Raw genomic sequence first — 55158 nt, 5'->3', positions numbered from 1 at the left:
GGATCGAGCTGGCCTTCACCGGGCTGGCCTGCACCGCGTCGAGCACGTAGCGGCCGTGGCCGGCGGCGATGTCCATCACGCGCACCTCGCGGTGCATCTCGGCCAGCCGCTCCATCGCGATCCGCAGCAGCTCCTCGACATGGATCTTGCGCTGGCGGATGCCGCGCCAGCCGATGGAGTTCAGGTAGGTGTTGTCGATGGCGCGGCCGATGGCCGAGCTGCCCGCCGGATGGTTGCGGTACACGTAGTCCAGCGTGCTGCCCGAGTCGAAGCCGGTCTCGTGGCCCAGCTTGATGCCCTCGGACATGGTGCCGCCCAGCTTGAGCCCGGCGCGCGTCATGGCCCAGTAGGCACCGCGTGGCGACAGCGGCGAGAGCGGCTCGGCCAGCGCGCGCGACTCGTCGGCCGTGTCGCCGCTCAGGTGCGCCTCGCGGCGGTCGACCGGCACCGCCGGCTCGTCGAAGCGCTGCAGGATGAACTCGCGGATCTGCGCCACGGCCGGTGCGCGGTCCTTCTCGCCCAGCGTGTCGTGGAAGAAGCCGGGCAGTTCGGTCCTGGTCTTCACCGCGCTGCCGAGCCGCTCGAAGAATCGGTGCTGCGGCTTGTGGTGTACCACCCAGTCGGCGCCCGAGATGAGCAGCTGCACCGGCAGCGTGATCGCGTTGGCGTCGGCCACCACGCGGTCGGCGGCCTCGTACAGCCCTAGCAGGATGTTGACCGCGATGGGCCGCGAGATGAGCGGATCGCTCTCGTAGCTCGCGATGCGCTCGGGGTCGTGCGTGAGGAACTTCGCCTTCACGTAGCTGTTGACGAAGAACAGCCCGCGCAGCTTGTGCATGAGCGCCAGGCTGGGCCGCGCGAACGGCACGTACAGCTTCACCTTGAAAGCCGGCGAGGCGAGCGTGAGGCCGCGCACCTTGGGTGCGTAGTCGTGGGCCCAGGTGGCGATCAGCACCGCGCCCACGCTCTGCGCGACCACGTGGATGTCCTGCTCGGGCACGCCGTGGACGGCGCCGATGTGCTGCACGAAGGTCTGCACGTCGCGCACCGAGGTGCCGAAGCTCGGGCTGTAGCCGCGCTGGCCGGGCGAGCGGCCGTGGCCGCGAGCGTCCCATGCGTAGAAGTCGAAGTCGGGCAGGTCCAGCTCGTCGACCAGGTGGGCCATGCGCGCGCCGTGTTCATGGCCGCGATGGAACAGAAGCACGGCGCCGCGGCGTTGCGCGCCCGTGGCGGGCCAGCGGCGGTAGAACAGCGACTCGCCGTCGTGCGTCTGGAAATGGAGCTCTTCGGCCTTGCGCGAAATGATGTCTGTCATTGAATCCCTGTGAAATCTTGTTGTGGTGTCAGGCGAGGGAGGCGGGCGCGGCCTCGGCTTCCGCCAGCGCCCGGCGGATGCGGTTGACCGTGGTCCAGGCCACCAGCACGGCCACGAGCGGCATCAGCCAGGCTGTCCAGCCCGGCAGCGGGCCGCCCAGCGCTACGTAGAGACCCAGCGCGCCGAACACGAAGGCCCGGTCGCTCTTGCCCAGCGGCCCGTCGTACCGGCGCGAGGCGCCGACCGTGGGTCCCAGCGCGCCGGCGAATTCGCTCAGGCCCGCCAGCACGATCACCGTGCCGACCCAGAAGCCGCCGAACGGCGCCACCAGCGCGAAGGGCAGGTACAGCGCGGCGTCGGAGACCACGTCGGTCAGCTCGTTGAGGAAGGCGCCCAGCCTGCTCTGCTGGTGGTGCTCGCGCGCCAGCATGCCGTCGATGGCGTTGAAGGCCATGCGCAAAAACATCCAAAGCGGGATGAGCGCGAAGGCAGCAAGGGAGGGCGCCGAGAAGAAGAGCCACAGCCCGAGCACGACCGACACGACGCATGCTGCCAGCGTCACCTGGTTGGCGGTGACGCCCATCGAGTGCAGGCGGACCACCAGCGGCCGCAGCAGGGCCTGGAAACGCGGCTTCAGTTCGTAGATCGACACGTGCTGGCTTCCCCTCGTTCGTTATATGGCCGGAGCATTCTGCCAGTGTGGCAGGCACTAAACTCGCCTTCGAAGAACCCCCTCGCAATGACCATCCAGACCGACGACTTCGCGCCCGCCCCCCAACGCGTGGTGTCCGCAGCCCCCGCCTCGCCCAACGAAGAGGCCATCGAGCGGGCCCTGCGTCCCAAGCTGCTCGACGAGTATGTCGGGCAGGCCAAGGTCCGCGAGCAACTCGAGATCTTCATCGGCGCCGCGCGCAAGCGCAAGGAAGCCCTCGACCACGTCCTGCTGTTCGGGCCGCCCGGACTGGGCAAGACCACGCTGTCGCACATCATCGCGGCCGAACTCGGCGTGAACCTGCGCCAGACCTCCGGCCCGGTGCTCGAGAAGCCCAAGGACCTCGCGGCGCTGCTGACCAACCTCGAGCCCAACGACGTGCTCTTCATCGACGAGATCCACCGGCTCAGCCCGGTCGTCGAGGAAATCCTGTACCCCGCGCTGGAGGACTACCAGATCGACATCATGATCGGCGAGGGCCCCGCGGCGCGCAGCATCAAGCTCGACCTGCAGCCCTTCACGCTGGTGGGCGCCACCACCCGTGCCGGCATGCTGACCAACCCGCTGCGCGACCGCTTCGGCATCGTCGCGCGGCTGGAGTTCTACACGCCCGACGAACTCGCGCTCATCGTGCGGCGCAGCGCCGGCCTGCTCAAGGTCGAGACCGATCCTGCCGGCGGCTTCGAGATCGCGCGCCGCTCGCGCGGCACGCCGCGCATCGCCAACCGGCTGCTGCGCCGCGTGCGCGACTATGCGGACGTGAAGGGCAACGGCCGCATCACCGAAGACATCGCGCACAAGGCGCTGGCCATGCTCGACGTCGACCCGCAGGGCTTCGACCTGATGGACCGCAAGCTGCTCGAGGCCGTGGTGCACCGCTTCGACGGCGGCCCGGTGGGGCTGGACAACGTCGCGGCCAGCATCGGCGAGGAGCGCGACACCATCGAGGACGTGATCGAGCCCTATCTCATCCAGCAGGGTTACCTGCAGCGCACGCCGCGCGGCCGCATCGCCACGCTGGCCGCCTACCGTCACCTGGGGGTGGCGCCGCCTTCGGGCCGGGCCGACAGCCCCGACCTTTTCGGAGCCTGACGACCCATGCACACCCATGACCTGAGTGCCTGGAAGCACGACCACCACTTCGGCTCCGACAACGCTTCCGCCGAGCGCAGCACGCGCCTCGTGATGTGGATCACCGCCGCCATGATGGTGGTGGAAATCGGCGCCGGCTGGTGGTTCAACTCGATGGCGCTGCTGGCCGACGGCTGGCACATGAGCTCGCACGCACTGGCGATCGGCCTGAGCGCCTTCGCCTATGCGGCCGCACGCCGCTATGCACGCGACCCGCGCTTCGCCTTCGGCACCTGGAAGATCGAGGTGCTGGCCGGCTTCGCGAGCGCGCTGCTGCTGCTCGGCGTGGCGGCGCTGATGGTGGTGGGTTCGCTCGAACGCCTGTGGTCGCCTTCGGCCATCCATTACCCCGAAGCGATTTCGGTGGCGGTGCTGGGCCTCGTGGTCAACCTGGTGTGCGTGCGGCTGCTGGGCGGGGCGCACCACCATCACGGGCACGACCACGGGAACGACCATGGACACGGGCATTCCCGCGGACACGACCATGCCCATGAAGGCCACGACCTGAACCTGCGCTCGGCCTACATCCACGTCGTGGCCGACGCCGCGACCTCGGTGCTCGCCATCGCCGCATTGCTGGGCGGCTGGTTCTACGGCTGGGCCTGGCTCGACCCGGCGATGGGCATCGTCGGCGCGGTGCTGGTCGCCGCCTGGGCCAAGGGCCTGCTGAAGGAAACCGGCAAGGTGCTGCTCGACCGCGAGATGGACCATCCCGTCACCGAGGAAATCCGCGAAGGCGTCGAGACGATGCTGGCCGCATCGGAAACCCGCGTGGCCGACCTGCACGTGTGGCGCGTGGGGCGCGACGCGTACGCCTGCGCGCTGACGGTGGTGACGCACTCGCTCACGCTGACGGCCGACGAGGTTCGCGCCTGCTTCTCGATGCACGAGGAGATCCGTCACTCGACGGTCGAGATCCAGCGCTGCGTGGATTGAGCCTTTCTCCCTCCGGGCCCTTCGGGAGGGAGGGGGAAAGACGGATTCAGTCCACCTGGCGCACGTGCCGCACGATCAGCATCTGCGCCGCGTAGTACGTCCCCAGCACCCACAGCGACGCCAGCGGCAGTGGCAGCATGAACCGGTTGGTCGCCAGCAGCGAATCGCTCAGCATGAAGAAGCACGCACCCGCCGCCACCCAGATCGCGCCCGGGTCCCGGTGCCGCAGCACGGCCGCGCGGCCGATGGCCTGCGCCGCCATGCAGGCGATCACCACCACGTAGAACCCGACCGGCACCCGCAAGGCCACGGGCAGGCCGCCCTGCCACAGGAACGCGTACATGCCGGCGCCGACCAGCAGCGTCGCCGCCAGCGCACCGCGCCGCGGGAACAGGCCGGCGCCGATACAGAACAATCCGATGTAAGCCAGGTGCGCCAGCAGGAAGCACACCAGGCCCGGCACGAACAGCCCGGGCGGACCCATCAGCAGCACGTCGCCGGCGAGCGATGCCACCAGCCCGGCCAGCAGCAGCCCGTCGAAAGCCGTCACCTCGCCGCGCGCCATTGCACGCCGCGCGGCGAAGACGACCGCGATGGCCAGCGCCAGCGGCTTGAAGACCAGGTGCAGCCAGCCGATGCCGAGTGCCGCGCTCGCCGTGGCCAATGCCGCCGCTTCGACCAGCAGCACCTCCGTGACCGACAGCCGTCCCTGCAGCGCACCGCCGATGGCCCACAGCGCGGCGGTGAGTGCGGCCAGCCACACGGCGGCCCGGGACAAGGGCATGTCGTCCGACACCCAGAGGAACGTGGCGACGCCCGCGAGCAGCAGCACGAACTGCAGTCCGGCGAACCATTGCACGCTGCGGCTCACCTCGGGCTCGTAGCGCGTCACCTTCGCGATGTCGAACGCCGCCTTCGGAAAGCGCTCGGCCACGTCCGCCGGCCGCCAGCCGGGGGGCTTGAGCCACACGCGCAGCTTGTCGGCCCAGTTGCGCGCATGCCATGAATCCCTGGCCAGCCCCCAGTAGACCTCGGCGTTGGCCCACAGCGGGTCCCAGCTGCGCAGTTCGCCGCGCGTGCCGTACACGCAGCGTTCGTCTTCTTCCCGGAAGGTGCCGAACATGCGGTCCCACACGATCAGGATGCCGCCGTAGTTGCGGTCGAGGTAGTGGTCGTTCACCGCGTGGTGCACCCGGTGGTTCGACGGCGAGCAGAACCAGCGGTCGAACCAGCCGAGCTTGCCCACCTGCTCGGTGTGCACCCAGAACTGGTAGAGCAGGTCGACGAGCGCCACTGCGCCGAACACCAGCGGCGGCACGCCCGCAACGGCCATCGGCAAATAGAAGATCCAGCCCAGCAGCGCGCCGCTCGACGTCTGCCGCAGCGCGGTCGACAGGTTGTAGTGCTGGCTCTGGTGGTGCACCACGTGCGCCGCCCACAGCACGGCCGATTCGTGCCCCATGCGGTGCAGCCAGTAGTAGCAGAAGTCGTAGAACACCAGCGCCAGCAGCCAGCCGTACCAGGCGGTCCAGAACTCGCGCGCCGCCTTCTGGGGGAACAGCGCCACCGCCGAATACACGGCCGTGTAGATGCCGATGCGGAGCAGCCCGGTGAGCACCGCGCTGATCTGGCTCAGCATGCCCAGGCCGATGCTGTTCACCGCGTCGGCCAGCCGGTAGGTGTCCTGCCCCGTGCCGCGGCGTGCGCGCACGCGTCCCACCGCGAACTCGATGGCGATGAGCAGCAGGAAGACGGGGGTCGCGAGGACGATGATCTGGCCGGGGCGCATCGCCGGATTGTGTCGTTGCCGGCCGGCCACGCGTCACCGGGATGTCACGGGTGTGCCATCGCGTCGTCATGGCGCAGTGGGACGCTACCCGTCCATGCAACGCGACGACGCCTTCCTTCGCGCATGGCGCGACACAGCCACCCGCGCACTCGATCCCGAGGACGAGGACCGCATGCGTCCACCGCTGCAGTTCCGCACGCTGTGGATCTCCGACCTGCACCTGGGCACGCCCGGCTGCCAGGCCCGCGCACTGCTCGACTTCCTCAAGCACACCGAGTGCGAGACGCTGTTCCTGGTCGGCGACATCATCGACGGCTGGCAGCTCAAGCGTCACTGGTACTGGCCGCAGGCGCACAACGACGTGATCCAGAAGCTGCTGCGCAAGGCGCGCAAGGGCACGCGCGTGATCTTCATCCCGGGCAACCACGACGAATTCGCCCGCAAGTACCTTCACCACAACTTCGGCGGCATCGACGTGGCCGACGAATGGATCCACGAGACGGCCGACGGCCGCAAGCTGTGGATCATCCACGGCGACCTGTTCGACGGCGTCATCCAGTGCGCCAAGTGGCTGGCCTACGTGGGCGACTCGCTCTACGAATTCACGCTCAAGCTCAACCGCCACCTCAACTCGCTGCGCGCGCGCATGGGGCTGCCGTACTGGTCGCTCTCGAAGTACCTCAAGGGCAAGGTCAAGCGCGCCGTGAGCTACGTGGGCGACTTCGAGGCCGCCGTGGCCCGCGAGGCGCGCAACCGCGGCGCGCAGGGCGTGGTGTGCGGCCACATCCACCATGCCGAGATGCGCGACATCGACGGCATCCTGTACTGCAACGACGGCGACTGGGTGGAAAGCCTGACCGCGCTGGCCGAGCACGCGGACGGCACGCTGGAGATCATCGACTGGGCGCAGCACATGCCTGTGCCGGCGAAAGCGGCGCAGCGCGAAGCGGTCGCGGCCTGACGCCAGGCCTGCGCCTTCGTCGTTTCCGACGATGCCGCGGGGCCCCGAGGGCCTCACACTCGCCCGGTGTATCCCGAAGCGAGACAACACCATGGCCTGGGCACTCACGGCGGCGGAGGCCGCGTTCCGCGACGAGGTTCGCGATTTCCTCGCGCGCGAGCTGACGCCCGAACTGCGCGCGGCCGGCCGGCGCTGTTCGGGCATCTTCAGCGACTACGCCGACGGCAACCGCTGGCACCGCATCCTCGCCGCGCGTGGCTGGAGCGTGCCGCACTGGCCGGTCGAGCACGGCGGCACCGGCTGGACGCCGATGCAGCACTACCTCTTCGCGGCCGAGCTTGCCGCTGCCGACGCGCCCCCGCGCGCACCGATGGGCCCGGGCATGGTCGCGCCGGTGATCATTGCCTTCGGCACGCAGGCGCAGAAGCGCGCCTGGCTGCCCGGCATCCGGTCGGGCGAGGACTACTGGTGCCAGGGCTACTCGGAGCCGCAGTCGGGCTCCGACCTGGCGTCGCTGCAGTGCAAGGCCGTGCGGGAACCGGGCGACGGCGACGCCTACGTGCTCAACGGCACCAAGATCTGGACCACCCACGCGCAGTACGCCAACAAGATGTTCTGCCTGGTGCGCACCGCTTCCGGCGGCAAGCCGCAGCAGGGCATCAGCTTCCTGTGCTTCGACCTGCCGGCGCCGGGCATCACGATCCGGCCGATCATCAGCATCTCGGGCGACCATGAACTCAACCAGGTGTTCTTCGACGACGTGCGCGTGCCGGCCGAAGGGCTGATCGGCGAGGAGAACCAGGGCTGGACCATCGCCAAGTACCTGCTGCAGCACGAGCGCGGCGGCGCATGGGCGCCGATGCTGCGCGCGCGGCTGCGCCGGCTGCACGCGGCGGCCGACGCGGCCTTCGCTGCGGCGGCCGCGGACGCCCACGAGGCCGGCGACATGGCCCTGCGCCTGGCCGATGCCGAGTGCGCCATCGACGCGCTCGAGGCCACCGAGCTGCAGTCGCTGCGCGCGCAGGCGCGCGGCGAGCCGCCGGGCATCCGGCCGTCGATGGGCAAGGTATTGGGCTCCGAGCTGCGCCAGCGGCTGACCGAGCTCGGCGTGGAAATCGCCGCCCACCACGCCGCGGCCGACCTGCCGCTCGACGACGGGCTGCAGGGCGGGATGCCGATTCCCGAAGAGGCCGTGTTCTCGATGTCGGCCTACCTCAACGACCGCGCCGCATCGATCTACGCGGGGTCCAACGAGGTGCAGCGCAACATCGTCGCGGCGCACCTGCTGGCGAACTGAGGGCCGCATCGATGAACACGTTCACCGGACAGGACGACACCCTTGCGATGCTGCGCGACAGCCTCTCGCGCTACCTCGACGAGCGGTACGGTTTCGAGCAGCGGCTGCATGCGCTGGGTCGGGCAGAGGATGCGCCACCGCCGTTCTGGCAGGGGCTGGCGCGCGAACTCGACCTGCTCGGCGCCGGGCTCCCCGAGGCGAGAGGCGGCCTCGGCGGCGGCATGCAGGCGCACCTGGCGTTGATGGAAACGCTCGGCGGCGCGCTCGCGGCCGAGCCCTACCTGTCAACGATGGTGATCGGCGCGGGCCTGCTGCAGCGCCACCCCGGTGCGCAGGCCGATGCGCTGCTGGCGCGCGTCGTGGCGGGCGATGCGGTGCTGGCGTTCGCACACGCCGAGCCGCAGAGCCGCCATGACCGTGCCGATGTGCAGGCGGAACTCGTGCGCGACGGAGACGGCTTTCGCCTGGAAGGCCGCAAGGCGTCGGTGCACGCCGCGCCGTGGTCGAGCCACCTGGTCGTGAGCGCACGCAGCGCTGCCGGGCTCTCGCTGCTCGTGGTGCCCAGGGACGCGCCCGGCGTGCGCCTGCGCGCCTACCCGACCCGCGACGGCGGCCGTGCCGCCGACATCGCCTTCGACCAGGTCCGGCTGCCCGCCAGCGCGTTGCTTGGCGAGGAAGGCGGCGCGCTGCCGCAGATCGAGCAGGCGCACGACGAAGCCACGCTCGCCGTCTGCGCCGAGGCCGTCGGCGTCATGCGCCGGCTGATGCGCGACACGCTCGGCTACGTGCGCCAGCGCAGGCAGTTCGGCGTGCCGATCTCCAGCTTCCAGGTGCTGCAGCACCGGCTGGCCGACATGCACATGGCGCTGGAGCTGTCTGCCGCGCTCACCGCCAGCGTGGGCGAGGCCATCGACACCGCCTCGCCAGCCGAACGTGCGCGCGCGGTGTCGTCCGCCAAGGTGGCTGCCGCGAAGGCCTGCAAGGCCGTGGCGCAGGGCGCGGTGCAACTGCATGGCGGCATGGGCATGACCGAGGAGCTGGCGGTCGGCCACTTCGTGCGGCGCGCCACGCTCATCGAAGGCCAGTTCGGTCCGGCGTCGTGGCACCTGCGCCGCGTGGCGCGGCTTCGCGAGGGCTGAACAGGCACCGGCGCGCATTCGTCGCTTCCGACGATGCACCCCGCACGCCCGCGCGCCAAGATGCCTTCCCACGACGGGCGCGCGCCGCGGCCGAAGGAGACACACATGGCAGGTCCGTTGCAGGGGTTGCGGGTCATCGAGATGGCGGGCATCGGCCCGGGCCCGTTCTGCGCGATGCTGTTCGCCGACATGGGGGCCGAGGTGGTCCGCATCGCGCGGCCCGGCACGCGGACCGATGTGCACGACATCCTCGCGCGCGGGCGCAGCACACTGCAGGTCGACCTGCGGGCGGAAGGTGCGCCCCGGCCGGTGCTCGACGCCATCGAGCGGGCCGACGTGCTGATCGAGGGTTTTCGCCCGGGCGTGATGGAGCGGCTGGGCCTCGGCCCCGCGCAGTGCCATGCGCGCAACCCGAAGCTGGTGTACGGCCGCATGACCGGCTGGGGCCAGCACGGACCGCTGGCGCATGCGGCGGGCCACGACATCAACTACATCGCCATCAGCGGCGCGCTGCATGCCATTGGCCGCGCGGGCGAGCCGCCGGTGCCGCCGCTGAACTACGTGGGCGACTTCGGCGGCGGCGCCATGCTGCTGGCCTTCGGCATCCTCGCGGCGCTGCACGAGGCAGGGCAGTCGGGGCAGGGGCAGGTGGTCGACGCGGCCATGACCGACGGCGCGGCGCTGCTGTCTTCGATGATGTACGGCTTCAAGGCGGCCGGCCAGTGGAACAACCAGCGCGGCGAGAACATGCTCGACGGCGGCGCGCACTTCTACGACACCTATGCCTGCGCCGACGGCAAGTACGTGGCCCTGGGCGCCATCGAGCCGCAGTTCTATGCACTGATGCGCGAGCGCTGCGGCATCGCCGACGACCCGGCCTTCGACGCTCAGATGGACGCCGACCGCTGGCCGCTGCTCAAGCTGCGCATGGCCGACGTGTTCCGCACCCGCACCCGCGACGAATGGTGCGTGCTGCTCGAGGGCAGCGACGCCTGCTTCGCGCCCGTGCTCGACTGGGACGAGGCCCCCCGTCATCCGCACAACCTGGCGCGCAGCACCTTCGCCGACGTGGGCGGCGTGGTGCAGCCGGCACCCGCGCCGCGCTTCAGCCGCACCGCGCCGGTGGTGCCGCCCGCCGCCGCGCGCGACGACGGCCCCACCGTGCTGCGCCGCTGGGGCGTGGCCGCCGATGCGATCGCGCCGCTGTGCGCGTCCTGAACCGAACCCACCACGGAGATCCCACCCATGTTCCTCACCCAGCCCCTGCACAAGGGCCGCCGCGAAAAGGCCGGGGCCACCGCCGTGGTGTGCGGCGCGCGGCGGCTCGACCATGCGGAGTTCGCCGACCGCGTCGCGCGCCTGGGCGGCGTGCTGCAGCGGCTCGGCATGGGGCGCGGCGATCGCGTCGGCATGCTGAGCCTCAACTCGCACCGCTTCGTCGAATACCTCTTCGGCACCTGGTGGGGCGGCGGCGCGATCAATCCGGTGAACATCCGCTGGAACCCGAAGGAGGTGGCGTACTCGCTGGACGACTGCGACACCCGCATCCTGCTGGTCGACGACCTGTTCGCACCGATGGTGCCTGCGCTGCGCGGGCTCTCGCGCTCGCTGCACACGGTGGTCTATTGCGGCAACGGCGCCGTGCCCGAAGGCATGCTGGGCTACGAGGCGCTGCTGGCCGGGGGCGCGCCGGTCGACGACGCGCCGCACAGCGGCGACGAGCTCGCCGCCATCATGTACACCGGCGGCACCACCGGCCAGCCCAAGGGCGTGATGCTCACGCATGGAAGCCTGTGCATCGACGCGCTGGGCACCGTGGCCGCGCTGCCGCGCGACACGCACGACGCGGCGGCCATCGTCGCGGCGCCCATGTTCCACGTGGCCGGCTGCGGCGTCGCGCTGCAGAGCCTGCTGCGGCTGGTGCCGGTGCACGTCGTGCCGATGTTCGACGAGGTGGCCGTGCTGCAGGTGCTGCAGTCGGCGCGCATCACCGAGATGTTCCTGGTGCCGACCATGATCAAGCGCGTGATCGAGCATCCGCGCTTTGCGGAGTTCGACCTGTCCAGCCTGCGCCTGTTGTCGTACGGTGCGGCGCCCATCGATGCCGCGCTGCTCGACCAGGCCATGCGCGCCTTTCCGGGCGCCGCGTTCGCGCAGGTGTACGGCATGACCGAACTGTCGCCGGTGGTCACTGCGTTGCCCCCGCACTGCCACCAGCCGGGGCCCGACCGCGAGCGGCTGCTGCGCTCGGCCGGCGCGCCCATTTCCATCGCGGAGGTGCGCATCGTCGACGGCGACGACAACGAGCTGCCGCACGGCCAGGTCGGCGAGATCGTCGCGCGCGGCCCGATGGTCATGAAGGGCTACTGGAACAAGCCCACGGAGACCGAGGCGGCGCTGCGCGGCGGCTGGATGCACACCGGGGACGGCGGCTACATGGACGAGGATGGCAACGTGTTCGTGGTCGACCGCATGAAGGACATGATCGTGAGCGGTGGCGAGAACGTGTACTCGGCCGAGGTCGAGAACGCCATCGCGCAGTTGCCGCAGGTGCTGATGTCGGCCGTGATCGGCGTGCCCGACGACCGGTGGGGCGAGCGCGTGCACGCGGTGCTCGTGCTGCGCGAGGGCATGGCGCTGGAGGCTGCGGAGGTCATCGCGCACTGCCGCGAGCACATCGCGGGCTACAAGTGCCCGCGCAGCGTGGAGTTCCGCGACGCATTGCCGCTCTCGGCGGCCGGCAAGCTGCAGAAGTTCCAGCTGCGCGACCCGTACTGGGCCGGCAGGTCGCGCCGCGTCGGCTGAATGCGGCCGAAGCACGCAACGCGCAACGGTCGACCCGAAGAGACAACCAAGGAGACTCCCCAATGCCCATCGACTTCCGCCGCTCCTGGAGCGACGAGGACCTGGAGCTGTACCGCGACAACGTGGTGCGCTTCATGGAGACCGAAATGCTGCCCGGCGACGAGGCCGCGCGCAAGCGCGGCCACGTGGGCCACGAGATCTGGCGCAAGGCCGGCTCGCTCGGCCTGCTGTGCGCCGACATCCCCGAGGAGTTCGGCGGCGGCGGCGGCGACTTCCGCCATGAGGCGGTGTTCTGCGAGGAGGCCGCGCGCCGCGGCCTGAACGGCATGAGCACCTCGGTGCATTCCATCGTGGCGCACTATTTCCTGAACCATGGCACCGACGCGCAGAAGCGCAGCTACCTGCCGCGCATGGCGCGCGGCGAGCTGGTGGGTGCCATCGCCATGACCGAGCCCGGCGCCGGCTCCGACCTGCAGGGCGTGCGCACGCGCGCCGGCAAGACCGACGACGGCTACGTCATCAACGGCTCGAAGACCTTCATCACCAACGGCTTCCTAGCGGGCGTGGTGCTGGTGGTGTGCAAGACCGATCCGGCGCAGGGCGCGAAGGGCACGTCGATCCTGATCGTCGAGACCGCCGGCTGCGAGGGCTTCCGCGTGGGGCGCGTGCTCGACAAGATCGGCATGAAGGCGCAGGACACCTCGGAGCTCTTCTTCGACGACGTGCGCGTGCCCGCCAGCGCGCTGCTGGGCGGCGTGGAGGGGCAGGGCTTCTTCCAGCTCATGAGCGACCTGCCCTACGAGCGCACCATCATCGGCCTGAGCGCGCTGGCCACCATGGAAGGTGCCTACCAGGCGACGCTCGACTACGTGCGGGACCGCAAGGCCTTCGGCAAGCCGATCGCCGAATTCCAGAACACCAGGTTCAAGCTGGCCGAGATCGCCACGCAGATCAAGGTGGGCCGCGCGTTTATCGATCGCTGCATCGAAGACCTGGTGGCCGGCACGCTCGACACCGCCACCGCCTCGATGGCCAAGCTCTGGGGCTCGGAGACCCAGGGCCGCGTGCTCGACGAATGTCTGCAGCTGTTCGGCGGCTACGGCTTCATGAACGAGTACATGGTGGCGCGCATGTACGCCGACGCGCGCGTGCAGCGCATCTACGGCGGCACCAACGAGATCATGAAGGAGGTGATCGCGCGGGCGATGTGAGCGATGCGAAGCGGGGGCCGCCGCCTCAGGACAGCCGGCGGATCTCCGCCCTCGCGATCTCCCGGTGCGGATACGACGGCGACAGGCCGATGAACTCGGTGTACTTGTCGCGCGCGGCTTCGGTGTCGCCCGCGTCCTCCAGCTCCAGCGCCTCCAGCGTGAACTGCGTGAAGAGCCGGTTGGCCTCGAGTTCGCGCGCCGATGCGGCGAGCGACTTGGGCTCGAGCTCGGGTTGCGCGGCGTAGATCTGCCGCTGCACCTCGATCACCTCGATCAGCGCACGCCCGATGCGCTGGATGTTCTCCGGCACCGGCGCGAGGCCGGCTCCCCGGATGTCGGTCGCGGCCTGGTCGAGCAGGTGCGACGCGACGCGCAGCAATTGATGAAGGGGCTTGTAGGTCATGGAGTCAGCGCCGCTGCGCGGGCCTGGAAGATGGATTCGGATGCGCGAAGGCCGCCGGGCTGCGCCGCGTCGGCGAAGCCGGGCCCGGGAAGGGCATGGTCAGTGGGCGCGCTTCGCTCCGGACGCCGCACGCGGGCGCGGCTCGCGGGACGCCACCGGCTTGCGCGACTTGCCGTGCTCGACCTGCGAGGCCGCGGCCACGTCATCGGCGCGCAGCTTCTCGGCGAGCTGGTTCTGCCGCTCGGCGATGGCCAGGCTCTTGGCCATGTCGTTGCCGTGTTCCTTCACCGAGAACGCCTTGCTCACGCTGCCCGTGGCCGTGCTGTAGGTGATGGCGAGCCAGTAGCCCGGATGGTTCGGGTTGGGCGTCTTGAAGTGCACGCCGCTCACGCCGCTGGTGTTGTTGCGCCGCGTGATCTCCGACTTCGAGCGCTTGGGCGAGCGCGGCCCCGGCGCGTGCGCCGACAGGCCCATGCGGATCGCCTCCTCGGCCGGGTGCGGCCGTGCCAGGCCCGTCATGCGGTCGAGCTGGTGCGTGCGCTCGCGGATGGCCAGCACCTGCGCCGCATCGCCCAGGCCCTCGACCGGGAAGTCGGCGCGCAGGATCTCGTCGGGTGCGATGTAGGTCTTGGCCAGCCAGCCGCGCACGCGGCCGCCCGGCGCGAGCCGGTGGAACACGCCCGGCACGCCGGTGCTGTTGTTGGCACGCATCTTCTCGGCCCGCTCGCGGCGCGCCGCCGGCGGTACGCTGCGCACGATGTGATCGCGCCAGTCCTGCGCCTGCAGCAGCGCCTGTTCCTCGCCGCCGTAGCTGGCCCGGCCGAATTGCCTGTAGTAGCGCACGCCGTTGCGGACCAGCGAAACCTCGAAGCCCCAGGGCCTGGCGCAGATGCCGTACATGGCGGCGGAATTGGGAACACCTTTGGGCATGCTCGACGTGCTGCTGCTTTGCTCCCTGGCGGCGCTGCCGCCGGGCGCGATGGGCTCCCCGGTTCGCTCGAGGCTCGTGGGCGCCCGTTTCTCGCAGCTATTCTGAACCAGGACGCATGGCGGGTCCGCAGCCGCGCCGCCTGCGCGCCTGCGCGTCACTGCGTCGGCCTCGCCCCGGCCCCGGCGAGCCCGAGCGGCCGCAGCTCCTTGCGGAAGGGAATGGCGAGCGCGTCGCCGCTGTTGCGGGTGTGCAGCAGTTTCTGCTCGAGCTGGCGTTCGCGCTCCTCGATCGCCAGTTGCTTGGCGCCCTCGGGACCGTGTTCCTTGATCGAGAAGGCCTTGCTCACGCTGCCCTTGCCGGCGGTGTACGTGATGGCCAGCCAGTAGCCCGGGTGGCCCACGTTGGGCGCCTTGAAGTGCACGCCGCTCACGCCGCTGGAGTTGGTGCTGCGCCTGATTTCCGACTTCGAGCGCTTGGGCGAGCGCAGCTCGGCGATGGTCGGCGGCGGCACGGGCGCCGTGCGGATCATCTCCTCGGCGGGGTGCAGCTTCGCCAGCCCGGCCATGCGCTCGAGCTGGCGCGCGCGCTCCTCGATGGCCAGCGTCTGCGCGGCGTCGCCGACCGTGTTCACCGGGAAGTCGGTGCGCAGGATCTCGTCCTGGCCCAGGTACGTCTTCGCGACCCAGGCGCGCACCTTGCCGCCCGAGCCGACCTGCGCGAACACGCCCGACACGCCGGTGGTGTTGTTGACGCGCAGCTTTTCCGCCCGCGTGCGGCGCGGCACCGGGGGCACGGTGCGCACGATCTCGTCGCGCCAGTCCTGTGCCTGCAGCAGCGCCTGCTCCTCGCTGCCGTAGCTGGCGCGGCCGAACTGCTTGTAATAACGGGTGCCGTTGCGAACGATCGATACCTCGTACCCCCAGGCGCGAAGGTAGATGCCGTACATCGGTGCGGGATTGGGGATTCCTTTGGGCATGGTGGCTGCAGCTCTGAGGCGCTCTCTGTTGAGGTGGCTTCGCTGGGCGCGACATTCCCCCAGACCACCGCGCGCCTTGGCTATCGCGGCAGTTGGAAGGCTCTGATCTCTGGGGGAAATGCTAGGGACCGAGCGGGGTGCGGGGTATCACCGGAATCCGTAGTCGTTGTGATGACAGGTAAGCGGCAGTTAAACCGAAAGCACCATCAATTCAATTTTGTGTTGTCTTTGGTATTAACGAATGACGCCCAGCTTGCGTGCAATCGCCACCGCCTGCGTCCGGCTCTTCGCATCGAGCTTCATGTTGATGTTGCGCAGGTGGGTTCGCACGGTGCTGTCCGACACGAACAGCTTCTCGGCCATCGCGTTGTTCGAGTACCCCTCGGCCAGCAACTGCAGCAGCCGGATCTCCTTGCGGGTGAGCGGCTCCTTCATCGCGTCGCCGCTGGGTGCCTCGGCTTCGCCCGCCGGTGCCGGGCCGGCGGCCTGCAGCAGCCGCTGCAGGTAGTCGGCCAGGATCGGGTCGATCGTTTGGTGCCCGCCGCGCGCATGGCTTTCCTGCTGCGCCGTCGCATACCGATGCACCAGCGCGCCCACCGCCGGGCCTTCGTCGAGGATCAGCCGCACGAAGCCTTCCTGGCTCGCGGCCTGCAGCACCACGGCGATCTCGTCGAGGGCGGCGCTCGCGTCGCCCGAACGTTGCAATGCCAGTGCCCTCAGCACCCGCAGCGTGAGTGCGCGGCGGTTGCGCGCCGAGGCCAGCGCGGCGTGCAGCTCGGCGTCGAGCACGGCCAGCGCCGCGCGCGCGTCGCCGAACGCGATGTCCCAGCGCGCGCGGGCGAGCACGAGGTAGTCGAGGTCGTGCGCGGGCAGGCGCTGGCGCCGCTCGCGCTCCCACAGCGCCGGATCGTCCGCACGCAGCAGCTCGTCGTGCGACGCGGGCCCGTTGCCCTGCAGCAGCAGCATGCGCGAGCGTTCCAGCTTGGCGCCCGCCACCACGCGCGGCAGCTGGCGGTGATGGCCGAGGTACTCGAGCTCGGTCAGGGCCTGGAACGCGGCGTCGATGTCGCCTGCATGGAAGGCGAGGCGCGAGCGCATCACGTGGCTCAGGATCATGTGGTCGGGCAGGCCCACGTCGCGCGCCAGCGGCAGGTACACGTTGAGCAGGTGCCCGGCCTGCACCAGCTGGTTGGTCTCGTACACCGCACCCGCGTACAGCACCCCCGCCCAGGCGTTGCCGTGGCTGTGGTTGTATGGCACCGCATGCGTCGAATGGGTCGCGTCGACCGCCATGCGCAGCCGCGCGGTGGCCTGCCGCAACCGGCCTTCGTGCAGGTCGAACAGGCCGGCCAGCGACTCGGTGTACATGCGGTTGAAGGTGCTGTTGCCCTGCTCGCGCCGCGCGGCCTCGAGCATGCGGCGCGCCTCGTGCGGGTCGCCGCGCACGGCCAGGATGTGGGCCATCGCGTTGAGCAGCACGCTGTCGGCGAAGGCCAGGCCCGTGGGCAGGCGCGCGAGCGCCAGGCGGCCGGCCTCGTAGGCCTCGTCGTGGCGGTCCTGCATGGCCAGCAGCAGGGGCACCAGCGTGTGTGCGCTGGCGCGCACCTCGGCGATGGGACTGTCGAGGCAGCCCCATTCGTCGAGCTGGCGCATCGCATCCCACGGACCGTGCGTGAAGCAGGTCGCCCACAGCGAGATGGGCTGCAGGAACGGATGCCCGCGCAGCTGGTGGCCGGGGATCGCCGAGAACCAGCGCGCCAGCATGCGCATGCGGCCCTGCTCGAGAAACCCTGCCGCGTAGCCGTCGAGCAGCGTCAGCGCGTGCGGATGGTCGCCGCCTTCGATGGCGTGGTCGATGGCCGGCACGGGCCGCTCGTGCGACTCGTACCAGCCCGAGGCCGCGAGATGCAGCCGCTCGATCTCGCCGGGCATCTCGCGCACGAGCTGCGCGCGCAGGAAGTCGGCGAACAGGCTGTGGTAGCGCCACGCATCGCTTTCGCCGTCAACGCTGCCGTCGACTTCGCCGCCCACGCGCGTGACGAACAGGTTCGATGCGGCCAGCCGCTCGAGGATCGCCGCGCAGTCCGCGCGCGGGCACAGTGCCTGGCACACCGACGCGTCGAGCTGGCGCAGGATGCTGGTGCGCAGAAGGAAGTCACGGATTTCCCCGGGCTGGTGTGCCAGCACGTCCTCGGCGAGGTAGTCGGCCACCGCGCGATCGGAACCCGAGAAGCGCTCGACGAACCCGGTCTCGGTGCCATGGCGCTCCAGTGCCATCGATGCGAGCCACAGCGCAGCCACCCAGCCTTCGGTCTTGCTGTGCAGCTGCGAGAGCATGTCGGGCGGCAGCGCGCCCGCCGCGGCCGCCGCATGCGTCGTGCGAAGCGCGAAGAAGGCGGTGGTTTCCTCCAGGCTGAAGCGCAGGCGGTCGGTGTCGATCTCCAGCAGCTGCCCGCGCGCGCGCAGCCGCCCCAGGCCCAGGTCGGGCAGGCTGCGCGAGCCGATCACGATCTGCCCGCGCCGCGGCAGGTGCTCGACGATCTCGCGCACCAGGCCGAGCACGGCAGGTTCCTGCACGCCCTCGAAGTCGTCGAGGAACAGCGTGAAGGGCGAGTCGTGCGCAGCCAGCGCGGCCACGGCGTCGAACGGTCCGTGCGTGTCGTGCGCGCCATGGAAGCGCGGCGCTTCCACGCCAAGGCGCTGCACCGCCTCGGCCAGGCAGTGCAGGAAGCGCGAGACGTCGTTGTCGGCCCGGTCGAGCGTGAGCCATGCGGTGGCGATGCCCTGCGCCTCCATGCGCTCGCGCATCTGCGCCATGGCCGTGGTCTTGCCGAAGCCGGCCGGTGCGCGCACCAGCACCAGCTTCACGGCCGCTGCCGCCGCGACGTCGCCGATGGCGGTGCGCGGCACCTGCGTGGCCCCGAAGGCCGGGGGGCTGAGCTTGGTTTCGAGGATCCGGGGTGTGGGGTGCTGCTGCATGCGGTGCCGAGAAATCCCGTCGTTTCCGACGATGCGTGCGGGCGATTCTGCTTCCTAAACTGTCCGCGGACAAACCCGTCAGGACACTTCAAGGACACCCGGAGATGCAACTCGATTCCAGCCTGGCCGCCGTCGTCACGGGCGGTGCCTCGGGCCTCGGCGCCGCCACCGCGCGCCGCCTTGCCGGCCACGGCGTGAAGGTCGCGCTGTTCGATCTCAACGCAGCGCAGGGCGAGGCACTGGCGAAGGAACTCGGCGGCGTGTTCTGCCAGGTCGACGTGACCTCCGAGGAGCAGGTCGACGCCGCCTTCGCGAAGGCCCGCGCAGCGCACGGGCAGGAGCGCGTGCTGGTCAACTGCGCCGGCACCGGCAACGCGGTGAAGACCGCGAGCCGCGACAAGACGACCGGCGAGATCAGGCACTTTCCGCTCGCGAACTTCGACCGCATCATCCAGATCAACCTGGTCGGCACCTTCCGCTGCATCGCGAAGTCGGCGGCCGGCATGCTCACGCTCGACATGCTGCAGGACGGCGAGCGCGGCGCGATCGTCAACACCGCGTCGGTGGCCGCGCAGGACGGGCAGATGGGGCAGGCCGCCTACACCGCGTCGAAGGCCGGCATCGTCGGCATGACGTTGCCGATCGCGCGCGACCTCATGAGCGAGGGCATCCGCGTGAACACCATCCTGCCCGGCATCTTCGACACGCCGCTGCTGCAGGGCGCACCCGACAACGTGAAGGCCGCGCTGGCGGCGTCGGTGCCGTTTCCGAAGCGGCTGGGCAGTCCGGCGGAGTACGCGACGCTGGCGGAGCTGATGATCACCAACGGGTATTTCAACGGGGAGAGCGTGCGGCTCGACGGAGCCATCCGCATGGCGCCGCGCTGAGCGGGCTCTTCTGCGCGCGTCCGGTGCCGGGCGCACGAAATCGTCCGTTCCGACGACGCCGCGCGCGGGTGCCGCGCGAACAATTCCCTCCATCCCAGACGCAAACGGAGAACCTTTCCATGCCCGAAGCATTCATCGTCGCCGCCGCGCGCACGGCCGGCGGCCGCCGCGGCGGCAAGCTCGCGGGCTGGCATCCGGCGGACCTCGCCGCGCAGGTGATCGACGCCCTCGTGGCGCGCAGCGGCATCGATCCGGCGGCGGTGGAGGACGTGATCCTCGGCTGCGTGAGCCAGGTCGGCGAGCAGGCCACCAACATCGCGCGCAACGCGGTGCTGGCGTCGAAGCTGCCCGAGTCGGTGCCGGGCACCTCGGTCGACCGGCAATGCGGCTCGTCGCAGCAGGCCCTGCACTTCGCGGCGCAGGCCGTGATGTCGGGTGCGATGGACGCGGTGATCGCGGGCGGCGTCGAGAGCATGACGCGCGTGCCCATGTTCACGCCCAACGCGCTGCCGGCCAAGGCGGGCCTGGGCACCTACATGAGCCCCGCGATGAAGGCGCGCTACCCCGGCGTGGAGTTCAGCCAGTTCACCGGCGCGGAGATGATCGCGAAGAACTACGGCATCGAAAAGGACGCGCTCGACCGCTATGCGCTGGAGAGCCACCGGCGTGCGATCGCGGCCACGCGCGCCGGCGCGTTCGATGAAGAGATCGTGCCCGTCGACGTGCTGCTGGCGGACGGCTCGGGCACGCGCAGCGGCGAGCCGCACACGGTGGACGAAGGCATCCGTTTCGACGCCACGCTGGAAGGCATCGCGGGCGTGAAGCTCATCGCCGAGGGCGGTCGCTGCACGGCCGCCACCGCCAGCCAGATCTGCGACGGCGCCAGCGGCGTGCTGGTGGTCAACGAGCGTGGGCTGAAGGCGCTGGGCGTGAAGCCGCTCGCGCGCATCCACCACATGAGCGTGATGGGGCACGACCCGGTCATCATGCTGGAGGCGCCTCTGCCGGCCACGCAGCGAGCGTTGAAGAAGGCCGGCATGAAGATCGGCGACATCGACCTGTACGAGGTGAACGAGGCCTTCGCGCCGGTGCCCATCGCGTGGCTGCAGGCGCTGGACGCCGACCCGGCGCGGCTGAACGTGAACGGCGGCGCCATCGCGCTGGGCCATCCGCTGGGTGCCTCGGGGACCAAGCTGATGACCACGCTTGTTCACGCGCTCGGCCGGCGCGGCAAGCGCTACGGCCTGCAGACCATGTGCGAGGGCGGCGGCATGGCCAACGTCACCATCGTCGAGAGGCTTTGATCGGCACCGCCGGGCGCGAGGGCGCCAGGCGGCGCCTGGCGGGTGGAACCGGTGTCCCGGAATGCGGATCGGCAAAGCCAACATAATCAGCCCCCATGGGCGCCTTGCCATCCATCCTCGACCCCCGCTCCATCATCGTGCTGGCCGGCATCATGGGCCTGATGATGGCGCTCGTGGTTTTCTTCATGCGCCGCAGCTACCCGCCGAGCATCCGCGGGCTCGGCGAGTGGGCGCTGGCGCCGCTGGTGGCCTTCGCGAGCACCATGCTGTTCGCGGGACGCGGCTTCCTGCCCGACTTCGTCACCATCGTGGTGGCGAACTTCGTGCTGTTCCAGGCCTGCATCCTCTACTACGCAGGCAGCCAGAAGTTCCTGCTGGGGCGCAGCGACACGCGCGGCTGGACGATACTGAACGGCTTCCTCGGGCTGGCCATGTTCTGGTTCAGCGCGATGAGGCCCGACTTCGAGATCCGGCTGGTGCTGGTCACGCTCGCGGTATCGGCGCTGTTCTTCTTCCATGCGCTGCTGTACATGCGCCATCGCGGCGAAGTGTTCGGCAAGCGGCTCATGACCGGCCTGCTGCTGGTGCAGTCGATGGTGGCCGCGCTGCGCTTTCTCTCCGCGCTCGCCGGCATGGCGGGCGAGAGCCTCATGGACGTGTCGTGGATCCAGTCGCTCTACATCAGCATGTACTCGTTCACCGTGCTGCTGCTGTCGATCTCCGTCATCCTGATGGCCACGGACCGCGTGCACACCGAGTTCGAATACATGGCCACGCGCGACCCTCTGACCGGCGCGCTCAACCGCCGCGCGCTGCTGGACGCCTGCCGCGCCGCGTTCGCCAGCGCGGGGCGCCGGCGCGCGGCGCTGCTGATGGTCGACCTGGACCATTTCAAGGAAATCAACGACCGCTTCGGCCACCTCACGGGCGATGCCGTGCTGCGCGAAGCAGTGGGCCGCATGCAGCGCGCCATCGGCGACGCGGGCCTGCTCGGGCGATACGGCGGCGAGGAGTTCGTGGTGTTGCTGCCCGACGCCAACCAGGCCGACGCGATGAACATCGCACAGCGGCTCAAGCAGGCCGTGGGCGAGCCGCTCGCGGCGAACTCGCCGAATGCGGCCGGCCCGTCGGACGCGTCCGAATCGCCATTGGCCGCGGTCGGCTCCATCGCGGTGAGCATCGGCGTCGCGGCCGGCGAGGCGGGCCAGCGCGTCGACGATGTGCTGGCGCGCGCCGACGCCGCGTTGTACCGCGCCAAGGCGCTGGGCCGCGACCGGGTGATGGCCGCGGCCTGAGCCCGGCTTGAGCCCGGCTTGAGCTCGGCTTGAGCTCGGCCTGAGTCCGAGCTGAACCGGGTCAGCCCGCGCTGTCCCAGTCGCAACGCAGCCGGTGCTGCACGCCGCCGTAGCTCAGCGTTCCACGGGACTTCGACACGCTCAGCGCGACCGTGCGGTGAGGCCGCTCCGCTCCGGTGCCCCGGATGCGCATCACCTGCTGCCGTGCATCCGCAAAGTGCTGCCGCAGGACGAACCGCTGCGGCGCAGGATCGTCCCGGTCGGTGCGCGCCACGATCAGCCCGGTCAGCTCGCCGGTGGACAGCCTGAACTGAACTTCCGCCGAATAGGGCCGGCCTTCGCACAGCAGGCTGCCGTTGGCGAACGCGGGCGCAGCGAAGAGCAGGAGCGATGCGTTCAGGGACCAGGCGCGGGTCGGCTGCTTCATGCGTGCGGCACCTTCGTGGGCGATGCGCATCCTCCGCCGTGGCGTTGCGCAGGGAACCAGCGGCCGTGTGTGGGGCGGGTGTTCATTACGACCCGCCGGGTGGCGCGGGCGTGTCGATGCGCTGCGCATTGCATTCGGCGCAATAGCGCGCCATGGGGGTACGCAGCGGCTTGCCGCAGGCGTGGCACGGTGGGCCGAACAGGCTGAGGCGGTGATGCAGGATCGCGTTCGGGTTGGTTTCCCGGTAGCCTGTGATCTCCTCGTAGGCCTTGAGCGTCAAGTTGCCCAGGCCCGCACGGTGCGCCTCGCTCAGCGAGCAGCCGGTCTCTTCGCGGTATTGCTTGATCTGGGCGATGTACCCGATCGGGTGAACGATCTGCCACTCTTCTTCCGTGAGCATCGGCATGTCTGTCTTGCAGCGCCAGCAGTAGAGGGTTCGGGGCATCGGATGAGCAGCTTCGGAAGGGGCAGCGAGGCGATGCATGTGCCACCGGTGTGCGGCATTCTGCCCGCGAAGCCGCAAGTCGTTCAGGCGCACGCCGCGAACGTTCTGCAGCTGCCCGCGCCATGCTGCCCGCCGGCACGATCCTCACACCCGTCCGAGGCGGTCGGCAGGTCTTCAATCGTCCGTTCCGACGATGTGGCCCGCGCCGGCCGTTGCCTACGATGCAGCGCGACGACAGCCCCACAAAGGAGACAAGCCATGTTCGGATTGATGCAGGACCGCCCGTTGCTCATCTCGTCGCTCATCGACCATGCGGCCACCTTCCATCCGCACGCGCAGATCGTCGGGCGCACGGTGGAGGGCCCGGTCCACCGCACCTGCTATGCCGAGGTGCAGCGCCGCGCCAAGCAGGTGGCGAATGCGCTGAAGACGCTCGACATCGGCCCCGGCGACCGCGTCGGCACGCTGGCGTGGAACACGCACCGGCACCTCGCGCTGTACTACGGCGTGTCGGGTTCGGGCGCGGTGCTGCACACCGTCAACCCGCGGCTCTTTTCGGAGCAGATCGACTACATCGTCAACCATGCCGAGGACAAGGTGCTGTTCTTCGACACCAGCTTCGCGCCGCTGGTCGAGAAGCTCGCGCCGGGCCTGAAGTCGGTGCGCGCCTTCATCGCGATGACCGACCGCGCGCACATGCCCGCCATCGACGTGCCGAACCTGCTGTGCTACGAGGAGCTTGTCGGCGCGCAGAGCGAGGTCTATGCATGGCCCGAGTTCGACGAGCGCACCGCCTCGTCGCTCTGCTACACCTCCGGCACCACGGGCAACCCCAAGGGCGTGCTGTATTCGCACCGCTCGACCGTGCTGCATTCGCTGATGGAGTGCGCGCCCGATACCTTCGGCGTGAACTCGCAGATGACGCTGCTGCTGGCCGTGCCGATGTTCCATGCCAACGCGTGGGGCATGCCGTATGCGGCCGCCATGGCGGGCGCGAAGCTCGTCATGCCCGGCCCGCACATGGATGCGCAGAGCCTGTACGAGCTGATGCGCGACGAGAAGGTCGGCTTCTCGCAGGCGGTGCCCACCATCTGGCTGATGCTGTTCCAGTACTTCGACGCGCATCCGGAGATCGACACGCGCGCCATCGGGCTGAAGCGCATCGGCGTGGGCGGTGCAGCCACGCCGCGCAGCATGATCGAGCGCTTCGAGCGCGACTTCGGTGCCGACTTCGTGCAGGGCTGGGGCATGACAGAGACCAGCCCCATCGGCGTGATCGGCAACCTGCTGCCGAAGCACCTCGCGCTGTCGAAGGAAGGGCAGACCGTCGTCAAGATGAAGCAGGGCCGCGGCGTGTGGGGCGTCGAGCTGAAGATCGTCGGCGAGGACGGCCGCCGCCTGCCGCACGACGGCAAGGCCTTCGGCCACCTTCACGTGCGCGGGCCGTGGATCGCGAGCGGTTACTTCAAGGGCGAAGGCGGATCCGTGCTCGATGCCGAGGGCTTCTTTCCGACGGGCGACGTGGCGACCGTCGACGCCGATGGCTACGTGACGCTGGTCGACCGTGCGAAGGACGTCATCAAGTCGGGCGGCGAATGGATTTCGTCCATCGACCTGGAGAACGCTGCGAGCGCGCACCCCGCGGTGGCCGAGGCGGCGGTGATCGGCGTGGCGCATCCGAAGTGGCAGGAGCGCCCGTTGCTCATCGTGGTGAAGCGCACGGGCGTGGAAGTGACCCGCGAGGAACTGCTCACATTCCTCGCGGGCCGCGTCGTGAAATGGTGGTTGCCCGACGACGTGGCTTTCGTCGACAGCCTGCCGCATACAGCCACCGGCAAGCTGCTGAAGACGAAGCTGCGCGAACAGTTCAAGGGTTACGTCGCCGCGACATCTCTTTGACAGTTCGATGACTTGTTCGATTTTTCTGTGGACAACTCTGTGGGTTGTGCGGGGAGGCGACCGCGCGAAGCGAGAGCTGGCGTGGCTTCCCGATACGTTGCCTGTTGAATAGGCACCCCGTCCGGGAGAGCGAAAAACATGTCTACCGCGGGGTGAGGAATGCGGAAAAGCGTGATAGGCGGGAAGCCGTCAGGCCTGTGCTCCAGCGCCGCTCGGCAGCGACGCCTTCACCACGGCGGCCCACGCCTCGAAGGTGGCGGCCGGCCAGTTGTTGCCCGGCTTGAGGTGTTCGACGGAATAGGGGCGCGGTGCGCCGCCGAACCAGTTGAACCAGGTCCAGCGCTCGCCGTGCGGCATCCGGACGAGCGGCACATCGAATTCCTTGATCACGAACTCGGTGCCTTCGGGGAAGTCCGTTCGGTGGGGGATCGTCGCCATGGTGTCTTGCGTTCTCTCGTCGTCGGTCGATGCATCCAGGGCGCACAGGTTACCGCTGCCGCTTGAGCTGAGCGCGCCCCAGCGGCGTGATGCGCCTGACGATCGCGAGTTCGCGCGGCTCGGTGCTGTCCTTCCAGGTGAGCGCGGGGCTGATGGTCGCGTCGACGAAGCCGGCCTGCTTCAGGGCCTCGATGCAGTTGATCTCGTCGTGGTTCTCCACACGCAGCGGGAACGAGGCGCCTTCGATGCTGCGCAGGTAAGCCAGCGCGTCGGGGCCCTTCGGCTTCGGCGGCGGCGACTGCTTCGACGCGGCCCGGGTTTCCTTGCCGGCGCGCTTGCGGCTGCGCATGCTGGCGATCTCCGCGTGGCCGTCTTCGGTGATGCAGACCACCAGCGCCGCCTGGGCGAGCCGGTAGTTGCCCCCCGGGTCGAACGCCGGATCGATCTCGGCCTCGACCAGGCCTGTGGCTTTCAACACCGAAACGCGCCGGACGTCTTGTGCGTCGGTCACATGCAGCGGCAAGCGTGCATGCTCCAGGTGGAGCAGGTAGGTAAGCGGCACCGAAGATCCCCTGTCTACGACCCCCGCTGCCGTTCGTGCCATTTCGGCTTCACCCGGTCGATGCCGGGGAAGTGGGGCCGCCCATCAGAAGCAGCTTGTGAGAGGCAACCGCCAAGCGGGCATAAATGTGATCAATTGTTATTAAATGATCATTCTTGTGTACACCCGGGTCAAGGGCCATACCCAGAACAGGGTATTTCTTCCGGCCTGCTCGAAGCTCGCCGCCGCCGACGCGCTCGAGATCAGTGCTTGTGCTCGCCGTGACCCGCCGCCTTGGCAGGCTGCGCGGACGCGTTGAGCGCACGTACCGGCGCCTTCACCTCGACCGATTCGCGCTGCCCGTCCTTGCCTTCGAACACCAGCGTGAGCGGCACGGTGTCGCCTTCCTTCACCTGCTGCTTGAGGTCGAGCAGCATGACGTGATAGCCGCCAGGCTTGAGCTCGACGATCTTGCCGGCGGGCACGTCGAGCGCGGGAATCTGGCGCATGCGCATCACGCTGTCCTGCATTGCCATTTCATGGACTTCCACCACCGGCGTGACGGGCGAACTGGCCGAGACGAGGCGGGTGTCCTTCGCGGCATCGAGCCGCATGAAGGCGCCGGTGGCCTTCTGCTGCGGCACGGTGGCGCGCACCCATGCATCCTTGACGGTGACTTGCGCGTGGGCGTGGGCGCCGAGCAGGGCGGCGGCTGCGATGAGGGTGTGCGAGACGAATTTCATGAAGATGATTTCCTTGGGTTGAATGGCTAAGGCGTCAGGCGGACGCGGTCCCGAGAATCTGGCGAAGGTCCTGTGCGCATTCCTGCGCGCTCTGCTCGTGGCGCAGCACGAGGCGGATCTTGCCTTTCGGATCGAACACGTAGCTGAAGGCCGAATGGTCCATCGTGTACGACGAACCGGTGGGCACCTTCTTGTAGAAGACCTTGAAGGCCTTGGCGGTCTCGGCTGTCCTCTGCAGGTCGCCGTACAGGCCGATGAAGCTCGGGTCGAAGGCCTGCGTGTAGGCCTTGAGCACCACCGGCAGGTCGCGCTCGGGATCGACGGTGACGAAGATCACCTGCAGGCGTTCGCCGTCGGTGCCGAGCAGCCGCTTGATCTCGGCCGCGCGCACGAGCGCGGTGGGGCACACGTCGGGGCACTGGGTGAAGCCGAAGAACATCATCACGGCCTTGCCCTTGAAGTCGGCGAGCGTGCGTTCGCGGCCTTCGGCATCGGTCAGGCGGAAGTCCTGCGCGTAGCTGGCGCCGGTGATGTCCACGCCGTTGAAGCTGGCGGGCAGGATCCGGTCGCAGCCTGCGAGCGTGAGCGCGGCTCCTGCGCCGGCGGCCAGCAGCAGCGTGCGACGCGTGGAAGGAAATGTGTGGGTCATGGAAGGAATGGCTCTCTCCGGCGCAGCGGTGGGCGCCGGCTCGTTGCGGGATGGCGTGCGACGCGCGTCCCGACGGACTGCATCAAGCGCGCACGAACTGACGAAGAAAGGTCAGGAGAGCGACGGAGGCCCGCGCGCCGGCAAGGGCGCAGCGGTGGCCGCGGCGATATGCACAGAGGGCATCGGCCGGACCGTGCAGGCCGGCGGCAGGAGCACCGGCAGCTCGACCGTGGGCGTTGTCGGCGGCGCGCCGGTCAGCACGCACAGCGGGCAGTCCATGTGACCGGCGCCGAGTTCCTGCGCGCCGTCGTCGGTGTGCACGATAGCCTTGACCGAACCGGTGTTCGAACAGACGAGTTCGACAGTCTGCGGATGGACGACAGGCGACGCGACGGCCACGCCCAGCGACAGCGCGAACCACAGCAACACCCAGCGGATCAGCCCCGTGCCGGGACGCCGCATGCCCGCGCGCAGCGCAGGATGGGAAAGGGCGTCGTGTCTGGGCATCGGCGCGGATTATCGGCCAGCCGTTCGCGGCAAAGAAAAAAGCCTTGCAAGTCATTGACCTGCAAGGCTTTTATGTTGGTGGTGACCCGTCCTGACCTGGGTTGACACCTTTTCCTCTCAGAAAAGGCAAGTCAATGGAATCAGGCATCAAACGCACGCAGAGCGACTACACGCTGGCTTTTAAGCTGTCGGTGGTCGATCAGGTAGAAAAAGGCGAGCTCACGTACAAGCAGGCCCAGGAGCGCTACGGCATCCAGGGTCGCTCGACGGTGTTGGTGTGGCTGCGCAAGCATGGCCGCCAGAGCTGGGGTTCGGCATCATGTCGGCTTCCCATGCCAGTACCGATCAAGAATTCCGCATCGCCATCCGCTGCGCCGCTGACTCCTGAGCAGAGGATCAAGGCTCTCGAAGTCCAGCTTCGCGAGGCCAATGAGAAGGCTCAGTTGTTCGAGGCCGTGCTCGATGTCCTGAAGAAGGACTATGGGGTGCGTGTCGTAAAAAGCCTTCGGGCAAGTCCTCTCGCAAAAGCTCGTCCCGGGCTGAGCGTGTTGAGGGCTTGCCGCCATTGGGGCGTCAGCCGCCAGGCTTACTACCAACAACTGCAGCACCAGCAGCAATGCCGTGCCCGTTCTGACACAGTGATCGAGCTTGTGCGTTCCGTGCGCCTGCGCCAGCCGCGGCTGGGCGCGCGCAAGCTGCACCATCTTCTCAAGCAGCCGCTGCACCAGGCCAACGCGAGCCTGGGGCGCGATGCGTTGCTGGACGTGCTGCGCGAGGCCCACATGCTGGTTCAGCCCAGGCGGGCGTATCACAAGACCACCGACAGCCATCACCGGTTGCGCCGTCATCCCAACCTGCTCAAGCAGGGGCCGGATCAGGTGCGCCCCACCGGCAGCGAGCAGGTCTGGGTGGCTGACATCACCTACCTGCCGACCGATCAAGGATTCGTCTATCTCAGCCTGGTGACGGATGCGTGGTCGCGCAAGATCGTGGGCCATCACGTGCACGACAGCCTGCACACCGAGCAGGTCAGCCGGGCGCTGAAGGTGGCGCTCAAGGGCCGCAAGACTGGGCAAATGCTGGTGCATCACTCGGACAGGGGCATCCAGTACTGCTCGAACGACTATCAGGAAATCCACCGCCGCCACGGCATCGCCTGCTCGATGACGGACGGCTACGACTGCTATCAGAACGCGCTGGCCGAGCGCGTCAACGGGATCTTGAAGATGGAGTTCCTGCTGCACCGGCCTGCCGATCTGACCCAGGCCAGCCGGATGGTCCAGCAGGCCGTGCAGATCTACAACCAAGAGAGACCGCACCTGTCCCTAAAATTGAAAACGCCCGATGAGGTTCATCGGGCGTCCGTTGCCGGCTGGATCAAGCCGGCTGTGTGTCCTTCATAGGTGTCAACCTATGGCAGGACGGGTCATGGCTCTTCACGGAGGAGCCGGCCCGCCCTTGGGTGAAGGCGAAAAAGTCTATAAAAATCAACAGCTTGCATCGCTCATAAGGGGTGCTATGAGCGACTAGGCAGGTGGCACCCCCCACTGTATCTCTTCCAGTCAGTCGGGCCAGCGCTTAATAGGCTATGAGGTCATAGCGCACAAGCCGCTCACGTATAGGACAAGGATTGGGTGGCAGCTGTGAAAGGACCACACATTCGGAACGGCGCAGAAGAATGCTCCAGATTTCGGTCAGTTTGCTGGATGATCGTGCCAGGCTGTGGTGGCACACCTGTTGACTTAAGACACCGTTCTGCTTGTCAACCACAGACTGCCTTGGGATGATGGTTCGCATCGAAGGGTTTGCCCGACTTCAGCACGCCGTAGGCGATGGCCAGGAGCTTGTGCATGCAGGCCACGACGATGACCTTGCCGGGCTTGTTCTGCGCCTTCAGGCGCTGCCAGAACTCGGCCACCAACGGGTTGTATCTGCCGGCCACCATGGCCGGGAAGTAAAGCGCGTTCCTGAACTCCCGATGCCCCTGAGGATGCGTTCCTCGTCGCTTGTCCAACGATGTGCCGGACTGTCTGATCATCGGCGTGAGGCTGGCATAGGCAATCAGCGCCTTGACGCAGCCGAATCGCTCGGGACGCCCGATGTATGCGAGCAGCTGGGGAATTGTCCTGTCCCCGAGGCCCGGGATCGAGGCGAGCAGTTCGCCGCGTTGCCGCAGATCAGGGTCGTCGTCGATGGTCTTGCGGATCTGCATGCGCACGTCCTTGATGGACTCGTCCAGGCTCGAGATGACCGCGGTGAGAGACGACCTGACCGCGTCGTGGGCGACCTCCAGGCGGTTCGACTCGGCCTGCCTGAGTTCCAGCAGCGTGTCCAGCCGGGCCACCAACGCCTGCAGCGAGCGCACGCCCGCAGAAGGCGCCTCCCACAACGCCGGAGCGGTCTTGTCGCAAAACCGTGCAAGGGCCTTCGCGTCGCCGCCATCGGTCTTGTTGCGAACACCCTCGAGCTCCATGAATCGCTTCACCTGCAGCGGGTTCACGACCGAGACAGCCACCGCCTGGTCATGCAGGAACAGCGCCAGGGCCTCGTGGTACGTCCCGGTGGCTTCCATGCAGACGTGGGCCGTTGCCTTGCCATCGGGCAGATTGGATTGCAGCCATCGCAGCAGCTCAGCGAAGCCGCCTGCGTTGTTGGGGAACACCTTGGAGCGGTACTTGCCGTCCGCCCGCAGCCACGCCACATCGAGCTTCATCTTGCTGATGTCCACTCCTACCTTGCATGTCACCGTGATACTCCTTGAGCAGAGTCAATGCGCCGCATTCGACACGCACACCCTGATATGCGGGGTCGTCGCCAGCGCATCGGCCAGCGACGCCCCAAGACACCGTTCGAGCTACAGCGTCGAATCCGTACGGTTCCCCAGTCTTTATTACGGGCTGGAGGCCCAAGGAGGAGCACAGGGTCTACCGAACGGGCTCCCTTCAGCGCTACGGGAGCGGATAAACAATATCAGGAGGAGCAGTGCTCAGTCGGCGCTAGAGAGACTCGCGAGGCTTGGGTCTGTCAGGAACGCCGGCCGTTGCAGGCTGCGCTGCGCACTCGGCTTGGATGCGCGCGAGGGCGATCTCGGCGGGACCACCAATGGCGGTTGTCGTGGTGGCCAGGGCTTCGCCGAAAGCTTTGTCGGCGCCGTCGGCGATTCGATCGGGCCCGCCGAGGAGAACTGAGCAGAAGGTTGGGTGCTGAACGAATGGTGCGATTGCGCTTGGCGGAGACTGCGCAGCCGTGCTGAACGCGGCGAGCTGGATCGTGGTCAGAAGCAGGTAGCGATTCGGGCTGAGCATGGTGATCTCGCGGTATTCGGACGCGGAATTCCTTCCTGGAAATCCGAAGACTCGTTTGTACCATATATGGTGGTGCATTTGTGGTGCATGCCGCCGAAAGTTGGGCGGTGCGTACGTCGACCCAAAACCTTCCGTTGATGAGAGCCTTCGCAGCTGAGCTTCGAGCGCGGCGTAACGTATTGGGTGTGTCACAAGAGGAATTGGCTCATCGCTGCGGGGTGAACCGAACCTTTGTGGCCAAGATGGAAGTTGGACAAAACCAGCCCTCGCTGACCGTCTTGATGAAGATCTCGGAGGGATTGCAAGTTCCACTTCCCGTTCTCATGGGATCGACTGTTGAGCGGTACAAGCTCGAGACTGACCAGCAGTAAGGGTCATCGTCGGCCATCGCGGTGCTGGGGTTAAAGCCGGGCCGCTTTTCTTGGGTGCGAGGCTTTTGCCTGCTTTTCTTTCACGACGGCTGCGAGCCCAGATCGATCCAGCGGCCGAACCGGCCTCGCCGTCTCGACGCTGTTCTTGTCAATTCCGGCGGCCTCAGGCGCCCGACTACCTGCTCGTCTCCGGCGCCCGTAATACGCCTGTGTCTCCGAGACCGCCTGACCCAGAACCGCTGCAAGTGCCTCGGCTTCCCAGCCAGCCTCGCGTAGATTCTCAGCGAGCGAGTGCCGAAAACTATAGCCCGTGACCGCTGGTTTTCCAGGAAAAAGTTCCGCCGAAAGTCGGGTCAGATGGGTGCGAAACGCATCCGTGCTTTCGATCGACACAGCCAAGGTTCCCACAGCTTTGATCTGCTCCACCAGCTCTGTGGGCAGTACACCAGGCTGCAGCTTGAACTTTCGCCACTCTTGCCCGCTGTGCTCCGACACCTTCGCGCCAAGTATCTTGGCAACGATCCCGTTGCCGTCAAATTGCAGATCCACGCCCTTGACCAACTCCTCAGGCCGGCAACCTGTGACCGCGATGACCAGCGTCGGCAAACCGTAGCGCAGTGATTGAACGCCTCGTCGAAGCATGCGTTCCTTCCAGTCCCTTGGCATCTTGGGCAAGTCCTTGCGCTTGGAATGCTTTGCTTTTTTTGCTCACCGGTGATCTCCAGCATGTCCTCGGCACGAACGTTTTCGATCATCTGAATGATCTTGAGGCTGTGATCCAACATGCCCACCACCTTCAGCCATTCAACCGAACGACCCTCTCGGCGTTGCAGCACGTCCTGGTCGCTTAGAAGGCTGTGGCATTCCTGTTTGCAGTGCCAGACCAGTGCTGCTCTCATGGCGTAGAAGCTCCGCGAGACCGGCGCATACCTCGCCAGAATCTGCTGCACCGTGATGTCCGTGCCCTGCAGTTCACGCAGGATGAGATTGGCTTTTGCCCTGTAGTTGCGAGCTGTCTCTTGGGATACGCCGTCGCCGGAAGGCAGAGCCTTCCGGGCTCGCGCGATGACCACGAATGCCTTGCCTACCGCCTCCTGCCTCTCGGCAGGAGACAGTGGCCAGTCCTTCACGGCCGTCACGCTCGCGGCCCTTCGCTAACGCGATCTCGACGCTTCGCATCGAGCCCGGGCCCCATTGTCGAACGGTGCGCCGTAATGCCAGGGGCTGCCGCCCCGGCATTCGGCAGCACCGTCCGACAATGGTTTTCTTGGCCATCAACTTCTGCTTCGCAGCTTGTTGATTTGCCGCCATCGAGCATCCACATGTGTGGCTGACACGTCAGCATCACATGAAAGACTCCGCCATGGCTAAGTCCAGCACCCTCACCGCAGCGGAGATGCGCAAGCGCATCGACGCGCGCCGCGACAGCAACCGCGAACACACCCGCAAATACCGCGAGCGGCAGGCCAGCTCGGGCTCTGTCACCATCCAAGTGACGGTGCCCCAAAGCGCCGCCGACGTGCTGCGCGCGGTGGTTTCGGCGATCCGTCCTGGCTCGCCGACCGACCTGGTCGAGGCGGCCAATGCGTTGACCGAGTGGTCGCCGCCAGATACCGCAGCTGCGCTCGAGTGAGTTCGCGCAGGGCACCGCACCGATGCTGCCTGCGCGCTTGCTGTGCTGACATGTGAGCGGGGAACCGAACCATCCATTCAAGGATGAGAGGTCAGGTGACGAGGGGGCTCGACATTGAAGATGGTTAGTGCCTGGGTGCCCGCGCCGCGTGCAGAGTGCCGAGGATGCATCAGCTCGCATGACCATCGCTTCGTGATTCAGCCAGTCGACGACGCACTTCTTCCGCGTAGCCTTTGCGCAGCTTTGGCCAGCCGCTGACGAACTCCTTGCCTTGACGCAGGGTGTGCTCACGAACGATGTCCGCCGCGATCCTGAGCCGTCTGTAGTCGATCGGCGGTTGTACGCAACGCTCCAGTGCCTCCTTCAACGGCACCAAGGGAAACTGCACATTCATTCGCGGTCGATCCGCGTGCGTGTAGGTACTCAACGTCACGCTGCGAGCTTCCTCGCGCGTAATTAGGCCGGTGCGCACAGCGTGATCCTGGGCCTGGTGACCGACGATCTGCATGCTCGTGCTGAGGGGCGTGCCACCATCCTGCAGCGCACTGATGACTGTGTGTCTGAACGAGTGAAACACCAGCTGTGGATGGACGACACCGCAGACGTTCAGCAATTTCGCGAACGCGTCGCCACATAGCTTTGACGGAAGGCGCATCGCCGTCTTGCCGGTGAGGTCCCGATGCGGAAACAGATTCTTCGCGCCAAGCTCGCGCATCTGCTGGAGGTACTCCAAGAATCCGAGATCGATCAGCGGCTGGACGATAGGCAGGCGTCGAACCGAGTTCTTGTTCTTCGCGAACTCCGGCTTCACGTCCATGTACCAAATGCCGGAGCCTTCCTCGCAGCCGATCAAGCGCATTTCCATGGTGACCAGTTCCTTGAGTCGCGTTCCAAGGTGCAGGCCGAGCAGGGGCGTCCAGAAGTAGTCGCTGAACCGGCCCTCCATCAGATAGCGCTCCGGCTCGAAGATCGTGGTGAGGTGATGCGACTGGAACGGCAGGTACTCTGCCTTTTCTTCGTTTGCCTGCTGCGTCAGCTTTCGTCGACGGTCTTCGAGACCGTTCACCGGGTTTTCTGTCGCGGCCTGCACTTCTTGGGTTGCCCAAGTGAAGAATGAGCTCAGGTCCGAAAGCCGCTTCAGCAAGCTGCTCGGCTTGAGTGTCTTGACCGCCTCGGCATCCTCGTCCGTCTGCACGGTTCCATGAGAACCACGTGTTTCCTTGGATTCCTGGCGACCGACCCGCTGCGCGGATGCATCCATGAAGCTCGTGAGGTGGTGCGTATGGATCTGATGAACCCAAGGGTCCTTGTCGAGCCGGTCATCGATGCCAACGACGTACTGCCCGACCTTCTGCAGGAACTCGTGGCGATCGTAGGTGGTTCTCGGCACCGTCGTCCGATTCTTCAGCGCGTTGTCCCTGAAGCTGTCGAGTGCAGCCGAGAACCGCATCGGATTCTTTGGTGCCGGGCCGCTGCCGTAAGGCGAAGGAGCTGGCGCTGGTGCGACAACGGGAGCCTGTATCGCAGTGGCAGTCGGCACCTGGATCTGCGAGGGCTGATGGCACCCTGAGATCGCTTCCACGAGATTGTTGGTGCGCCCGAGGATTTCGAGGAAGGTGGCCTTCCATGCCGGACGCTGATCGAGCTCGGCCAGGAACCGACCGAGTCGATCCTGGTCGTCGTCGTCGGCAACGGAGACATTGCCGACGGTCCACGTACTGATCGTGTTTCGGAAATCGTTGAAGGCAGACGGGCGGTGCGGCATTGGAACTCCCTCGATGAACGCGTTGAGCACTGCCACAAGTCTGCGGGCTTGAGAAGGGTCTTTTGTTCGAAGGGAGCTGCGCAGCTCACTAGGGGAAACACTTTTCCCTAGGAGCACTCGGACGAAGTAAACGCCCGTTTTCTTGCGGTATAAGCGCGGGGATGAAAATCCCATCTGGTGGCACCCTCAAGTGGCACCCCTGAAAAACAAAAAGCCTTGTAAGTCGTTGACTTACAAGGCTTTTTCTGACTGGTGGCTCTTCACGGACTCGAACCGCGGACCTGTGGATTATGATTCCATCGCTCTAACCGACTGAGCTAAAGAGCCGTTCAGTGCTGATTGGCACCGAGCCCAAAATTATAGCCCAGGAATTTGACTCAGTTCAACCACCTGCGGGCAACTTCCCCAATTCTTCGGAAACCAGGCGCACGATCAGCTTGTCCAGCGTCTGCACCGAGTAGTTGCCGACGTCGTGCACGGTCTGCGTTCCCGGGCCGCTCGCCGGGTTGGCCGCCTCCTTGTAGGTCAGGAACACGAAGCGTCCGCCGGTGTACTGCGCGATCTGTCGCTGGATGTATTCGCCCTGCTTGTCGAGGCCCGACGCCCCCACGCTGAACACCTTGATGCCCTTGCCGAGTGCGGCGGCCATGTCGTCGTCGTATTGCGGGCCGCCGTAGTCGAGGTGGGGCGGCGCGTCGGCCAGCAGCACCACGAGGCGGGTGGTGCCGTTGCCGCGCCAGCTCAGCTTGTGGACAGTCTCGTTCAGCGCCTCGTTCATCGCCTCGGGATAGTCGCCGCCGCCCGCGGCCTGCAGCTTGTCGAGCACGCCCTGGAAGGCATTCAGGTCGTTGGTGAAGTCGTGCCGCCGCACGAGGAACTCGTCGGTGCGGTCGCGGTAGGCCACCAGGCCGAAGCAGGTGTCGGGCCGGCTCGGCAGCTTCGCGACCTGGTCGGCGATGGTGCGCAACGTGCCCTTGAGCTTGGCGATCTCGTCGTCCATGGAGCCGGTTGCATCGATCAGGAAGACCAGGTCGAGCTGCGCCCGCGCCGGCGCCGCGCCCGGCTGGCCGTCGAGCACCACGTCGACGGCATTCTTCTGCCCGCGCTGCAGGAAGGCCTTGCCGTGCCGGCCGTTCTTGCGCACGGTGACCTCGTACAGCTCGCCTTGCGCCTTGTCGAAGGCGTTCGGATGCAGCCATGCGCGCCCGCCCGCATCGGTACGGGCCCACATCGCGGCGCCGCTCGGCGCCTGCACGGCCACCTCGGCATCGGGCACGACGGTGCCGCGCGTGTCGCGCACCTGGAGCAGGTAGCGCGCGCTGATGTCGCGCTCGCGGTGCGGCACCTGCGTGCGGCCGCGGAAGGCCATGTATTCGCCGAAGTCGGCGTTGTCGTCGACCATGCCGGCGGTGACGGTTTCGTTGGCGGGGCGCGGTGCCTGGACGGGCGGCTGCAGGGCGATGCGCGGCGCGCCAGCGACCGCGGGTGCGGCGGGCGAAGCCGGAGCGACCGGCGAGGGCATCGCAGCGGCTTCAGCCATCGGTGCGACGGATGCGGCCAATGAACCCGCAACCCCCGGTCGCGACGGCTTGCGCAACGCATCCGCCGGCGCCGCTGCGTCGGCCAGCGCGCGCCGTTCGCGGGTTCCGTGCCGCTCGACCTGCGAAACGCGCTGCAGTCCCGGCGTCTCGTGCGTCTGGATCGGCCTCGCGCAACCGGTGGCTGACGGAGCCTCGAAATTCGGTACGGCCTGCGTCACCTGAAGGCGGCTGTCGGGCGCTGGCGTCGGCCATCTCACGGCGCCGGCCAAGGCGGGGGGCTCGGTGGCGCCGCAGGCCGTCAGGAGCAATGGGGCGCATAGCAGGACGACGAGCGGCTTGCGGAACCGGGGGGCGAAGGCTTGGGTCATGGAAGGACTCCGGGTGGTTGGATGCAGGCTGGTACGGCGGGCCGTGCGCAACGGGGTTAAGCCCGCGCAATCTTTTTTTGCCGATGCGAACCCCGATGCCTTCCGCCGTGCGTACAAGCTCGGGTGAAAATCGTTCGATGTCCGCGCTTCCCCGCGCCCCTTCCGACCGCAGCTCGTCGTCCGCACCCGAGCGCCAGGCCATGCCCGACGACCAGTTGATGCTGGCGTACGCGCGAGGCGACGCCGCCGCGTTCGACGTGCTCTACGCACGCCATGAAGGCGCGCTGTTCCGCTTCGTCAAGCGGCTGCTGGGCGCGAGGCTCGCGGCGCAGGCCGACGAGGTGTTCCAGGACACCTGGATGCGGATCGTCTCTGCGCGCGAGAGCTTTTCGCCGCAAGGCGCCACCTGGCGGACCTGGGCGTTCACCATCGCCCACAACCTCGCCATGGACCGCCTGCGCGTGAGCGGGCGCGAGGTGGCGCTCGACGCGCATGCCGACGACAGCAGCGACCCCGTGCCCACGCTCGAGCACGGCGTGCGCGGCGCCACGGACGCGGTCGCGCATCCGTCGGCCGAAGAACTCGCGTTCTGGCGTGCCGCCGGCCGGCGCCTGCTGGCCTGCCTCGACGAACTGCCGGCGGACCAGCGCGCCGCCTTCCTGCTGCACCATGAAGACGGGCTGACGGTCGAGGCGCTGGCCTCGAGCCTGGAGATCGGCTTCGAGACCGTGCGAAGCCGGCTGCGCTACGGGCTGCAGAAACTGCGCGCCTGCATGGAGCGCTACCTGTCGGTGCTGGAGCAGCGGGCATGAGCGGCAACACCACCGGTTTCGAAGAGGACGACCTGAGCGATCCGGCGCTGCGCCGCGCGCTCGACCACGCGCCTGACCGCGACGCCATGCCCGATGCGCGCACGCGCGATGCGATCCTGAAGATGGCGCACAACCTTGCCGCCGCGCCGGTGCAGGCCGCCGGCGCTGCCGCCAACAGCGCCAGCGTGCTGCCGTGGTGGCGCCGCCTGCTTGGCGGTGGCGAGCCGCGCTCGCGCATGCCGTGGAATGCGGCCTTCGCCACGGTGCTCTTGGCGGTGTTCGTCACCGTGCTGTGGCGCAGCGAGCCGGTGCCCGATGCGCGTCTCGATGGCGAGGCGCGCGTGGGCGGAGCCGCTGCGCCCGCCGCAGAGGCTCCGGCGACGCCACCCGCGTCCGCTGCACCGGGCGGGTCGATCGCACCTGCCGAGCCACCTGTCGCTCCCGCGCCCGCTGCCGCGCCTGAGCCCGCGCCGCCGCCGCCCATCGTGGCGAAACCTGCGCCGCCCGCACCTGCGGCGGAGCAGCGCGCCAAGGCCGCGCCGCGCGACGCAACTTCCGACAAGGAGACCGCACGGTTGCCCGCCCCATCGAGGGCTGCAACGCCTGCGCCGGTGGCTCCCGCCGCGCCTGCCGTCATGGCGGAGCAGGCTTTGCCTGCACCCGCACCCGCACCCGCACCTGCACCCGCACCCGCACCCGCACCCGCACCTGCACCCGCACCCGCACCTGCACCTGCACCTGCACCTGCACCTGCACCTGCACCTGCACCTGCACCTGCACCTGCACCTGCACCTGCACCTGCGCAGGACGAACGCCGCGAACATTTCGAGGCGCGCGCGGAAGGGGAGCGCCAGCGCGCCTTGCCGGCCGCACCCGCTGCACCCGCGCCCGCTGCGGCCCCGCCGGCCCCGGGCGCAGCGATGCTCTCGCGTCGCTCGCAGGACGCATCGGCACCTGCCGGCCAGGCCGACGCCAGCGCGCAGGCTTCCGGTGCGTTGCAGGACGCTTCGCCACGCGCGGCGAAGTCCGCACGGCTGCAGGCTGCCGCGTCGGCGTTCTCCGCGCTGGAGCGCTGGACTTCGTTCAGTGCTGGCGCCGGTGTGCGGCGTGCGCGTGGCGATGTGGAAGAGCTTCCCGCGCTGGTAGGCGCGGTGGCGCGGTCGGCCAACGTGCCCGATGCATCGCTCGACGCGCCGGTGCAGGCGCGGCTGTCGCTCTATCGCGGCGACACGCTCGTCGCCGTGCTCGAGATCGCGGGCGACCAGGTGCGATGGACGCCGCAGCCCGGCGGCACCGCACTGGTCGGCACGCCGCCCGCGCAGGCGCTCGATGCACTGCGCTCGCTGCTGGCGCGCTGACGGTCGGCCTGTTCAGGCGTTCTTGAAATCCGGCTGGCGCTTCGTGAGGAAGGCGTCCATGCCCTCCTTCTGGTCCTGGGTGGCGAACAGCGCATGGAACAGCCGGCGCTCGAACATCACGCCGTCGCTCAGGCCGCCCTCGAAGGCGCGGTTGACCGATTCCTTCGCCGCCATCACCGAGATCTGCGAGAAGCCGCAGATGACCAGCGCGGCGCCGAGCGCCTCGTCGGCAAGCTTCTCGAACGGCACCACGCGGCTCACCAGGCCCGCGCGCTCGGCCTCGGCGGCGTCCATCATGCGGGCGGTGAGCACCATGTCCATGGCCTTGCTCTTGCCCACCGCGCGCGGCAGGCGCTGCGTGCCGCCGGCGCCGGGGATCACGCCGATCTTGATCTCGGGCTGGCCGAACTTGGCGTTGTCGGCCGCGATGATGAAGTCGCACATCATCGCCAGCTCGCAGCCGCCGCCCAGCGCAAAGCCGGCCACCGCACCGATCACCGGCTTGCGGATCGAGCGGATAATTTCCCAGTTGCGCGTGATGTAGTCGCCCTTGTACGTGTCGATGAAGCTGTACTTGGCCATCGCCGCGATGTCGGCACCGGCCGCGAAGGCGCGCTCGCTGCCGGTCACGATGATGCAGCCGATCGCCTCGTCCGCGTCGAAGGCCTTCAGGGCCTGGCCCAGTTCGGTCATCAGCGCGTCGTTGAGCGCATTGAGCGCCTTCGGGCGATTGAGGGTGATGATGCCGACCTTGCCAGCTTCGGTCCGCACTTCGATGTTTTCGTAGCTCATGGTGTCTCCGGGGGGAAGGGGAAAAAACGCGCTTCACTATACCCAGCATGGCGTTACGGGGCGCAGGGCATCCGGGTTCCCATAGAGTCCCGTCATGAGTTCCAACTACGCCTTCCTGTTCGTGGCCATCGTGGCCGAAGTCATCGCCACCAGTTTTCTCAAGGGCTCCGAGGGCTTCACCCGGCTCTGGCCCACGCTCGCGGCCGTGGCCGGCTATGCGGTGGCTTTCTTCTTTCTGTCGCTGACGCTGCGCACCATCCCCACAGGCATCGCTTACGCGATCTGGTCGGGCGTGGGCATCGTGCTGATCTCGCTGGTGAGCTGGCTGTGGTTCGGCCAGAAGCTCGATGGCCCGGCCATCGCGGGGCTCGGGCTGATCATCGCGGGTGTGGTGGTGGTGAACGTGTTCTCGAAGTCGGTTTCCCATTGAGCAGCCAGGGCGGCGCGTTTCAATTGAGAATTCTTCTCATCTAGAATGCCTTGCATGGAGTTCCCGATGCAAGAACATGCCGTGTTGCTGCGGGCCTATGCCCGCGTGCAGGAGCGATGCTCGCGCCTGCTGGCCGAGCAGGCCGCGCTCGTCGAAAGGCTCGAGGCGCAGATCGTGCGCCTGCGCGGTGCTCTCGTTGCGCGCGACTCGGCCGTTGCCATCGTGCGCGAGGAACTGGCGGCACGCGCGGTAGCCGGTTCTGCACTGCCGAAGCGGCTCAGCGGCTTGCTCGCGCCGGGCAACCGGCGGCACCTGATGGCGCCGCCGGCGCAGGTGCCGTCCGACCTGCGCGAGAAAGCCGTGCTTTGCGTCGGCCATCAGCAGGACGCGCCATCGCTGGCGCGCCAGCTGGTCGAGATTGCCGGTGGCCGCTACCTGCATCACGACGGCGGCGACGACGCCGACGATCCCGCGCTCGAAGCCAGCCTGCGCGCGGCGGACCTGGTGATCTGCCAGACCGGTTGCGTGAGCCACGGCGCTTATTGGCGCGTCCAGGACCATTGCCGCCGCACCGGCAAGCCTTGCGTGCTGGTCGGCGAGCCACAGCCGATGCTGTTCGTGCGAAACCCTGCCGCGGCGCAGGGCGCCTAGCGGCGGGTCAGCAGCGGCCCGCTGCCGGTCTCAGCCCTTCAGCCAGTTCGCGACCTTGCCGGCGTCGTGCGCGAACAGGCGCCAGGTGGTCACGCCGGCCGGCAGCGACAGCGGCAGCCGGATCAGCTTGCGGTCGCGCGACACGATGGCCGTGCATTTCGCGGCATCGCCCAGGTACAGCGCCAGGTCGTCGAGCTTGGCGATGCGCCAGGCCTGCGCCGGCCGCTGCGCGCCCTTCCTGCCGGCGGCGGGCAGCTCGATGCCGATCCATTCGTCGTTCGCGGAGAAGCCGGCCTTCTCGGCCGCTCCGCCGCGCAGCACCACCTTCACCTGCACGCTGCCGTTCGCCTCGGCCACGCGCATGCCGAGCGTCTGCGCCTGCTGCGACGGGTCCTCCAGCGTGGCCACGCCATGCACGCGAAGGAGCTGTGCGAGAGGCAGCTCGTCGGTCGAGTGCACCCAGCGCGCAAGCTCGGCCGCGTACGAGCGGCCGCTCACCGCTTCCAGCGCGGCGGCGATGTCGGCCTCGCTGATCGGCCCGCCGCCGCTGTGCGTCCAGAGGTGGCGCATCACGTCATCGAGCGAACCCTTGCCTTCGTGGCGCAGCGTGAGGTCGAAGCACAGCGCGACCAGCGCGCCCTTGGTGTAGTAGCTCACCGTGCTGTTGGGCGTCTGCTCGTCCTGGCGGTAGTACTTGACCCAGGCGTCGAAGCTCGCGTCGGCCACCGGCTGCACCAGCCGGCCCGGCGTCTGCATGACCTGGTTGAGCGTCTTGTTCAGCAGGCGCAGGTAGGCCGCGTCGTCTATGCGGCCCGCGCGGCGCAGCAGCAGGTCGTCGTAGTAGCTGGTGAAGCCCTCGAAGAACCACAGCAGCTGCGTGTAGTTCTCGCGGCTGTAGTCGTAGCGCGCGAACTCGGCGGGCCGCATGCGCTTGACGTTCCAGGTGTGGAAGTACTCGTGGCTGATGAGCCCCATCAGCGTGGTGTAGCCCTCGGGCTGCTTCTTCTTCTCGCCGCGCTGTGGCAGGTCGCGGCGGTTGCAGATCAGCGCCGTGGAATGACGGTGCTCGAGCCCGCCGTAGCCGTCGTCCACCGCGTTCAGCATGAACACGTAGCGGTCGATCGGCAGCTTCGGCCCGCCGCGCTTGCCGGCCTTGTCGCCGTGCCAGAAGCGGATCTCTGCCTCGCAGATGGCCTGCGTGTCGGCAATGAGCCTGTCGCCGTCGAACGAGGCCGCAGCCCCCGCGATCACGAAGCGGTGCGGCACGCCGCAGGCCTCGAACTCGGCGCTCCAGAACGCGCCGAGCTCGACCGGGCTGTCGGCCAGCTCGTCGTAGCCCGAGGCCTGGTAGCTGCCGAAGCCGGACCTGTCGGCCTTCACCGGCACCAGCGCGGTGGCGCACGACCACGGGGCCGCACCGGCCGGCAGCGCGGGCGCGACGATCTCGATGGCATGCGGCGCGTCGGTCTGGCCCTCGACGCGAAGGCACACGCTGGTGCCGTTGAAGAAGCCGCGTTCGGCATCGAGCCAAGCGGTGCGCACCGAGTTGTCGTACGCGCAGACCTGGTAGTTCAGCACCAGCGGCTGGCCGGGCTCGCATTCGACACGCCAGCTGCACTTGTCGAGCTGCGTCAGCGCCGGCTTGCGGCGGCCCTGCGTGGCGCGCAGGCCCTGCAGGTTCTTGGCGAACTCGCGCACCAGGTAGCTGCCGGGAATCCACACCGGCAGCGACACCTGCTGCTGCGCAGCAGGCGAATCGATGGTGAGCGTGACGGAAAAGAGATGCGCATGCAGGTCCGCGCATTCGACGCGGTAGCGCACACCCGCGATGGTCTTCGCGGGCGTGGCGGCGGCGGTGGCGCGGCGCGATGCGGTCCGGGTCTTCGTCGTCGCCATCAGCTGGACGAAGCGGCGAGTTGCTTCTCGACCTGCTCTGCGGGAATGGCGCCGGGGGTGCGCGTGCCGTCGCTGAAGATCAGCGTGGGCGTGCCGGTGATGTTGTACTTGCGGCCGAAGTCGACGTTGCGCTGCAGCGCGGTGACGTCGCAGTTGGTCGGCGCCGTGGTGGGCCGGGTGCTGGCTTCCATCCAGTCGCTCCAGGCCTTGCCCTTGTCCTTGCTGCACCAGATGTCGCGCGACTTGACGTTCGAGTCCGGACCGAGCACCGGGTACAGGAACAGATACACGGTGACGTTGTCGACCGTCTTCATGTCCTTCTCGAAGCGCTTGCAGTAGCCGCAGTTCGGGTCTTCGAACACCGCCAGCTTGCGCTTGCCGTTGCCGCGCACGATCTTGATCGAGTCCTTCAGCGGCAGCTGGTCGAAGGCGACGGCGCTGAGCTTCTCCACGCGCTCCTCGGTCAGGTTCTTGCGCGATTTCACGTCGATCAGGTTGCCCTGGATCAGGTAGTTGCCCTGTTCGTCGGTGTAGAAGATCTGCGCGCCGTTCACGCGCACTTCGTAGAGGCCCGGGATCGGCGCCTTCGAGACTTCGTCGATCGGCGGGAACTGCGGGATGCGTGCCGGCAGGTTCTTGCGGATCTCGGCTTCGCCAGCGGTGGCGGCCACGACCGCGCCCAGCGTGCAGGCGGCGAGAAGGAGGTTGCGTACGAGTGTCATCGGGAGATCCGTTGGTTCGGTTCTGAAAAGGACGTGCAGGCGTCAGGCCTTCAGGCCCATGGCTTGCGCGGTGATCCAGTGCTTGACCAGGCGCGTGCGGTCGAAACCGCGCATGCCCCAGTTGCGCAATGCAGGGAGTGGACCCAGGTTGTGCGAGAAAAGTTGCTGCAGACCGTCGGTCGCGAGGCTCATCTGCAGCACGTCGACGCGGCGGGCACGTTCGTAGCGGCGCAGCAGGCGCGGGTCGCCGACGCTGCGCCAGTGGTCGCGGTTCCTGATCACGCCGGCCAGCGCGGCGGCGTCGGCCAGGCCGAGATTCAGGCCCTGGCCCGCCAGCGGATGCACCGTGTGGGCCGCATCGCCCGCCAGTGCCCAGGAGCGGTTCGGCTGGCCGGGCATGGCGCCGGTCCAGCGGTCGGCGATGGCGCGGGCCAGCGGCCAGGCGCCGCGTTCGCTCGTAAGCTTGAGCGGTCCGAGCGCGCCGTGGCTGGCTTCCGTGACCGCGGCGTCGAATTCATCGTTGCCCTGCGCCAGCAGGTCGGGCGCGCGCAGCTGGTCGACCGACCACACCAGCGCGACGGTCTTGCCGTGTGTGCCGCCCAGCGGCAGCAACGCAAGCACCTCGCCGCGGTCGTTGAACCACTGGCGCGCGATGCCGTCATGCGACTGCGCGGCTTCCATGCGCGCGGCGACGGCATGCTGCGGATAGCGCGTGATCTCGTAGCTCACGCCGAGCGCCTCGCGCGTGGTGCTGGCCTTGCCTTCGCACACCACCGTCAGCGGCGCGGCGACGGGCTCGGCCACGACTTCGATCAGCGGCTGGAAGCGCACCGCGTCGGCCAACTGCTGTTCGAGTGCGGGCACGTCGACGATCCACGCCAGCGCATCGACCTTCTGTCGCGCGGCGCTGAACTGGACGCGGCCGCCTTCGTCGCCATGCACCAGCATCTCGCGCACGGCGGTGGCGTGGGTGGCATCGGGCCAGGCGCGCAGCGACTCGAGCAGGGTCCGGGAAGCCGTGTTGAGCGCATAGGCCCGGATGTCTTCCTTGCCCTGCGCGGCCGGCGGCACCACCAGCGCGACGCGCACACGCTCGCGCGCGAGCAGCAGGGCCAGCGTCCGGCCGACGATGCCGGCGCCGCGAATGCAAACTTCTGGGGGGAGAGCCATCGAAGGATTGTAGGGATTGCGCCCGCCCCCAGGCTTCGCGCGCTTCGTGTCGCTTCGCAAACCCCCTCGCGGGGGCGATGCCGGCGGCCCCGCCAGAGCCGGTTCCGCGGTATCCCTGGAAGGGAGCGAGCATTTCTTCCGGGAGCTGCGGGACAATCGCGGCCGAATTTCAAGGAACCCCCACCGTGTCCGCCTCCCAGCCCGCCTTCGATCTCCAAGCCACCATCGCGCGCCTGTTCATTTACCCGGTCAAGTCCTGTGGCGGCGTCGAGCTTCCCGAAATGCTGCTGACCGAGACCGGCCTGGAGTTCGACCGCGCCTGGATGGTGGTGGACGCCGGAGGCGAATTCGTCACCCAGCGGCAACTGCCACGCATGGCGTTGATCAAGCCGCAGATGAAGCACATGGAAGTGGTGCTGCGTGCGCCCGGCATGCTGGCGTTGCACCTGGCCTTCGACCGGGTCGAGAAGCCGGTGCGGGTTCGCGTGTGGAAGGACGAGGTGGCGGCCTACGACATGGGCGACATCGCGGCCCAGTGGTTCAGCGACTTCCTATCCGAACCCGGCAAGCCGCAGGCCCTGCGGCTGGTGCGCTTCGATCCCGAGCAGAAGCGCCTGTCGAACATGAAATGGACCGATGGCGTCGAGGCCGAGAACCAGTTCGCGGACGGCTACCCGCTGCTGGTGGCCAGCGAAGGCTCGCTCGCCGAGCTGAACGAGCGCCTGGCGGCGGCCGGGCACGAGGCGGTCGGCATCGAGCGCTTCCGCCCGAACATCGTGCTGGCGGGCATGGAGTCGCACGACGAGGACCGGGTCGAGGCGCTCCACGTCACCACCGCCGAGGGCGAGGCCGAACTGCGCCCCGTCAAGCCCTGCACGCGCTGCCCGATCCCCGACATCGACCCCGCGACCGCCCTGAGCAGCCCCGAAGTCGGCGACATGCTGCGCACCTACCGCGCCGATGCGCGCGTGGGCGGCGGCATCACCTTCGGCATGAACTGCATCGTGATCCAGGGCGTGGAGCACACGCTCAAGGTCGGCCAGCCGGTGGGCGCGAACTACAGGTTCGAATGACCGGGACGGGTCTTGCCCGTTTCAGGAATGCCGCGGAACCGGCTTTGGCGGGCCGCTGGTATTGCCCCCTGCAAGGGGGTTGGCGGCCACACGAAGTGGGCAAGCCTGGGGGGTTGGTCAGAATGCCACGCCGGCGATGAGGATGATGTTGGCGTAGGGCGTGCATTCGCCGGTGCGCACCATGGCGCGGGCCTTCGCGGTGCGGCGCTTGAATTCCTCGTGCGACACCGTCTGCGGCGCGATGCCCGGCGACTGGGGAAACCAGCGCGGCAGATTCTTCGCGGCGTCGAGCGCCTCCTCGGCGATCACGATGCCTTCCACCTGCATCTCCGACAGCACCGCCTGCAGCACGTCGGTCAGCTGCGGCACGCCGCGCGCCACGGCGAGGTCGATGCGGCGCGGGCCGTCCGGAATCGGCAGGCCGGCGTCGCCGAGCACGAGCATGTCGCCGTGCCCCATCGAGGCGATCACCTGGGACAGTTCGGCATGCAGCAGGGCAGTACGTTTCACAGCGAAATCCAGTCGGGTGGCACGGGGCTGCGCAGCACGTCGGCACGCAGCGGAATGGAAGGTTGGGCGCCGGGCTGCTGGATGCACAGCGCCGCGGCGCGGATGCCCAGGCGCACGGCCTCGTCGAAGGACTGGCCTTCGCCCAGCGCAACCGCCAGCGCCCCCAGAAAGGTGTCGCCGGCGGCCGTGGTGTCGACCGCCTGCACCTTCGGCGCGGGATGGTGGCGCGCGCCGTCGGCATCGACGGCCACTGCGCCGCGCGCGCCGAGCGTCACCACCACGCGCGCGATGCCCCTTGCACGCAGCGCCTGGCCGGCCTGAGCGGCTTCCTGCGGCGTGTCGGCAGCCTGGCCGCACAGCGTCTTCGCCTCGATCTCGTTGACCACCAGCGTGTCGATCTGCGGCCACAAAGGCTCGGCGATCGCCTGCACCGGCGACGGGTTCAGCAGCACCTTGCAGCCCGCGCCGTGCGCCACCGAGATGGCGCGCGCGACCTGGTCCATCGGCGTCTCGAACTGCGTCACCATGAACGCGGCGCCCTGCACCTGGCGCTTCAAGGCGGCCTCGTCGATCTGCACTGCGGCGTTGGCGCCGGGAATCATCACGATGCGGTTCTGGCCGCTGTCTTCCACGAGGATCAGTGCCGTGCCGGTGGGTTCGCCGGCTGCAGTGCGCAGCGCGGCGGTGTCGATGCCGTCGCGCTCGAGCGCCTGGCGCAGCGCAGCGCCGTGCGCGTCGTCGCCCACGCAGCCGATCATGTGCACCTTGCCGCCCTCGCGCGCGCAGCTCACGGCCTGGTTGGCACCCTTGCCGCCAGGAATGGTGGCGATCGAGTGGCCGATCAGGGTTTCGCCCGCGGCCGGCGCGTGCGGCACGCGCAGCACGAGGTCCATGTTGAGGCTGCCTAGCACCACGATGCGCGGCGGCGCATGGCTGCTGGAAGAAGACGGCATGTTCGCGGGGCTCACGGGGTGCGGGACTTTCGGGTTGTCGTGGGAGGTGCGGAAGGCGTGGATGGCGATGACCCGATGTCGCCCGAAGGCACCGTGGCTTCGCGGAAGCTCGCATGCCGGGCGGTCGATGCGCGCACGCGCAGCTCGGGCTGCAGCACCACCTTGCGCGCATCGCGGCGCTTGCCGCCGACGCGCTCGAGCAGCATGTCGACCGCCAGTGCGCCGATGCGCTCCTTGGGCTGCGCGACGGTGGTGAGCGGGGGGCTCGTGTAGGCGGACAGTTCGATGTCGTCGAAGCCCACGATCGACAGCTCGTCGGGCACCCGCACGCCGCTTTCATGCGCCGCGCGCAGTGCACCGATGGCCATCAGGTCGTTGCAGACGAACACGGCCGAGGGCTTCTGCTCGGTGCGCAGGATGGCGTGCATCGCCTCGTAGCCGCCCTGGCTGGTGAAGCCGCCGCGCCACAGCAGCACGTCGGCGTTCGGGGTCGCCCCGGTCTCGGCCAGTGCCATGCGCCAGCCTTCGATGCGCTGCTCGCTCGGCATCACGCCCGCCGGTCCGCCGATGCATGCGATGCGCTTGTGGCCCAGCGACAGCAGGTGCCGCACCGCGAGCAGCCCGCCCTGCATGTGCGCGGTTTCCACCAGGTCGCAGGCCGGGTCGTCGATCTCGCGGTCGACCAGCACGGTCGGCACGCGCAGGCCGTGGAGCTGCTTGGCCAGCGAGTCGCCGTCGTCGGAGCCGCTGCCGGCGCCGGTCGACACCACGACCAGCCCGTCGATGCGGCGCTCGGCCAGCACCTGCAGGTACACGCTCTGGCGGCGCGGCTCGTCGTCGGTGTTGCACAGCACCAGCGTGTAGCCCGCGCCGAAGCATCGGTCTTCCACGATGCGCACGATCTCCGCGAAATACGGGTTGGAGCTGTTGGGGATGAGCATGCCCAGCGTCGAGGTGGTGTTGCTCTTCAGGCTGCGCGCCATCGCGTTGGGCACGTAGCCCAGCTCGCGGATGACCAGCTCCACGCGCTCGCGCACCTTGGGGCTGACGTGGCGGGTGTCGTTGACCACGTGCGACACGGTGGTCACGGAAACCCCGGCTTTCAATGCGACGTCCTTGATGGTGGCCATGGTCTCGTGTGTTTCTCGTGGGACAGGATTCGGATCAGGCCAGGCGGCGGTCGGCCCGGCGCTGGCGCAGGGTGTCGATGATCACCGCCACCACGATCACCGCGCCGGTGATGATGCGCTTGCTCGGTTCGCTGGCGCCCACCTGGGCCAGGCCGGCCTCGAGCACCGCGATGATCAGCACGCCGAAGAAGGTGTTGACGACCGAGCCGCGCCCGCCCATGAGGCTGGTGCCACCGATGACCACGGCCGCGATCACCTGCAGCTCGATGCCGACGCCGGCGTTCGGGTCTGCCGCCTCGAGGCGCGCCGACTGCATCAGGCCAGCGAGCCCGGCGAGCAGCCCGGTGACGGCGAACACGATGATGCGGATCGGGCGCGGATCGATGCCCGCCAGCCGCATCGCCTCTTCGTTGGTGCCGATGCCCACCACATGGCGGCCGAACACGGTGCGCGTGAGCACCATCTGCCCGATCACCACCAGCACCACGGCCAGCACGAAGGCGGCGGAGATGCCGCCGATCCACGGTGCGGCCAGGCCCGAGATGGCGTCACCCACGTACTGCGTGCGCGAGTCGGTGACCAGGTAGGCGCCGCCGCGCACCGCCTCGAGCATGCCCAGCGAGACGATGAAGCTGGGCAGCCGCCAGGCCACCGACACCGCGCCGGTGACCGTGCCGCAGACCAGCCCCGTGGCCAGGCCCAGCAGCGCGGCCAGCGGCACCGAGAGCTTCCACTCGAGGATGGCGGCGGCGGTGACGGCTGCGCTGAGCGCCAGCACCGAGCCGACGGAGAGGTCGATGCCCGCGATGATCAGCACGAAGGTCATGCCGACGGCCATCACGGCCAGCGCGGGAATCTCGTTGGCGATCGAGACGAAGGTCTCGCGCGTCAGGAAGTATTCGCTCAGCGAGCCGAAGAGCGCGATCATGCCCACGAGCACGACCGTGAGGCCCAGGTAGGTGCCGAGCTGGCCCTTCAGCGCGGAGGGAGCGGCGGTCGGGGTGGAGGTCGGGTTGGCAGCGTTCATGGTGTATCGGCGGTGACCGGGGTCTGATCGGGAACGGCGGAGACCGCCGGTGCGGGGGCGGCGCGACCGGTGGCGTCGCTGAAGGCTGCGGCCAGCAGCGATTGCTCGCTCCATTCGCCGCGCTCGAACACCGCGACCAGCCGGCCGGCGCTCATCACGCCGATGCGGTCGCACATGGCCATCAGCTCGCGCAGGTCGCTCGACACCATCAGCAGCGCCTTGCCGGCGTCGGTCATGCGGTCGAGCTCGGCATACAGGTCGGCGCGCGCGCCGACGTCCACGCCGCGCGTGGGCTCGTCCAGCAGCAGTACCTTGCACTCGCGGTGCAGCCAGCGCGCGAAGACCACCTTCTGCTGGTTGCCGCCGCTCAGCGTGGCCACCGGCTGCTCGATGCTGCGCGAACGGATGCGCAGCAGCTCGACCAGTTTCTGCGCGATGCCGCGCTCCTTGGCCGGCTGCAGCCAGCCTGCGTGCGAAACGGCGCCGAGGTCGCTCAGCGTGGCGTTGACGCGGATCGACTGCGTCAGCAGCAGGCCCTGCGACTTGCGGTCTTCCGTGACCAGCCCGATGCCGGCGCGGATGGCCTGCATCGGCGAACGCCAGCCCTTGCGCACATGCTGCACCGGCTTGCCGTTCTCGATCAGCGTGATCTCGCCTCGGTCGGCGCGGTCGGCACCGAACAGCAGCCGCACCAGTTCGGTCCGGCCCGAGCCGACCAGGCCGGCCAGGCCCATGACCTCGCCGGCGCGCAGGTCGATGTCGACATCGCGCACCGCCTGGGCCCGGCCGATGCCGCGTGCGCTCAGCAACACCGGGCCCGCCACACGGCGTTCGCGGCCTTCGTGCTCGTGCACCGCGCGGCCGACCATGCGCTGCACCAGTTCGGATTCGCGCACGCCGGCCATGGCGCGCACGTCGACCAGCCGGCCGTCGCGCAGCACCGCCACGCGATCGGCGATGCGCTGCAGTTCCTCGAGGCGGTGCGACACATAGACGATGGCCACGCCGCGCGCCTTCAGCAGGTCGATCTGCTCGAACAGGTGCGAGGTTTCGCGCGGGGTCAGCATGGCGGTGGGCTCGTCGAGAACCAGCACGCGCGTGTCGTCCTGCAGGTTGCGCGCGATCTCGACCATCTGCTGCTGGCCGATGCCCAGCCGCGCCACGGGCGTCGCCGGGTCGATGTTCTGCATGCCGATCTTGGCCAGCTGCTGCGCGGCCAGCTCGTGCAGCTTGCCGCGGCGGATCCAGCCGGTCTTGTTGGGCAGGCGGTCGAGCAGCAGGTTCTCGGCCACCGACAGCGTGGTGACCAGGCCTAGTTCCTGCATGACCATCCGCACGCCCAGGCGCTCGGCGTCGCGGCGCGAGCTCGGCGCAAAGGGCATGCCGTCGAGCAGCATCTGCCCGCGCGTGGGCTGCACCAGGCCGCAGACGATCTTCGACAGTGTGCTCTTGCCGGCGCCGTTCTCACCCGTGAGGGCCAGAACCTCGCCGGCGTGCAGCACGAGCGAGACGTCGTCCAGCACCGGTGCCGCGTAGTCCTTGCCCATGGCGCTCAGCGAGAGCACGGGCGCGCTGCGATTGTTGTCAGCCATCGATTGGCAACCTTATTCCAGAAACACCACGGAACCGGCTTTGCCGGGCCGTCGGTGTTGCCCCCGGTAGGGGGAAGGCGAAGCGACACGAAGTGCGCGAAGCCTGGGGGCGAGCATCACTTCGTGACCAGCACCACGTCCGTCTTCACTTCGGCGGGCATTTCCGACTGCTTCTTCTTGTCGGCGATGGCCTTCAGCGCGGTCTCGATGCCGAACACGGCCTGCTTGGCGGCGAACTGGTCCGCCGTGGCGAGCACGCGGCCGTCCTTCAGCATCGGCTTGATGGCGCCGATGTTGTCGTAGCCCACCACCAGCACCTTGCCCGTCTTGCCCGCGGCCTTGACCGCGGCGACCGCGCCCAGCGCCATGCTGTCGTTGCCGGCCAGCAGGGCCTTCAGGTCGGGATGCTCGCGCATCATGCCGGCGGCCACCGTGTTGCCCTTGTCGATTTCCCACTGGCCCGACTGCACGCCCACCACCGTGACGCCGGCCGCCTTCATCGCGTCCTGGTAGCCCAGCGTGCGCTGCTGCGCATTGAAGGTGGTCGACACGCCTTCGATGATGCCGACCTTGTCGCCCGACTTCAGTTCCTTGGCCAGTGCGTCACCCACCAGCTTCGCGCCGGCGCGGTTGTCGGGGCCCACGAACGGCACCTGGATGCCCTTTTCCTTGAGTGCTGCGGCATCGAACTGGTTGTCGATGTTCACCACCAGGATGCCCTTGTCGATGGCCGCCTTGACCACCGGCACCAGCGCCTTCGAATCGGCCGGCGCGATGACCAGCGCGTTGATCTTCTGGGCCACCATCTGCTCGACCATCTTGATCTGCGCGGCGGTGTCGGTCTCGTCCTTGATGCCGTTGGCCACCAGCGTGTATTGGGCGGCGTGCGCCTTCTGGTGCGCCTTGGCGCCGTCTTCCATGGTGCGGAAGAACTCGTTGGCCAGCGACTTCATGACCAGCGCGACCTTGGGCTTGTCCTGCGCGAAGGCGGGCGTTGCGGCAATGGCGCCCAGCAACGTGAGGGCGGCGGCGCTTTGCAGGGTGCGGCGGGTGAACTTCATGGTGAATGTCTCCAGGGATGGTTGATCAGGGCGGGACGCCGGTCTTGGCCGGGGCTCCGATGTTACCTGTGGGAAACGTTTGCGCAAACGTTTGCTAATTGGGTTTAACCCTGATGCCGGGAGCGGCAGAAATGCGGTCCGAAGCCCTGCCGGACGGGCGTGCAGCCATGCTCGCCTAAAATCGCCGGTTACCCAAGAGGACCTCCCATGAGTTTGCAATGCGGCATCGTCGGCCTGCCCAACGTCGGTAAATCCACCCTTTTCAATGCGCTGACCAAGGCCGGCATCGCGGCGGAAAACTATCCCTTCTGCACCATCGAGCCCAATGTGGGCGTGGTGGAAGTGCCCGATCCTCGGCTTGCCCAGCTCAGCGAGATCGTGAATCCCGAGCGCGTGGTGCCCGCCATCGTCGAGTTCGTCGACATCGCCGGCCTCGTGGCAGGCGCCAGCACCGGCGAAGGCCTCGGCAACAAGTTTCTGGCGCACATCCGCGAGACCGACGCCACGGTGAACGTGGTGCGCTGCTTCGACGACGAGAACGTGATCCATGTGGCCGGCAAGGTCGACCCGATCTCCGACATCGAGGTGATCCAGACCGAACTTTGCCTGGCCGACCTGGCCACGGTCGAAAAGGCGCTGCACCGCCACACCAAGGTGGCCCGTTCGGGCGACAAGGACGCGCAGAAACTCGTCGGCCTGCTCGAGCGCTGCCAGGCCGCGCTGAACGAGAACACGCCCGTGCGTGCGCTCGAGTTCACCAAGGAAGAGTTGCCGCTGGTCAAGAGCTTCACGCTCATCACCGCCAAGCCCGCGATGTTCGTGGGCAACGTCTCCGAAGACGGCTTCGAGAACAACCCGTATCTCGACCGCCTGCGCGAATACGCCGCCAAGCAGGGTGCGCCTGTGGTCGCCATCTGCGCCAAGATCGAAGCCGACCTGGCCGAGATGGACGACGAAGACAAGAAGATGTTCCTGGCCGAGATCGGTCAGGAAGAGCCCGGCCTGAACCGCCTGATCCGCGCGGCCTTCAAGCTGCTGGGCCTGCAGACCTACTTCACCGCCGGCGTGAAGGAAGTGCGCGCCTGGACCATCCACATCGGCGACACCGGCCCGCAGGCGGCCGGCGTGATCCACGGCGACTTCGAGAAGGGCTACATCCGCGCCCAGACCATCGCGTTCGAGGACTACATCGCCTTCAAGGGCGAGCAGGGCGCGAAGGACGCGGGCAAGATGCGTTCGGAAGGCAAGGAATACGTCGTCAAGGATGGCGACGTGATGAACTTCCTGTTCAGCTCATAACAGGCTCGCCCCCAGGCTGCGCGCACTTCGTGTCGCTGCGCCAACCCCCTAGCGGGGGCAACACCTGAGGCCCGGCGAAGCCGGTTCCTCGGTGTTTCGCGAAAAGAAATCCGCGGGTTCTTTGGGGTGTTGTTCGGTAGACTCCGCGCGCCCCGAATCCTTCTCAAGGCCCGCCTCCATGCTCACCGTCCACCACCTCAACAACTCGCGTTCGCAGCGTGTGCTCTGGCTGCTCGAAGAACTCGAACTGCCTTACGAGATCGTCCACTACCAGCGCGATCCGCAAACCATGTTGGCGCCCGCTTCGCTGCGGGCCGTTCATCCGCTGGGCAAGTCACCCGTCGTCACCACGGATGACGGGCTCGCGCTCGCTGAATCGGGCGCGATCATCGAGACCGTCATCGAGCGTTTCGGCCAGGGGCGGCTCGCGCCCGCTGCCGGCACTGCGGAGGCGCTGCGTTATCGCTACTGGCTGCATTTCGCCGAAGGTTCGGCGATGTCGCCGCTGCTGCTGAAACTGGTGTTCGACCGCATCGAGAGCGCGAAGATGCCGTTCTTCGCAAAGCCGATCGCGAAAGCGATCGCGGCCAAGACCAAGGGCGCGTTCATCAATCCGAACATCGCAGCGCATCTGGCCTTCATGGAAGCCGAACTCGGCAAGAGCGAGTGGTTTGCCGGCGACAGCTTCACGGGCGCGGACATCCAGATGAGCTTTCCGGTGGAAGCCGCGCAGGCGCGCGGCGGGCTCGACGCGAAGCGGCCGAAGCTCATGGCCTATCTGGAGCGCATCCACGCGCGCCCTGCCTACAAGCGCGCGCTCGAACGCGGCGGGCCCTACGGCCTGCTGAGCTGATCAGAAGATCTGCAGCAGCGCCACCGTCATGGTGATGTAACGCAGGAACTTTCCGATGGCCATGTAGGCCACGCAAGGCCAGAACGGCAGCTTGAGCCAGCCGGCCACTGCGCACAGCGGGTCGCCCACCAGCGGCAACCAGCTCAGCAGGCAGGCCTTCGGGCCGAGCCGCTCGAGCCAGCCCAAAACTCGCACATGGTGTTTCGAGTGCGAGTATTTGTCGGCGACCTTGTGCGCGCCGTAGCCCATCCACCAGTCGACCGCACCTCCCAGCGTGTTGCCGATGGTCGCCACCGCGATGGCTGGCCAGAACATGTCCGGGTTGAGCTTGAGCAGCCCGAAGAGAAAAGGCTCGGAGCCCACGGGCAGCAGCGTCGCGGACACGAAAGCGGCCACGAACAGGGTCGAGAGACCGTACTGCGGCAGCGCCAGCAGCGCCATGAGTGAGTCGAGCCAGGCTTGCATGAGGTCGGTTGAAGTCGGCGAAGTATAGGCAGTGCTCACGTCGCAACCGCGTGGGAGAAGTGCCCGAAAGCCCCGAGGCGCATCGGTGTCTGCACGGGTACCCAGGCCGCAAATCGTTTCAGTCGCTGAAATGCGGCGTGGCTACAATCGTGCCTCATTTTTCAGCAGCCGAACGCGCACCGCTCCTCTTCCAAATGACCTTGCAGATCGGCACCCACACGCTGGAAAACCGCCTGTTCGTCGCGCCCATGGCCGGCGTGACGGACCGGCCTTTCCGCATGCTGTGCCGCGAGCTCGGCGCGGGGTATGCAGTCAGCGAGATGGTCACCTCGCGCAAGGAACTCTGGGGCACGCTGAAAACGTCGCGACGCGCGAACCACGACGGCGAGCCGGGTCCCATCGCGGTGCAGATCGCCGGCACCGACGCGGCCATGATGGCCGAGGCCACGGTCTACAACATCGAGCGCGGCGCGCAGATCATCGACATCAACATGGGTTGCCCGGCCAAGAAGGTGTGCAACAAGTGGGCCGGTTCTGCGCTGATGCGCGACGAGCCGCTGGCGCTCGAGATCGTGCAGGCCGTGGTCGACGCCGCGCAGCCGTTCGATGTGCCGGTCACGCTGAAGATGCGAACCGGCTGGAGCCACGACCATCGCAACGC

53 protein-coding genes and 1 tRNA gene (2 of these 54 only partly in view) are annotated in these 55158 nt (G+C 68.1%); 23 read left to right on the top strand and 31 right to left on the bottom strand.

Features of this window, described 5'->3' with window-relative positions; translation table 11 throughout:
* Both AACL56_RS25255 and AACL56_RS25250 read right to left on the bottom strand, forming a co-directional pair.
* Positions 1–1315 carry the 5' portion of a bifunctional alpha/beta hydrolase/class I SAM-dependent methyltransferase gene (locus AACL56_RS25255; protein ID WP_339092533.1) on the bottom strand. It extends 452 nt beyond the left edge of the window, so only the first 1315 of its 1767 coding nucleotides appear in the window; it begins with the start codon at positions 1313–1315; its stop codon lies beyond the left edge, outside the window.
* Between the two features lie 28 nt (positions 1316–1343).
* Positions 1344–1967, bottom strand: a complete 624-nt coding sequence (locus AACL56_RS25250) for a CDP-alcohol phosphatidyltransferase family protein (RefSeq protein WP_339092532.1) — start codon at positions 1965–1967, stop codon at positions 1344–1346.
* 87 nt (positions 1968–2054) lie between these two features.
* On the opposite strand from AACL56_RS25250, the gene ruvB reads away from it, so the two are divergent.
* Both ruvB and dmeF read left to right on the top strand, forming a co-directional pair.
* Complete coding sequence (gene ruvB / locus AACL56_RS25245; protein ID WP_339092531.1) at positions 2055–3119, top strand: Holliday junction branch migration DNA helicase RuvB; 1065 nt, start codon at positions 2055–2057, stop codon at positions 3117–3119.
* A 6-nt stretch (positions 3120–3125) separates the two neighbouring features.
* A complete protein-coding gene (dmeF, locus tag AACL56_RS25240; RefSeq protein WP_339092530.1) occupies positions 3126–4094 on the top strand; it encodes a CDF family Co(II)/Ni(II) efflux transporter DmeF in 969 nt (322 codons plus the stop codon).
* Between the two features lie 46 nt (positions 4095–4140).
* On the opposite strand, the gene AACL56_RS25235 is transcribed toward dmeF, so the two are convergent.
* Positions 4141–5883 carry a lysoplasmalogenase family protein gene (locus AACL56_RS25235; RefSeq protein WP_339092529.1) on the bottom strand — a complete coding sequence of 581 codons (1743 nt, stop codon included), beginning with the start codon at positions 5881–5883 and terminating at the stop codon, positions 4141–4143.
* A 94-nt stretch (positions 5884–5977) separates the two neighbouring features.
* On the opposite strand from AACL56_RS25235, the gene AACL56_RS25230 reads away from it, so the two are divergent.
* The 6 genes from AACL56_RS25230 to AACL56_RS25205 all read left to right on the top strand — a co-directional run bounded on the left by AACL56_RS25230 (position 5978) and on the right by AACL56_RS25205 (position 13296).
* On the top strand, positions 5978–6844 hold the full coding sequence (locus AACL56_RS25230; RefSeq protein ID WP_339092528.1) for a UDP-2,3-diacylglucosamine diphosphatase: 867 nt from the start codon (positions 5978–5980) through the stop codon (positions 6842–6844).
* A 91-nt stretch (positions 6845–6935) separates the two neighbouring features.
* Positions 6936–8141 (top strand): acyl-CoA dehydrogenase family protein, encoded by a 1206-nt coding sequence (locus AACL56_RS25225; protein WP_339092527.1) that lies wholly within the window; start codon positions 6936–6938, stop codon positions 8139–8141.
* An 11-nt stretch (positions 8142–8152) separates the two neighbouring features.
* Positions 8153–9280 carry an acyl-CoA dehydrogenase family protein gene (locus AACL56_RS25220; protein WP_339092526.1) on the top strand — a complete coding sequence of 376 codons (1128 nt, stop codon included), beginning with the start codon at positions 8153–8155 and terminating at the stop codon, positions 9278–9280.
* Positions 9281–9385: 105 nt separating this feature from the next.
* On the top strand, positions 9386–10498 hold the full coding sequence (locus AACL56_RS25215) for a CaiB/BaiF CoA transferase family protein (RefSeq protein WP_339092525.1): 1113 nt from the start codon (positions 9386–9388) through the stop codon (positions 10496–10498).
* A 27-nt stretch (positions 10499–10525) separates the two neighbouring features.
* Entirely contained in the window at positions 10526–12085 is a 1560-nt protein-coding gene (locus AACL56_RS25210; protein ID WP_339092523.1) for an acyl-CoA synthetase, read from the top strand.
* A gap of 62 nt (positions 12086–12147) precedes the next feature.
* A complete protein-coding gene (locus tag AACL56_RS25205; RefSeq protein WP_339092521.1) occupies positions 12148–13296 on the top strand; it encodes an acyl-CoA dehydrogenase family protein in 1149 nt (382 codons plus the stop codon).
* Between the two features lie 25 nt (positions 13297–13321).
* On the opposite strand, the gene AACL56_RS25200 is transcribed toward AACL56_RS25205, so the two are convergent.
* The 4 genes from AACL56_RS25200 to AACL56_RS25185 all read right to left on the bottom strand — a co-directional run bounded on the left by AACL56_RS25200 (position 13322) and on the right by AACL56_RS25185 (position 18585).
* Positions 13322–13699, bottom strand: a complete 378-nt coding sequence (locus AACL56_RS25200) for a hypothetical protein (protein ID WP_339092520.1) — start codon at positions 13697–13699, stop codon at positions 13322–13324.
* A 99-nt stretch (positions 13700–13798) separates the two neighbouring features.
* On the bottom strand, positions 13799–14629 hold the full coding sequence (locus AACL56_RS25195; RefSeq protein ID WP_339092519.1) for an AP2 domain-containing protein: 831 nt from the start codon (positions 14627–14629) through the stop codon (positions 13799–13801).
* A 155-nt stretch (positions 14630–14784) separates the two neighbouring features.
* Positions 14785–15606, bottom strand: coding sequence for an AP2 domain-containing protein (locus AACL56_RS25190; RefSeq protein WP_339092518.1), 822 nt, complete (start codon positions 15604–15606; stop codon positions 14785–14787).
* Between the two features lie 234 nt (positions 15607–15840).
* On the bottom strand, positions 15841–18585 hold the full coding sequence (locus AACL56_RS25185) for a LuxR C-terminal-related transcriptional regulator (RefSeq protein ID WP_339092517.1): 2745 nt from the start codon (positions 18583–18585) through the stop codon (positions 15841–15843).
* A 104-nt stretch (positions 18586–18689) separates the two neighbouring features.
* On the opposite strand from AACL56_RS25185, the gene AACL56_RS25180 reads away from it, so the two are divergent.
* The 3 genes from AACL56_RS25180 to AACL56_RS25170 all read left to right on the top strand — a co-directional run bounded on the left by AACL56_RS25180 (position 18690) and on the right by AACL56_RS25170 (position 22071).
* On the top strand, positions 18690–19472 hold the full coding sequence (locus AACL56_RS25180) for an SDR family NAD(P)-dependent oxidoreductase (RefSeq protein WP_339092516.1): 783 nt from the start codon (positions 18690–18692) through the stop codon (positions 19470–19472).
* A 119-nt stretch (positions 19473–19591) separates the two neighbouring features.
* Positions 19592–20776, top strand: coding sequence for an acetyl-CoA C-acetyltransferase (locus tag AACL56_RS25175; protein WP_339092515.1), 1185 nt, complete (start codon positions 19592–19594; stop codon positions 20774–20776).
* Between the two features lie 95 nt (positions 20777–20871).
* Complete coding sequence (locus AACL56_RS25170; protein ID WP_339092514.1) at positions 20872–22071, top strand: GGDEF domain-containing protein; 1200 nt, start codon at positions 20872–20874, stop codon at positions 22069–22071.
* 61 nt (positions 22072–22132) lie between these two features.
* Here AACL56_RS25170 and AACL56_RS25165 read toward each other — a convergent pair whose 3' ends face one another.
* On the bottom strand, positions 22133–22498 hold the full coding sequence (locus AACL56_RS25165; RefSeq protein WP_339092513.1) for a hypothetical protein: 366 nt from the start codon (positions 22496–22498) through the stop codon (positions 22133–22135).
* 85 nt (positions 22499–22583) lie between these two features.
* Positions 22584–22943, bottom strand: a complete 360-nt coding sequence (locus AACL56_RS25160) for a hypothetical protein (RefSeq protein WP_339092512.1) — start codon at positions 22941–22943, stop codon at positions 22584–22586.
* Positions 22944–23201: 258 nt separating this feature from the next.
* Between AACL56_RS25160 and AACL56_RS25155 the strand changes: the two genes are divergently transcribed.
* On the top strand, positions 23202–24842 hold the full coding sequence (locus AACL56_RS25155; protein ID WP_339092511.1) for a 3-(methylthio)propionyl-CoA ligase: 1641 nt from the start codon (positions 23202–23204) through the stop codon (positions 24840–24842).
* A 189-nt stretch (positions 24843–25031) separates the two neighbouring features.
* Here AACL56_RS25155 and AACL56_RS25150 read toward each other — a convergent pair whose 3' ends face one another.
* From AACL56_RS25150 to AACL56_RS25130, 5 genes are all read right to left on the bottom strand, one after another.
* Entirely contained in the window at positions 25032–25280 is a 249-nt protein-coding gene (locus tag AACL56_RS25150; protein WP_339092510.1) for a hypothetical protein, read from the bottom strand.
* Positions 25281–25329: 49 nt separating this feature from the next.
* Positions 25330–25758 carry a hypothetical protein gene (locus AACL56_RS25145; RefSeq protein WP_339092509.1) on the bottom strand — a complete coding sequence of 143 codons (429 nt, stop codon included), beginning with the start codon at positions 25756–25758 and terminating at the stop codon, positions 25330–25332.
* Positions 25759–26084: 326 nt separating this feature from the next.
* Positions 26085–26564 (bottom strand): copper chaperone PCu(A)C, encoded by a 480-nt coding sequence (locus tag AACL56_RS25140; protein WP_339092508.1) that lies wholly within the window; start codon positions 26562–26564, stop codon positions 26085–26087.
* Between the two features lie 34 nt (positions 26565–26598).
* Positions 26599–27213, bottom strand: a complete 615-nt coding sequence (locus tag AACL56_RS25135) for an SCO family protein (protein WP_339092507.1) — start codon at positions 27211–27213, stop codon at positions 26599–26601.
* Between the two features lie 111 nt (positions 27214–27324).
* Positions 27325–27675, bottom strand: a complete 351-nt coding sequence (locus AACL56_RS25130; protein WP_339092944.1) for a DUF2946 family protein — start codon at positions 27673–27675, stop codon at positions 27325–27327.
* A 179-nt stretch (positions 27676–27854) separates the two neighbouring features.
* Here AACL56_RS25130 and AACL56_RS25125 point away from each other — a divergent pair, with 179 nt between their 5' ends.
* On the top strand, positions 27855–29123 hold the full coding sequence (locus tag AACL56_RS25125; protein WP_339092506.1) for an IS3 family transposase: 1269 nt from the start codon (positions 27855–27857) through the stop codon (positions 29121–29123).
* Positions 29124–29482: 359 nt separating this feature from the next.
* On the opposite strand, the gene AACL56_RS25120 is transcribed toward AACL56_RS25125, so the two are convergent.
* Both AACL56_RS25120 and AACL56_RS25115 read right to left on the bottom strand, forming a co-directional pair.
* Positions 29483–30448, bottom strand: coding sequence for an IS110 family transposase (locus AACL56_RS25120; protein WP_339089064.1), 966 nt, complete (start codon positions 30446–30448; stop codon positions 29483–29485).
* Between the two features lie 268 nt (positions 30449–30716).
* The gene (locus AACL56_RS25115; protein WP_339092505.1) at positions 30717–31025 is read right to left on the bottom strand and encodes a hypothetical protein; all 309 of its coding nucleotides are present in this window, start codon (positions 31023–31025) and stop codon (positions 30717–30719) included.
* Between the two features lie 137 nt (positions 31026–31162).
* Here AACL56_RS25115 and AACL56_RS25110 point away from each other — a divergent pair, with 137 nt between their 5' ends.
* A complete protein-coding gene (locus tag AACL56_RS25110) occupies positions 31163–31396 on the top strand; it encodes a helix-turn-helix transcriptional regulator (RefSeq protein ID WP_339092504.1) in 234 nt (77 codons plus the stop codon).
* Positions 31397–31426: 30 nt separating this feature from the next.
* Here AACL56_RS25110 and AACL56_RS25105 read toward each other — a convergent pair whose 3' ends face one another.
* Positions 31427–32062: a hypothetical protein gene (locus tag AACL56_RS25105; RefSeq protein ID WP_339092503.1), complete on the bottom strand. Its 636-nt coding sequence runs from the start codon at positions 32060–32062 to the stop codon at positions 31427–31429.
* A 682-nt stretch (positions 32063–32744) separates the two neighbouring features.
* On the opposite strand from AACL56_RS25105, the gene AACL56_RS25100 reads away from it, so the two are divergent.
* The gene (locus AACL56_RS25100) at positions 32745–33029 is read left to right on the top strand and encodes a hypothetical protein (protein WP_339092502.1); all 285 of its coding nucleotides are present in this window, start codon (positions 32745–32747) and stop codon (positions 33027–33029) included.
* Positions 33030–33198: 169 nt separating this feature from the next.
* On the opposite strand, the gene AACL56_RS25095 is transcribed toward AACL56_RS25100, so the two are convergent.
* The 3 genes from AACL56_RS25095 to AACL56_RS25085 form a co-directional block, all read right to left on the bottom strand.
* Positions 33199–34830, bottom strand: a complete 1632-nt coding sequence (locus AACL56_RS25095; RefSeq protein ID WP_339092501.1) for a hypothetical protein — start codon at positions 34828–34830, stop codon at positions 33199–33201.
* 214 nt (positions 34831–35044) lie between these two features.
* A tRNA-Met gene (locus AACL56_RS25090) sits at positions 35045–35121 on the bottom strand.
* Positions 35122–35176: 55 nt separating this feature from the next.
* Positions 35177–36703: a vWA domain-containing protein gene (locus AACL56_RS25085; RefSeq protein ID WP_339092500.1), complete on the bottom strand. Its 1527-nt coding sequence runs from the start codon at positions 36701–36703 to the stop codon at positions 35177–35179.
* Positions 36704–36840: 137 nt separating this feature from the next.
* Between AACL56_RS25085 and AACL56_RS25080 the strand changes: the two genes are divergently transcribed.
* On the top strand, positions 36841–37515 hold the full coding sequence (locus AACL56_RS25080; protein WP_339092499.1) for a sigma-70 family RNA polymerase sigma factor: 675 nt from the start codon (positions 36841–36843) through the stop codon (positions 37513–37515).
* Complete coding sequence (locus tag AACL56_RS25075) at positions 37512–38873, top strand: hypothetical protein (protein ID WP_339092498.1); 1362 nt, start codon at positions 37512–37514, stop codon at positions 38871–38873. Before AACL56_RS25080 ends, AACL56_RS25075 begins: the two co-directional genes overlap by 4 nt.
* Before the next feature lie 12 nt (positions 38874–38885).
* Here AACL56_RS25075 and AACL56_RS25070 read toward each other — a convergent pair whose 3' ends face one another.
* Positions 38886–39665 (bottom strand): enoyl-CoA hydratase, encoded by a 780-nt coding sequence (locus AACL56_RS25070; RefSeq protein ID WP_339092497.1) that lies wholly within the window; start codon positions 39663–39665, stop codon positions 38886–38888.
* Between the two features lie 94 nt (positions 39666–39759).
* On the opposite strand from AACL56_RS25070, the gene AACL56_RS25065 reads away from it, so the two are divergent.
* Positions 39760–40095: an SMR family transporter gene (locus AACL56_RS25065; protein WP_339092496.1), complete on the top strand. Its 336-nt coding sequence runs from the start codon at positions 39760–39762 to the stop codon at positions 40093–40095.
* Between the two features lie 66 nt (positions 40096–40161).
* The gene (locus AACL56_RS25060; protein WP_339092495.1) at positions 40162–40746 is read left to right on the top strand and encodes a DUF2325 domain-containing protein; all 585 of its coding nucleotides are present in this window, start codon (positions 40162–40164) and stop codon (positions 40744–40746) included.
* Positions 40747–40776: 30 nt separating this feature from the next.
* Here AACL56_RS25060 and AACL56_RS25055 read toward each other — a convergent pair whose 3' ends face one another.
* Genes AACL56_RS25055 through AACL56_RS25045 form a run of 3 tightly spaced genes read right to left on the bottom strand, consistent with a single transcriptional unit; the run spans position 40777 to position 44534 of the window.
* Positions 40777–42642: a M61 family metallopeptidase gene (locus tag AACL56_RS25055; RefSeq protein WP_339092494.1), complete on the bottom strand. Its 1866-nt coding sequence runs from the start codon at positions 42640–42642 to the stop codon at positions 40777–40779.
* Positions 42642–43364, bottom strand: a complete 723-nt coding sequence (locus AACL56_RS25050; RefSeq protein ID WP_339092493.1) for a DsbC family protein — start codon at positions 43362–43364, stop codon at positions 42642–42644. Before AACL56_RS25050 ends, AACL56_RS25055 begins: the two co-directional genes overlap by 1 nt.
* Positions 43365–43406: 42 nt before the next feature.
* On the bottom strand, positions 43407–44534 hold the full coding sequence (locus AACL56_RS25045; protein WP_339092492.1) for an FAD-dependent monooxygenase: 1128 nt from the start codon (positions 44532–44534) through the stop codon (positions 43407–43409).
* Between the two features lie 185 nt (positions 44535–44719).
* Between AACL56_RS25045 and AACL56_RS25040 the strand changes: the two genes are divergently transcribed.
* On the top strand, positions 44720–45607 hold the full coding sequence (locus AACL56_RS25040; protein WP_339092491.1) for an MOSC domain-containing protein: 888 nt from the start codon (positions 44720–44722) through the stop codon (positions 45605–45607).
* A 117-nt stretch (positions 45608–45724) separates the two neighbouring features.
* Here the strand turns inward: AACL56_RS25040 and rbsD are convergent, their stop codons facing one another.
* The 6 genes from rbsD to AACL56_RS25010 form a co-directional block, all read right to left on the bottom strand.
* Positions 45725–46117 (bottom strand): D-ribose pyranase, encoded by a 393-nt coding sequence (gene rbsD / locus AACL56_RS25035; protein ID WP_339092490.1) that lies wholly within the window; start codon positions 46115–46117, stop codon positions 45725–45727.
* Complete coding sequence (rbsK, locus tag AACL56_RS25030) at positions 46114–47070, bottom strand: ribokinase (RefSeq protein ID WP_339092489.1); 957 nt, start codon at positions 47068–47070, stop codon at positions 46114–46116. The genes rbsD and rbsK overlap by 4 nt, the downstream gene beginning before the upstream one ends.
* Before the next feature lie 11 nt (positions 47071–47081).
* Entirely contained in the window at positions 47082–48200 is a 1119-nt protein-coding gene (locus AACL56_RS25025) for a LacI family DNA-binding transcriptional regulator (protein ID WP_339092488.1), read from the bottom strand.
* A gap of 34 nt (positions 48201–48234) precedes the next feature.
* On the bottom strand, positions 48235–49227 hold the full coding sequence (locus AACL56_RS25020) for an ABC transporter permease (RefSeq protein ID WP_339092487.1): 993 nt from the start codon (positions 49225–49227) through the stop codon (positions 48235–48237).
* Positions 49224–50819 carry a sugar ABC transporter ATP-binding protein gene (locus AACL56_RS25015; RefSeq protein WP_339092486.1) on the bottom strand — a complete coding sequence of 532 codons (1596 nt, stop codon included), beginning with the start codon at positions 50817–50819 and terminating at the stop codon, positions 49224–49226. The genes AACL56_RS25020 and AACL56_RS25015 overlap by 4 nt, the downstream gene beginning before the upstream one ends.
* A 116-nt stretch (positions 50820–50935) precedes the next feature.
* Positions 50936–51880 carry a sugar ABC transporter substrate-binding protein gene (locus AACL56_RS25010; RefSeq protein ID WP_339092485.1) on the bottom strand — a complete coding sequence of 315 codons (945 nt, stop codon included), beginning with the start codon at positions 51878–51880 and terminating at the stop codon, positions 50936–50938.
* Positions 51881–52087: 207 nt separating this feature from the next.
* On the opposite strand from AACL56_RS25010, the gene ychF reads away from it, so the two are divergent.
* Positions 52088–53179 (top strand): redox-regulated ATPase YchF, encoded by a 1092-nt coding sequence (gene ychF / locus AACL56_RS25005; protein WP_339092484.1) that lies wholly within the window; start codon positions 52088–52090, stop codon positions 53177–53179.
* A gap of 178 nt (positions 53180–53357) precedes the next feature.
* Positions 53358–54032 carry a glutathione S-transferase gene (locus tag AACL56_RS25000; RefSeq protein WP_339092943.1) on the top strand — a complete coding sequence of 225 codons (675 nt, stop codon included), beginning with the start codon at positions 53358–53360 and terminating at the stop codon, positions 54030–54032.
* Here the strand turns inward: AACL56_RS25000 and AACL56_RS24995 are convergent, their stop codons facing one another.
* Positions 54033–54497, bottom strand: coding sequence for a YqaA family protein (locus AACL56_RS24995; RefSeq protein ID WP_339092483.1), 465 nt, complete (start codon positions 54495–54497; stop codon positions 54033–54035).
* 194 nt (positions 54498–54691) lie between these two features.
* Here AACL56_RS24995 and dusB point away from each other — a divergent pair, with 194 nt between their 5' ends.
* Positions 54692–55158: the 5' portion of a tRNA dihydrouridine synthase DusB gene (dusB, locus tag AACL56_RS24990; protein WP_339092482.1), read on the top strand. 595 nt of this gene lie beyond the right edge of the window; the window shows 467 of its 1062 coding nt (coding positions 1–467); it begins with the start codon at positions 54692–54694; the stop codon falls past the right edge of the window.

Origin of the sequence: Variovorax paradoxus (assembly GCF_902712855.1) — a bacterium.
Classification (GTDB): Bacteria; Pseudomonadota; Gammaproteobacteria; order Burkholderiales; family Burkholderiaceae_C; genus Variovorax; species Variovorax paradoxus_Q.
Note: the sequence above shows the minus strand (reverse complement) of the source record. Positions and strands in the feature narration are given on the sequence as shown.

What these genes read in the sequence shown, in the direction of transcription:
- ruvB (WP_339092531.1), top strand. Translation starts at nt 2,055, where the DNA reads ATGACCATCCAGACCGACGACTTCGCGCCCGCCCCCCAACGCGTGGTG.
- dmeF (WP_339092530.1), top strand. Translation starts at nt 3,126, where the DNA reads ATGCACACCCATGACCTGAGTGCCTGGAAGCACGACCACCACTTCGGC.
- AACL56_RS25235 (WP_339092529.1), bottom strand. Translation starts at nt 5,883, where the DNA reads ATGCGCCCCGGCCAGATCATCGTCCTCGCGACCCCCGTCTTCCTGCTG.
- AACL56_RS25230 (WP_339092528.1), top strand. Translation starts at nt 5,978, where the DNA reads ATGCAACGCGACGACGCCTTCCTTCGCGCATGGCGCGACACAGCCACC.
- AACL56_RS25225 (WP_339092527.1), top strand. Translation starts at nt 6,936, where the DNA reads ATGGCCTGGGCACTCACGGCGGCGGAGGCCGCGTTCCGCGACGAGGTT.
- AACL56_RS25220 (WP_339092526.1), top strand. Translation starts at nt 8,153, where the DNA reads ATGAACACGTTCACCGGACAGGACGACACCCTTGCGATGCTGCGCGAC.
- AACL56_RS25215 (WP_339092525.1), top strand. Translation starts at nt 9,386, where the DNA reads ATGGCAGGTCCGTTGCAGGGGTTGCGGGTCATCGAGATGGCGGGCATC.
- AACL56_RS25210 (WP_339092523.1), top strand. Translation starts at nt 10,526, where the DNA reads ATGTTCCTCACCCAGCCCCTGCACAAGGGCCGCCGCGAAAAGGCCGGG.
- AACL56_RS25205 (WP_339092521.1), top strand. Translation starts at nt 12,148, where the DNA reads ATGCCCATCGACTTCCGCCGCTCCTGGAGCGACGAGGACCTGGAGCTG.
- AACL56_RS25200 (WP_339092520.1), bottom strand. Translation starts at nt 13,699, where the DNA reads ATGACCTACAAGCCCCTTCATCAATTGCTGCGCGTCGCGTCGCACCTG.
- AACL56_RS25195 (WP_339092519.1), bottom strand. Translation starts at nt 14,629, where the DNA reads ATGCCCAAAGGTGTTCCCAATTCCGCCGCCATGTACGGCATCTGCGCC.
- AACL56_RS25190 (WP_339092518.1), bottom strand. Translation starts at nt 15,606, where the DNA reads ATGCCCAAAGGAATCCCCAATCCCGCACCGATGTACGGCATCTACCTT.
- AACL56_RS25185 (WP_339092517.1), bottom strand. Translation starts at nt 18,585, where the DNA reads ATGCAGCAGCACCCCACACCCCGGATCCTCGAAACCAAGCTCAGCCCC.
- AACL56_RS25180 (WP_339092516.1), top strand. Translation starts at nt 18,690, where the DNA reads ATGCAACTCGATTCCAGCCTGGCCGCCGTCGTCACGGGCGGTGCCTCG.
- AACL56_RS25175 (WP_339092515.1), top strand. Translation starts at nt 19,592, where the DNA reads ATGCCCGAAGCATTCATCGTCGCCGCCGCGCGCACGGCCGGCGGCCGC.
- AACL56_RS25170 (WP_339092514.1), top strand. Translation starts at nt 20,872, where the DNA reads ATGGGCGCCTTGCCATCCATCCTCGACCCCCGCTCCATCATCGTGCTG.
- AACL56_RS25165 (WP_339092513.1), bottom strand. Translation starts at nt 22,498, where the DNA reads ATGAAGCAGCCGACCCGCGCCTGGTCCCTGAACGCATCGCTCCTGCTC.
- AACL56_RS25160 (WP_339092512.1), bottom strand. Translation starts at nt 22,943, where the DNA reads ATGCCCCGAACCCTCTACTGCTGGCGCTGCAAGACAGACATGCCGATG.
- AACL56_RS25155 (WP_339092511.1), top strand. Translation starts at nt 23,202, where the DNA reads ATGTTCGGATTGATGCAGGACCGCCCGTTGCTCATCTCGTCGCTCATC.
- AACL56_RS25150 (WP_339092510.1), bottom strand. Translation starts at nt 25,280, where the DNA reads ATGGCGACGATCCCCCACCGAACGGACTTCCCCGAAGGCACCGAGTTC.
- AACL56_RS25140 (WP_339092508.1), bottom strand. Translation starts at nt 26,564, where the DNA reads ATGAAATTCGTCTCGCACACCCTCATCGCAGCCGCCGCCCTGCTCGGC.
- AACL56_RS25135 (WP_339092507.1), bottom strand. Translation starts at nt 27,213, where the DNA reads ATGACCCACACATTTCCTTCCACGCGTCGCACGCTGCTGCTGGCCGCC.
- AACL56_RS25130 (WP_339092944.1), bottom strand. Translation starts at nt 27,675, where the DNA reads ATGCGGCGTCCCGGCACGGGGCTGATCCGCTGGGTGTTGCTGTGGTTC.
- AACL56_RS25125 (WP_339092506.1), top strand. Translation starts at nt 27,855, where the DNA reads ATGGAATCAGGCATCAAACGCACGCAGAGCGACTACACGCTGGCTTTT.
- AACL56_RS25115 (WP_339092505.1), bottom strand. Translation starts at nt 31,025, where the DNA reads ATGCTCAGCCCGAATCGCTACCTGCTTCTGACCACGATCCAGCTCGCC.
- AACL56_RS25110 (WP_339092504.1), top strand. Translation starts at nt 31,163, where the DNA reads ATGAGAGCCTTCGCAGCTGAGCTTCGAGCGCGGCGTAACGTATTGGGT.
- AACL56_RS25105 (WP_339092503.1), bottom strand. Translation starts at nt 32,062, where the DNA reads ATGCCAAGGGACTGGAAGGAACGCATGCTTCGACGAGGCGTTCAATCA.
- AACL56_RS25100 (WP_339092502.1), top strand. Translation starts at nt 32,745, where the DNA reads ATGAAAGACTCCGCCATGGCTAAGTCCAGCACCCTCACCGCAGCGGAG.
- AACL56_RS25085 (WP_339092500.1), bottom strand. Translation starts at nt 36,703, where the DNA reads ATGACCCAAGCCTTCGCCCCCCGGTTCCGCAAGCCGCTCGTCGTCCTG.
- AACL56_RS25080 (WP_339092499.1), top strand. Translation starts at nt 36,841, where the DNA reads ATGTCCGCGCTTCCCCGCGCCCCTTCCGACCGCAGCTCGTCGTCCGCA.
- AACL56_RS25075 (WP_339092498.1), top strand. Translation starts at nt 37,512, where the DNA reads ATGAGCGGCAACACCACCGGTTTCGAAGAGGACGACCTGAGCGATCCG.
- AACL56_RS25070 (WP_339092497.1), bottom strand. Translation starts at nt 39,665, where the DNA reads ATGAGCTACGAAAACATCGAAGTGCGGACCGAAGCTGGCAAGGTCGGC.
- AACL56_RS25065 (WP_339092496.1), top strand. Translation starts at nt 39,760, where the DNA reads ATGAGTTCCAACTACGCCTTCCTGTTCGTGGCCATCGTGGCCGAAGTC.
- AACL56_RS25060 (WP_339092495.1), top strand. Translation starts at nt 40,162, where the DNA reads ATGCAAGAACATGCCGTGTTGCTGCGGGCCTATGCCCGCGTGCAGGAG.
- AACL56_RS25055 (WP_339092494.1), bottom strand. Translation starts at nt 42,642, where the DNA reads ATGGCGACGACGAAGACCCGGACCGCATCGCGCCGCGCCACCGCCGCC.
- AACL56_RS25050 (WP_339092493.1), bottom strand. Translation starts at nt 43,364, where the DNA reads ATGACACTCGTACGCAACCTCCTTCTCGCCGCCTGCACGCTGGGCGCG.
- AACL56_RS25045 (WP_339092492.1), bottom strand. Translation starts at nt 44,534, where the DNA reads ATGGCTCTCCCCCCAGAAGTTTGCATTCGCGGCGCCGGCATCGTCGGC.
- rbsK (WP_339092489.1), bottom strand. Translation starts at nt 47,070, where the DNA reads ATGCCGTCTTCTTCCAGCAGCCATGCGCCGCCGCGCATCGTGGTGCTA.
- AACL56_RS25025 (WP_339092488.1), bottom strand. Translation starts at nt 48,200, where the DNA reads ATGGCCACCATCAAGGACGTCGCATTGAAAGCCGGGGTTTCCGTGACC.
- AACL56_RS25020 (WP_339092487.1), bottom strand. Translation starts at nt 49,227, where the DNA reads ATGAACGCTGCCAACCCGACCTCCACCCCGACCGCCGCTCCCTCCGCG.
- AACL56_RS25015 (WP_339092486.1), bottom strand. Translation starts at nt 50,819, where the DNA reads ATGGCTGACAACAATCGCAGCGCGCCCGTGCTCTCGCTGAGCGCCATG.
- AACL56_RS25010 (WP_339092485.1), bottom strand. Translation starts at nt 51,880, where the DNA reads ATGAAGTTCACCCGCCGCACCCTGCAAAGCGCCGCCGCCCTCACGTTG.
- ychF (WP_339092484.1), top strand. Translation starts at nt 52,088, where the DNA reads ATGAGTTTGCAATGCGGCATCGTCGGCCTGCCCAACGTCGGTAAATCC.
- AACL56_RS25000 (WP_339092943.1), top strand. Translation starts at nt 53,358, where the DNA reads ATGCTCACCGTCCACCACCTCAACAACTCGCGTTCGCAGCGTGTGCTC.
- AACL56_RS24995 (WP_339092483.1), bottom strand. Translation starts at nt 54,497, where the DNA reads ATGCAAGCCTGGCTCGACTCACTCATGGCGCTGCTGGCGCTGCCGCAG.